Annotated in this window: 60 protein-coding genes and 2 tRNA genes (1 of these 62 only partly in view); 29 read left to right on the top strand and 33 right to left on the bottom strand. The window is 70.1% G+C overall.

Going from position 1 to position 54,642, the window contains the following annotated elements; translation table 11 throughout:
* The 5 genes from PIQ37_RS16390 to PIQ37_RS16410 form a co-directional block, all read right to left on the bottom strand.
* Nucleotides 1-299: the start of a TIGR04222 domain-containing membrane protein gene (locus PIQ37_RS16390; RefSeq protein ID WP_342074275.1), read on the bottom strand. 1,177 nt of this gene lie to the left of the window's left edge; 299 of the gene's 1,476 nt are visible here — the first part of the coding sequence; it begins with the start codon at nt 297-299; its stop codon lies beyond the left edge, outside the window.
* Nucleotides 296-745 (bottom strand): hypothetical protein, encoded by a 450-nt coding sequence (locus PIQ37_RS16395; RefSeq protein ID WP_342074276.1) that lies wholly within the window; start codon nt 743-745, stop codon nt 296-298. The genes PIQ37_RS16390 and PIQ37_RS16395 overlap by 4 nt, the downstream gene beginning before the upstream one ends.
* Entirely contained in the window at nt 742-2,079 is a 1,338-nt protein-coding gene (locus PIQ37_RS16400; RefSeq protein ID WP_342074277.1) for a phosphatase PAP2/dual specificity phosphatase family protein, read from the bottom strand. The genes PIQ37_RS16395 and PIQ37_RS16400 overlap by 4 nt, the downstream gene beginning before the upstream one ends.
* Entirely contained in the window at nt 2,076-3,830 is a 1,755-nt protein-coding gene (locus PIQ37_RS16405; protein ID WP_342074278.1) for a bifunctional alpha/beta hydrolase/class I SAM-dependent methyltransferase, read from the bottom strand. The genes PIQ37_RS16400 and PIQ37_RS16405 overlap by 4 nt, the downstream gene beginning before the upstream one ends.
* Before the next feature lie 65 nt (nt 3,831-3,895).
* Nucleotides 3,896-4,510, bottom strand: coding sequence for a CDP-alcohol phosphatidyltransferase family protein (locus PIQ37_RS16410; protein WP_342074279.1), 615 nt, complete (start codon nt 4,508-4,510; stop codon nt 3,896-3,898).
* Nucleotides 4,511-4,755: 245 nt separating this feature from the next.
* Here PIQ37_RS16410 and purH point away from each other — a divergent pair, with 245 nt between their 5' ends.
* The 5 genes from purH to yccS all read left to right on the top strand — a co-directional run bounded on the left by purH (nt 4,756) and on the right by yccS (nt 11,777).
* The gene (purH, locus tag PIQ37_RS16415; protein ID WP_152181636.1) at nt 4,756-6,339 is read left to right on the top strand and encodes a bifunctional phosphoribosylaminoimidazolecarboxamide formyltransferase/IMP cyclohydrolase; all 1,584 of its coding nucleotides are present in this window, start codon (nt 4,756-4,758) and stop codon (nt 6,337-6,339) included.
* A gap of 11 nt (nt 6,340-6,350) precedes the next feature.
* Nucleotides 6,351-7,214, top strand: coding sequence for a hypothetical protein (locus tag PIQ37_RS16420; RefSeq protein WP_193312707.1), 864 nt, complete (start codon nt 6,351-6,353; stop codon nt 7,212-7,214).
* Nucleotides 7,215-7,269: 55 nt separating this feature from the next.
* A complete protein-coding gene (gene purD / locus PIQ37_RS16425) occupies nt 7,270-8,559 on the top strand; it encodes a phosphoribosylamine--glycine ligase (RefSeq protein ID WP_342074280.1) in 1,290 nt (429 codons plus the stop codon).
* Nucleotides 8,560-8,811: 252 nt separating this feature from the next.
* Entirely contained in the window at nt 8,812-9,489 is a 678-nt protein-coding gene (locus PIQ37_RS16430; RefSeq protein WP_342074281.1) for a uracil-DNA glycosylase family protein, read from the top strand.
* A 65-nt stretch (nt 9,490-9,554) separates the two neighbouring features.
* Entirely contained in the window at nt 9,555-11,777 is a 2,223-nt protein-coding gene (gene yccS, locus PIQ37_RS16435) for a YccS family putative transporter (protein ID WP_342074327.1), read from the top strand.
* Here the strand turns inward: yccS and PIQ37_RS16440 are convergent.
* Complete coding sequence (locus PIQ37_RS16440) at nt 11,722-12,933, bottom strand: MFS transporter (RefSeq protein WP_342074282.1); 1,212 nt, start codon at nt 12,931-12,933, stop codon at nt 11,722-11,724. The genes yccS and PIQ37_RS16440 overlap by 56 nt on opposite strands.
* Nucleotides 12,934-13,147: 214 nt before the next feature.
* On the opposite strand from PIQ37_RS16440, the gene PIQ37_RS16445 reads away from it, so the two are divergent.
* The 8 genes from PIQ37_RS16445 to PIQ37_RS16480 all read left to right on the top strand — a co-directional run bounded on the left by PIQ37_RS16445 (nt 13,148) and on the right by PIQ37_RS16480 (nt 19,102).
* Nucleotides 13,148-14,074, top strand: coding sequence for a hypothetical protein (locus tag PIQ37_RS16445; RefSeq protein WP_342074283.1), 927 nt, complete (start codon nt 13,148-13,150; stop codon nt 14,072-14,074).
* 88 nt (nt 14,075-14,162) lie between these two features.
* A complete protein-coding gene (locus PIQ37_RS16450; protein WP_342074284.1) occupies nt 14,163-15,107 on the top strand; it encodes a LysR family transcriptional regulator in 945 nt (314 codons plus the stop codon).
* Between the two features lie 27 nt (nt 15,108-15,134).
* A complete protein-coding gene (locus PIQ37_RS16455; RefSeq protein ID WP_342074285.1) occupies nt 15,135-17,057 on the top strand; it encodes an MFS transporter in 1,923 nt (640 codons plus the stop codon).
* Nucleotides 17,058-17,151: 94 nt separating this feature from the next.
* Nucleotides 17,152-17,451 carry a CD225/dispanin family protein gene (locus tag PIQ37_RS16460; protein WP_048489319.1) on the top strand — a complete coding sequence of 100 codons (300 nt, stop codon included), beginning with the start codon at nt 17,152-17,154 and terminating at the stop codon, nt 17,449-17,451.
* A 46-nt stretch (nt 17,452-17,497) separates the two neighbouring features.
* Nucleotides 17,498-17,779 carry a CD225/dispanin family protein gene (locus PIQ37_RS16465; protein WP_342074286.1) on the top strand — a complete coding sequence of 94 codons (282 nt, stop codon included), beginning with the start codon at nt 17,498-17,500 and terminating at the stop codon, nt 17,777-17,779.
* A gap of 58 nt (nt 17,780-17,837) precedes the next feature.
* Nucleotides 17,838-18,260: a DUF2752 domain-containing protein gene (locus tag PIQ37_RS16470; protein WP_342074287.1), complete on the top strand. Its 423-nt coding sequence runs from the start codon at nt 17,838-17,840 to the stop codon at nt 18,258-18,260.
* Nucleotides 18,261-18,338: 78 nt separating this feature from the next.
* A complete protein-coding gene (locus tag PIQ37_RS16475; RefSeq protein WP_242160207.1) occupies nt 18,339-18,689 on the top strand; it encodes a CD225/dispanin family protein in 351 nt (116 codons plus the stop codon).
* Nucleotides 18,690-18,694: 5 nt separating this feature from the next.
* Complete coding sequence (locus PIQ37_RS16480; RefSeq protein ID WP_342074288.1) at nt 18,695-19,102, top strand: DUF2752 domain-containing protein; 408 nt, start codon at nt 18,695-18,697, stop codon at nt 19,100-19,102.
* A gap of 219 nt (nt 19,103-19,321) precedes the next feature.
* Here PIQ37_RS16480 and PIQ37_RS16485 read toward each other — a convergent pair whose 3' ends face one another.
* The 5 genes from PIQ37_RS16485 to PIQ37_RS16505 are packed head-to-tail and all read right to left on the bottom strand — an operon-like array spanning nt 19,322 to nt 22,858.
* The gene (locus PIQ37_RS16485; RefSeq protein WP_342074289.1) at nt 19,322-20,218 is read right to left on the bottom strand and encodes a hypothetical protein; all 897 of its coding nucleotides are present in this window, start codon (nt 20,216-20,218) and stop codon (nt 19,322-19,324) included.
* 52 nt (nt 20,219-20,270) lie between these two features.
* Nucleotides 20,271-21,200 (bottom strand): NAD(+) diphosphatase, encoded by a 930-nt coding sequence (gene nudC, locus PIQ37_RS16490; protein ID WP_342074290.1) that lies wholly within the window; start codon nt 21,198-21,200, stop codon nt 20,271-20,273.
* A 48-nt stretch (nt 21,201-21,248) separates the two neighbouring features.
* Entirely contained in the window at nt 21,249-21,635 is a 387-nt protein-coding gene (gene erpA, locus PIQ37_RS16495; RefSeq protein ID WP_017908990.1) for an iron-sulfur cluster insertion protein ErpA, read from the bottom strand.
* A gap of 31 nt (nt 21,636-21,666) precedes the next feature.
* The gene (locus PIQ37_RS16500; protein ID WP_017908989.1) at nt 21,667-22,116 is read right to left on the bottom strand and encodes a bactofilin family protein; all 450 of its coding nucleotides are present in this window, start codon (nt 22,114-22,116) and stop codon (nt 21,667-21,669) included.
* A 7-nt stretch (nt 22,117-22,123) separates the two neighbouring features.
* Complete coding sequence (locus tag PIQ37_RS16505) at nt 22,124-22,858, bottom strand: DUF6776 family protein (RefSeq protein WP_043093568.1); 735 nt, start codon at nt 22,856-22,858, stop codon at nt 22,124-22,126.
* A 186-nt stretch (nt 22,859-23,044) separates the two neighbouring features.
* Here PIQ37_RS16505 and PIQ37_RS16510 point away from each other — a divergent pair, with 186 nt between their 5' ends.
* Genes PIQ37_RS16510 through PIQ37_RS16520 form a run of 3 tightly spaced genes read left to right on the top strand, consistent with a single transcriptional unit; the run spans nt 23,045 to nt 28,319 of the window.
* Nucleotides 23,045-23,674, top strand: a complete 630-nt coding sequence (locus PIQ37_RS16510; protein WP_342074291.1) for a DUF4126 domain-containing protein — start codon at nt 23,045-23,047, stop codon at nt 23,672-23,674.
* A gap of 41 nt (nt 23,675-23,715) precedes the next feature.
* Nucleotides 23,716-25,650: an EAL domain-containing protein gene (locus tag PIQ37_RS16515; protein WP_342074292.1), complete on the top strand. Its 1,935-nt coding sequence runs from the start codon at nt 23,716-23,718 to the stop codon at nt 25,648-25,650.
* 2 nt (nt 25,651-25,652) lie between these two features.
* Entirely contained in the window at nt 25,653-28,319 is a 2,667-nt protein-coding gene (locus PIQ37_RS16520) for a hybrid sensor histidine kinase/response regulator (RefSeq protein ID WP_342074293.1), read from the top strand.
* 263 nt (nt 28,320-28,582) lie between these two features.
* Here PIQ37_RS16520 and PIQ37_RS16525 read toward each other — a convergent pair whose 3' ends face one another.
* From PIQ37_RS16525 to PIQ37_RS16540, 4 genes are all read right to left on the bottom strand, one after another.
* On the bottom strand, nt 28,583-29,014 hold the full coding sequence (locus tag PIQ37_RS16525; RefSeq protein ID WP_342074294.1) for a hypothetical protein: 432 nt from the start codon (nt 29,012-29,014) through the stop codon (nt 28,583-28,585).
* An 85-nt stretch (nt 29,015-29,099) separates the two neighbouring features.
* Nucleotides 29,100-29,570, bottom strand: coding sequence for a bacterioferritin (gene bfr, locus PIQ37_RS16530; protein ID WP_017910327.1), 471 nt, complete (start codon nt 29,568-29,570; stop codon nt 29,100-29,102).
* Between the two features lie 103 nt (nt 29,571-29,673).
* Nucleotides 29,674-29,883, bottom strand: a complete 210-nt coding sequence (locus PIQ37_RS16535) for a (2Fe-2S)-binding protein (RefSeq protein WP_017912292.1) — start codon at nt 29,881-29,883, stop codon at nt 29,674-29,676.
* Between the two features lie 80 nt (nt 29,884-29,963).
* Nucleotides 29,964-30,575, bottom strand: coding sequence for an RNA pyrophosphohydrolase (locus PIQ37_RS16540; RefSeq protein ID WP_010341422.1), 612 nt, complete (start codon nt 30,573-30,575; stop codon nt 29,964-29,966).
* 120 nt (nt 30,576-30,695) lie between these two features.
* Between PIQ37_RS16540 and PIQ37_RS16545 the strand changes: the two genes are divergently transcribed.
* Together PIQ37_RS16545 and PIQ37_RS16550 are read left to right on the top strand one after the other, a co-directional pair.
* Nucleotides 30,696-30,772: transfer RNA gene (locus PIQ37_RS16545), tRNA-Met, on the top strand.
* Between the two features lie 41 nt (nt 30,773-30,813).
* A tRNA-Gln gene (locus PIQ37_RS16550) sits at nt 30,814-30,888 on the top strand.
* A 490-nt stretch (nt 30,889-31,378) separates the two neighbouring features.
* On the opposite strand, the gene rpsI is transcribed toward PIQ37_RS16550, so the two are convergent.
* Together rpsI and rplM are read right to left on the bottom strand one after the other, a co-directional pair.
* A complete protein-coding gene (rpsI, locus tag PIQ37_RS16555) occupies nt 31,379-31,771 on the bottom strand; it encodes a 30S ribosomal protein S9 (protein ID WP_342074295.1) in 393 nt (130 codons plus the stop codon).
* Between the two features lie 2 nt (nt 31,772-31,773).
* Entirely contained in the window at nt 31,774-32,202 is a 429-nt protein-coding gene (gene rplM / locus PIQ37_RS16560; protein WP_010341420.1) for a 50S ribosomal protein L13, read from the bottom strand.
* 214 nt (nt 32,203-32,416) lie between these two features.
* Between rplM and coq7 the strand changes: the two genes are divergently transcribed.
* Both coq7 and PIQ37_RS16570 read left to right on the top strand, forming a co-directional pair.
* Entirely contained in the window at nt 32,417-33,061 is a 645-nt protein-coding gene (gene coq7, locus PIQ37_RS16565) for a 2-polyprenyl-3-methyl-6-methoxy-1,4-benzoquinone monooxygenase (protein ID WP_017913963.1), read from the top strand.
* 228 nt (nt 33,062-33,289) lie between these two features.
* Nucleotides 33,290-33,754, top strand: coding sequence for a hypothetical protein (locus PIQ37_RS16570; protein WP_017910330.1), 465 nt, complete (start codon nt 33,290-33,292; stop codon nt 33,752-33,754).
* Between the two features lie 23 nt (nt 33,755-33,777).
* Here the strand turns inward: PIQ37_RS16570 and PIQ37_RS16575 are convergent, their stop codons facing one another.
* Together PIQ37_RS16575 and speD are read right to left on the bottom strand one after the other, a co-directional pair.
* Nucleotides 33,778-34,095, bottom strand: a complete 318-nt coding sequence (locus PIQ37_RS16575; protein ID WP_017910331.1) for a DMT family transporter — start codon at nt 34,093-34,095, stop codon at nt 33,778-33,780.
* Between the two features lie 116 nt (nt 34,096-34,211).
* Entirely contained in the window at nt 34,212-35,006 is a 795-nt protein-coding gene (gene speD / locus PIQ37_RS16580) for an adenosylmethionine decarboxylase (protein WP_017910332.1), read from the bottom strand.
* A gap of 147 nt (nt 35,007-35,153) precedes the next feature.
* On the opposite strand from speD, the gene crp reads away from it, so the two are divergent.
* The 3 genes from crp (at nt 35,154) to PIQ37_RS16595 (ending at nt 37,840) form a co-directional block, all read left to right on the top strand.
* Nucleotides 35,154-35,843, top strand: coding sequence for a cAMP-activated global transcriptional regulator CRP (gene crp, locus PIQ37_RS16585; protein WP_010341415.1), 690 nt, complete (start codon nt 35,154-35,156; stop codon nt 35,841-35,843).
* 27 nt (nt 35,844-35,870) lie between these two features.
* Nucleotides 35,871-36,629 carry a sulfite exporter TauE/SafE family protein gene (locus PIQ37_RS16590; RefSeq protein WP_342074296.1) on the top strand — a complete coding sequence of 253 codons (759 nt, stop codon included), beginning with the start codon at nt 35,871-35,873 and terminating at the stop codon, nt 36,627-36,629.
* Between the two features lie 194 nt (nt 36,630-36,823).
* The gene (locus tag PIQ37_RS16595; protein WP_342074297.1) at nt 36,824-37,840 is read left to right on the top strand and encodes a glycoside hydrolase family 5 protein; all 1,017 of its coding nucleotides are present in this window, start codon (nt 36,824-36,826) and stop codon (nt 37,838-37,840) included.
* 106 nt (nt 37,841-37,946) lie between these two features.
* On the opposite strand, the gene PIQ37_RS16600 is transcribed toward PIQ37_RS16595, so the two are convergent.
* From PIQ37_RS16600 to PIQ37_RS16630, 7 genes are all read right to left on the bottom strand, one after another.
* Nucleotides 37,947-38,684, bottom strand: coding sequence for a haloacid dehalogenase-like hydrolase (locus tag PIQ37_RS16600; RefSeq protein ID WP_342074298.1), 738 nt, complete (start codon nt 38,682-38,684; stop codon nt 37,947-37,949).
* Nucleotides 38,681-39,478 (bottom strand): indole-3-glycerol phosphate synthase TrpC, encoded by a 798-nt coding sequence (gene trpC / locus PIQ37_RS16605; RefSeq protein ID WP_295921943.1) that lies wholly within the window; start codon nt 39,476-39,478, stop codon nt 38,681-38,683. The genes PIQ37_RS16600 and trpC overlap by 4 nt, the downstream gene beginning before the upstream one ends.
* Before the next feature lie 180 nt (nt 39,479-39,658).
* Nucleotides 39,659-40,717: an anthranilate phosphoribosyltransferase gene (gene trpD / locus PIQ37_RS16610; protein ID WP_342074299.1), complete on the bottom strand. Its 1,059-nt coding sequence runs from the start codon at nt 40,715-40,717 to the stop codon at nt 39,659-39,661.
* 51 nt (nt 40,718-40,768) lie between these two features.
* Entirely contained in the window at nt 40,769-41,407 is a 639-nt protein-coding gene (locus PIQ37_RS16615) for a flavin reductase family protein (protein ID WP_342074300.1), read from the bottom strand.
* Nucleotides 41,408-41,456: 49 nt separating this feature from the next.
* Nucleotides 41,457-42,038 (bottom strand): anthranilate synthase component II, encoded by a 582-nt coding sequence (locus PIQ37_RS16620; protein ID WP_342074301.1) that lies wholly within the window; start codon nt 42,036-42,038, stop codon nt 41,457-41,459.
* Between the two features lie 384 nt (nt 42,039-42,422).
* Nucleotides 42,423-42,554: a hypothetical protein gene (locus PIQ37_RS16625; protein ID WP_342074302.1), complete on the bottom strand. Its 132-nt coding sequence runs from the start codon at nt 42,552-42,554 to the stop codon at nt 42,423-42,425.
* A 174-nt stretch (nt 42,555-42,728) separates the two neighbouring features.
* Nucleotides 42,729-43,634: a LysR substrate-binding domain-containing protein gene (locus PIQ37_RS16630; protein WP_342074303.1), complete on the bottom strand. Its 906-nt coding sequence runs from the start codon at nt 43,632-43,634 to the stop codon at nt 42,729-42,731.
* A 135-nt stretch (nt 43,635-43,769) separates the two neighbouring features.
* Between PIQ37_RS16630 and PIQ37_RS16635 the strand changes: the two genes are divergently transcribed.
* From PIQ37_RS16635 to PIQ37_RS16645, 3 genes are read left to right on the top strand one after another with little or no spacing between them, the layout of a single operon-like run.
* Nucleotides 43,770-44,396, top strand: coding sequence for an FMN-dependent NADH-azoreductase (locus PIQ37_RS16635; RefSeq protein ID WP_342074304.1), 627 nt, complete (start codon nt 43,770-43,772; stop codon nt 44,394-44,396).
* A gap of 26 nt (nt 44,397-44,422) precedes the next feature.
* A complete protein-coding gene (locus tag PIQ37_RS16640) occupies nt 44,423-44,746 on the top strand; it encodes a YciI family protein (RefSeq protein WP_342074305.1) in 324 nt (107 codons plus the stop codon).
* A 21-nt stretch (nt 44,747-44,767) separates the two neighbouring features.
* Nucleotides 44,768-45,550, top strand: a complete 783-nt coding sequence (locus tag PIQ37_RS16645; RefSeq protein WP_342074306.1) for an alpha/beta fold hydrolase — start codon at nt 44,768-44,770, stop codon at nt 45,548-45,550.
* 95 nt (nt 45,551-45,645) lie between these two features.
* On the opposite strand, the gene PIQ37_RS16650 is transcribed toward PIQ37_RS16645, so the two are convergent.
* The 7 genes from PIQ37_RS16650 to PIQ37_RS16680 form a co-directional block, all read right to left on the bottom strand.
* The gene (locus PIQ37_RS16650; RefSeq protein WP_342074328.1) at nt 45,646-46,413 is read right to left on the bottom strand and encodes an SIMPL domain-containing protein; all 768 of its coding nucleotides are present in this window, start codon (nt 46,411-46,413) and stop codon (nt 45,646-45,648) included.
* A 27-nt stretch (nt 46,414-46,440) separates the two neighbouring features.
* Nucleotides 46,441-47,511, bottom strand: coding sequence for a threonine aldolase family protein (locus PIQ37_RS16655; protein WP_342074307.1), 1,071 nt, complete (start codon nt 47,509-47,511; stop codon nt 46,441-46,443).
* Nucleotides 47,508-48,983 carry an anthranilate synthase component I gene (trpE, locus tag PIQ37_RS16660; RefSeq protein WP_026144605.1) on the bottom strand — a complete coding sequence of 492 codons (1,476 nt, stop codon included), beginning with the start codon at nt 48,981-48,983 and terminating at the stop codon, nt 47,508-47,510. Before trpE ends, PIQ37_RS16655 begins: the two co-directional genes overlap by 4 nt.
* Before the next feature lie 452 nt (nt 48,984-49,435).
* On the bottom strand, nt 49,436-50,368 hold the full coding sequence (yegS, locus tag PIQ37_RS16665) for a lipid kinase YegS (RefSeq protein WP_342074308.1): 933 nt from the start codon (nt 50,366-50,368) through the stop codon (nt 49,436-49,438).
* A 217-nt stretch (nt 50,369-50,585) separates the two neighbouring features.
* Entirely contained in the window at nt 50,586-51,068 is a 483-nt protein-coding gene (locus PIQ37_RS16670) for a GNAT family N-acetyltransferase (RefSeq protein ID WP_017910180.1), read from the bottom strand.
* Between the two features lies 1 nt (nt 51,069).
* Entirely contained in the window at nt 51,070-51,738 is a 669-nt protein-coding gene (gene rpe / locus PIQ37_RS16675; protein ID WP_342074309.1) for a ribulose-phosphate 3-epimerase, read from the bottom strand.
* A gap of 9 nt (nt 51,739-51,747) precedes the next feature.
* Entirely contained in the window at nt 51,748-52,080 is a 333-nt protein-coding gene (locus tag PIQ37_RS16680; protein WP_010341396.1) for a J domain-containing protein, read from the bottom strand.
* Between the two features lie 142 nt (nt 52,081-52,222).
* On the opposite strand from PIQ37_RS16680, the gene PIQ37_RS16685 reads away from it, so the two are divergent.
* The 3 genes from PIQ37_RS16685 to PIQ37_RS16695 all read left to right on the top strand — a co-directional run bounded on the left by PIQ37_RS16685 (nt 52,223) and on the right by PIQ37_RS16695 (nt 54,633).
* Nucleotides 52,223-53,149 carry a phosphoribosylaminoimidazolesuccinocarboxamide synthase gene (locus PIQ37_RS16685; RefSeq protein ID WP_191091472.1) on the top strand — a complete coding sequence of 309 codons (927 nt, stop codon included), beginning with the start codon at nt 52,223-52,225 and terminating at the stop codon, nt 53,147-53,149.
* 212 nt (nt 53,150-53,361) lie between these two features.
* Nucleotides 53,362-54,000, top strand: coding sequence for a hypothetical protein (locus tag PIQ37_RS16690; RefSeq protein ID WP_342074310.1), 639 nt, complete (start codon nt 53,362-53,364; stop codon nt 53,998-54,000).
* 150 nt (nt 54,001-54,150) lie between these two features.
* Nucleotides 54,151-54,633 carry a hypothetical protein gene (locus PIQ37_RS16695; protein ID WP_342074311.1) on the top strand — a complete coding sequence of 161 codons (483 nt, stop codon included), beginning with the start codon at nt 54,151-54,153 and terminating at the stop codon, nt 54,631-54,633.
* Nucleotides 54,634-54,642: the final 9 nt, after the last annotated feature.

The following is a 54,642-nucleotide window of genomic DNA, read 5'->3' on the forward strand; positions in this document are numbered from 1 at the left end:
CAGAACCGCTGCCAGTACTCGCGGGTGTCGGTGAGGTGCGTGTGCCAGGCCTGGTCGACCAGCGGACTCGGCGTGATCTCCTCGCCGGCGACGCAGGCCAGGAAGCAGAAACGCCGGTACTCCTCGACCACTTGCGTGGCCAGCGCCGGCGACACGCCGGCCTCCTCGGCGACGCGACGCTCGAACGCCGCCAACGCCGTCTCGCCCTCGCCGAAGCCGTCGGCCTGCAGGCGCTGCCACAAGGCCGCGTAATCGGGATCGACCACGGCCGGCCGCAGCGGCGTGGACGTTCGCGTCATCGCATCGCCTCCCAGCCGGCCGGCGCCGTGCACAGCGCCACCACCAAGGCCAGCACCTGCAAGGCGAAGCACAGCAACTGCCGCCGCAGCAGGCGGCGCATGCCCTGCCAGCGCGCCAGCCAGTCGCGCGGCGGCGGCAGCGTGCGCAGCAGGCCCAATCGCTGCAGGGCCGCGTCCAGGTCGGCACCGGCGCACGGCAGGTCCGGTTCGGCCAGAACCGCCTCCAGCAGCGCCACGTCCAGGCCGACCCGCGCCGCCCAGTAGCGCTGCAACAGGCCCGCCAACGCGGCGACGCCGCACCAGACCACCGCAAGCAGCGCGCCGCCGCCGGCGTACCACGCCGCTAGCGCCACCGTCACCGCGAGCAATAGCAGCGACAGCCGATCCAGCGGCGCCCCCTGACGCAGCACCGCCGCCATCGTGCGCAGTTCCAGCGGCGTGCTCATGCCGGCAGCTCCTGCGCCTGCAGCGGCGCCGGCGGTGCAGTGCAGGCGGCGGCGATGGCGGCACGCTGCGCCGGTCCCAGCACGATGCGTGGCGCGCGGGTCCGCAACAGCGCCAGCGCGTCGTCCAGCGTGGCGGCACGGCCGCTGCGCAGCAGCCAGGTGGCGAACGCGGCCGCGCTGCGCGAATAGCCCAGCGCACAGCAGGCCAGCACCGCGCCGTGCGTGCGTGCCGACGCGATCGCGTCGGCGGCCGCGCGCAAGGCCGCAGCCGGCGGTGCCACCAGGTCCAGCATCGGCACCACGCGGTCGTGCGCCTGCGCCTCGCGCAACGACAGTTCCGCACTGACGTCGACCACCGCGGCGAAGCGCGTGCGCTCGCCGCGGCCGGGCATGCGCCCGAGCCAGACGCCGTCGGCGATCTCGCGCGGCGCCGGATCGCGCCAGGTCCAGGCACGCGAGTTGAGCCAGGCGGCGGCCAGGTACGGCGCGTACAGCCAGCGCGCGGCCAGGCTCAGGCGGCCGTCGTCACGCTTCTGCAGGCCCAGCGGGCCGAGCAGCGCATAGCTCAGCGCGACCAGCAGCAGCGACAGCGCCGGCCACAGCAGCCACCAGCCGGCACCACCGAGCGCGCGTGCGGCGGCCACGCAGGCCGCGCTGCCGAGCAGGTACAGCGCGGCCAGGCGCCAACGCCGCGGATCGCGCGCCGGTGCCGCGGCGCGCCATGGCGCGGCGATGCGCTCCGGCCACAGCCACACGCACAGCCAGCCGGCGGCCAGGCCGGTGGGCACGTCGAGGAAATGATGCTGGTAGGTGGTCAGCACCGACAGCCCGATCAGCGCGAACCAGCCGTGCAGGGCCAGCCGCGCCAGTCCGTGCAGGTGCTGCGCATAGCGCACCCACAGCACCACCAGCAGCACGATGTGCAGCGACGGCGCCTGGTTGAACGGCTTGTCGAAGCCGAGCAGCACCGCGAACAGCCAGCCGAACACGCCCTCGGTCGGCGGCCGCTCGAAACTGAAGCGCAGCGGCCACAGCAGGAAGCAGCCCACCGCCAGCACCTGCGCGGTGAGCAGGCGCCGCGCATGCGTGTCCAGTTCGGCGCGCGTGCGGCAGACGAAGAACGAGATCACGTAGAACAGGTCGATCGACCAGTACGGGACGATGGTCCACGGCCAGAACGGGATCTGGGTTTCCCAGGCGAACGGCAGCGACGGCACGGCGGCGCGACGCGCGGCCAGCGTGTTGGCCAGGCCGTAGCTGAGGAAGAAGAACGGCCCCAGCAGCGCCAGCCAGGCCAGCGCCCGCCGCCACGGCCGCGCGGCCGCGGCGCTCATGGCGCGATCCGCTGCGCCAGCGACACGGTGAAGATGCCCCATTCGTCGATGCGCTGCTCCAGCTTGCGGAAGCCGGCCGCGCGCACCAGTTCGTCCATCTCCTGCTGGGTGCGCCGGCGCATCACCCAGGCCGCACCGCCGCGGTGGCTGGTCAGCGCGCGGGCGATGAACTCCAGCTGCGGATGCCAGGGCTGGCCGGTGTAGGCCAGGTAGCCGCCCGGTTCCACCGCCGCGGCCACGCCCTGCAGCGAGCGCAGCACCTGGTCGTTGTCCGGGAACAGTTCGTACAGGCCGGACACGACCGCCAGGGTCGGCCGCGGCTGCAGCGCGGCCAGCGCGTCGCGGTCGAAGGCATCGCCCTGCTCGAAGCGGGCGATGTCGGTGGCGCCGAGCGTGGCGATCAGCGCGCGGCCCTGCGCCACGTTCAAGGGGCTGAAATCGCGCAGCAGGATCGCGTCGGCGCGCTGGCTGCCGCCGGCCAGCGCTTCCAGCACGTAGCGGCCGTGGCCGGCGGCGATATCCAGCGCGCGCACCGGCAGGCCGGCGGCGCGCAGCCGCTGCATCGCCAGGCCCAGCAGCTCATGCAGATGCTGGCGGCGCACGCGGATGCCGCGCCAGCCGATCGCATCCAGGTAGTTGCGGTCGACCCTCCGCCCCAGCGGGCCGCGCCCGGCAGCCTGGTCGCGGTAGATGTAGTCCAGCGTGCTGCCGGAATCGAAACCGGTCTGCAGGCCGAGGGCGATACCTTCGGAGAGCTGCCCGCCCAGGCGCAGGCCGGCGCGCACGCCGCGCCAGCGCAGGTCCTGCAGGCTGTAGCGTTCCGGCGGCCAGGCCAGGCGCTCGGCTTCCTCGAAGGTCGGCCCGCGGCGGTGCGCGTGGCGCAGGCTGGGCAGTGCCGGTTCCTCGGCGAAGCGCTCGCGCACGAAGCGACGGATCTGCGCCAGCGCCGGCGCGCGATCACGCTCGCCCAGGGTGTCGTGGAAGAAACCGGGCAGCAGGTGGCGCTCCTTCACCGGCGAGGACAGGCGCTCGTAGAAGCGGTCCTGCGGGCCGCGGTGCACCACGAAATCGCTGCCGGACACCAGCAGCTGCACCGGCACGGTGATCGCCTGCGCATCGCCGACCACGCGGTCGGCCGTCGCGTACAGCCCCAGCAACACCCGCACCGAGATCGGCCGGGTGATCAGCGGATCGTCGCGATAGCTCTCGACCCGCGCCGGATCGTGGGTCAGCCACTGCGGCTTGACGTAGCTGTTGACGAAGAAGTTGCCGCGCAGCTTCTGCATCAGGGCCAGCCCGGGCCGCGCGAACGGCACGTACAGCTTGACCTTGAACGCTGGCGAGGCCAGCACCAGCGCGCGCAGCGGCGGCGCGTAGTCGTGCACCCAGGTGCTGGCGACCACCGCGCCCACGCTCTGCGCCACCACCACGATGTCCTGCACGGCGATGCCGTGGACCTCGCCGATGTGCGCGACGAAACGGTCCAGGTCGCGCACCAGCGCCGGGAAGCCGGGCGCGTCGCCGCGCGCGCCGGGCGAGCGGCCGTTGCCGCGCGCATCCCAGGCGAACAGCGCGCACTCGTCCAGGCCCAGTTCCTCGGCCAGGTGCATGACCCGCCCGGAATGCTCGTGGCCACGGTGCAGCAGCACCACCGCCCGCGGCGGCGCCGCCGGCGCGGGGGCCGGCCAGTGCCGATAGAACAGCCGTGTGCCGTCGAAACTGGCGAATTCGCTTTCGTTGACCTGCCGCATCCGTTGCCGATTCCCTGTCTGCCATGAATCCATTGGGTTCCCGCGGCCACGACGGCCGCACCCGCTCAGTCGCGCGCGTCCGCTTCGCGCAGTCCGGCCGCGACGCGGCGCACCGTCGTCGACACGCACAGGAACGCCACCACCCCAGCGAAGCCATTGACGGCTGGTGCGCCGGGCAACCCGCAGGCCAACAGCAGCCCCAGCACGCCGACGCAGAAGGCGCGGTCGCTCTTGCCCATCGGCCCATCGTAACGGCGGCTGGCGCCGACCATCAGCCCCAGCACCCCGGCATACTCGGTCAGCGCCGCGGTCAGCACCATCAGCCACACCCAGCCGCCCATTACGCCCGGCACGCTCAGCAGGCTCAGGTACAGCGCCGCATCGGCGATCACGTCGCACAGTTCGTTGAGGTAGGCGCCCAGCCGCGACTGCTGGCCGAATTCGCGCGCCAGCATGCCGTCCACCGCGTTCAAGGCCATCCGCAGCAGCATCCACAGCGGCAGCAGCGCGTACCACAGCGGCTGCGCCGCGCCTTGCGCGTACACCACCGCGGCGACCAGCAGCGACACCAGCGCCGCGGCCACCGTCACCTGGTTGGCGGTGACGCCGAGCCGGTCCAGCACGCGCACGCCCGGCCGCAGCAGGTCCTGGAAACGTCCTTTGAGGGCATAGATCGACACGCGCGTGGTCCTGACGGCGAGGGCGGGGCGGCGACAGCCTAATGCATCGTGGCGTCTGCGCGCGCGGCCGCAGCCACGGCGCAGGTGTTCTGCACGGTCCGCGCGCGGCTCCACGGCGGGGCGCGCGCACTGTGTGCCGGCGCTGCCGCGCATGCGATCCGCCGGCCCGTGGGCACGGCCGGCCGGGCGTCGGCGGGCCTCAGCGCCTACAATGGCGGCCCGTTCCGCTGCCCCCGCCCTGCCCCATGTCCTCCGATTTCCTGCCCGTGCGCCGGGCGCTGCTGTCCGTTTCCGACAAGACCGGCCTGATCGACCTGGCCCGCGCGCTGGCCGCGCGCAACGTCGAACTGCTGTCCACCGGCGGCACCGCCAAGGCCCTGCGCGAGGCCGGGCTGGCGGTGAAGGACGTGTCCGAACTGACCGGCTTCCCGGAAATGATGGACGGCCGGGTCAAGACCCTGCACCCGCTGGTGCACGGCGGCCTGCTCGGCCGCGCCGGCACCGACGATGCGGTGATGGCCGAGCACGGCATCGCCGCGATCGACCTGCTGGTGCTCAACCTGTATCCGTTCGAGGCGGTCACCGCCAAGGCCGACTGCACGCTCGCCGACGCGGTGGAGAACATCGACATCGGCGGCCCGGCGATGCTGCGCTCGGCGGCCAAGAACTTCGCCCGCGTGGCCGTGGCCACCGACCCGGCGCAGTACGCCGAACTGCTGGCCGAACTGGAGGCCAACGACGGCCGGCTGTCGGCGGCCAAGCGCTTCGCCCTGGCCGTGGCCGCGTTCAACCGCGTCGCCCAGTACGACGCGGCGATCAGCAACTACCTGTCCGCGGTCACCGCCAGCGACGCCGCGGTGCCGACGCGCAGCGCGTTCCCGGCGCAGATGAACTCCAGCTTCGTCAAGGTGATGGAACTGCGCTACGGCGAGAACCCGCACCAGCAGGCCGCGTTCTACCGCGACCTCTCCCCCACGCCCGGCACCCTGGCCACCTTCACCCAGCTGCAGGGCAAGGAGCTGTCCTACAACAACATCGCCGACAGCGATGCGGCCTGGGAATGCGTGCGCCAGTTCGACGCGCCGGCCTGCGTCATCGTCAAGCACGCCAACCCGTGCGGCGTGGCGGTCGGCGCCGGCTGCGGCGATGCCTACGAACTGGCCTACGCCACCGACCCGACCAGCGCCTTCGGCGGCATCATCGCCTTCAACCGGCGCCTGGATGCGGCCACCGCGCAGGCGATCCTGGACCGCCAGTTCGTCGAGGTGCTGATCGCCCCCGACTACGACGACGCCGCGCTGGAGTACGCCAAGAAGAAGGCCAACGTGCGCGTGCTGCGCATCCCCGCCGGCGACGGCGCCTACGGCATCGACAGCAAGCGGGTCGGCTCCGGCATCCTGCTGCAGACCAGCGACGCGCACGTGGTGCCGCGCGATGCACTGAAGGTGGTGACCCGCCTGGCGCCGACCGAGGCGCAGTTCGATGACCTGCTGTTCGCGTGGAAGGTGGCCAAGTACGTCAAGTCCAACGCCATCGTCTACGCCAAGGACCACCGCACCATCGGCGTCGGCGCCGGGCAGATGAGCCGGGTGTACTCGGCGCGCATCGCAGGGATCAAGGCCACCGATGCCGGCCTGGCCGTGGAAGGCTCGGTGATGGCTTCCGATGCGTTCTTCCCGTTCCGCGACGGCATCGACGCCGCCGCCGCGGCCGGCATCAAGGCGGTGATCCAGCCGGGCGGTTCGATGCGCGACGCCGAGGTGATCGCCGCGGCCGACGAGCACGGCATCGCCATGGTGTTCACCGGCGTGCGCCACTTCCGCCACTGAGGTCTGGAGCGATGCGCCTGTCCGCTGTCGTGCCCCGTCCACTCGCCGTGCTGGCCGTGGCCGGCGCCCTCGTGCTGGGCGGTTGCACGCCGGCCGCGCCCCCCGCCCCCAGCGCCGCACCTGCGGCCGCGCCCGCCAGCGCCGCCGCGCCCGCGCACGTCAGCCGCACCGCGCGCCTGCAGACGTTCCTGCAGCAGCGCTACGGCAGCGCCGCGACGCTGGCCGGGCATTGGCCGGGGCAATGGACCCAGGGGGGCGATAGCCATGCGGTGGACTGGCAGGTGTGCGCCGAACAGCCGGTGGTCACCGGCGACGGCTGGCAGCAGTTGCTGGCGGTGTGCGGCGCGCTGCGCGACGCCGGCCATCCCGAACCGGGCACCATCGACTTCTACGTGCTGCGCCCCGAGGGCCAGGGTTTCGCCGTCGCCGCCGAGCGCACCGGCGGCACCTACGGCAGCCAGGGCCAGCCCGGCGAGGTCGGCATCGTCCGCGCCGGCAGCGATTTCTACGGGTTCCGCGTGGAAGACGGCTGGTTCGGCCAGGGCTACGCGCTGCAGTCGCAGACCCTGATCCTGCCCGGCCCCAAGGGCCTGGTGGACGCCGGCAGCGTGCGCAGCCACATCGACAACAGCGCCGCCGCCGACTGCGATGCCGCCGATGCGGCGGCGGACTGCAAGGCCGGCCAGTTCGCCATCGACTTCGCCCTGCGCTTCGACGACCGCGACCACGCGGCCCGCGTCTGGCCGCTGCTGATCGAGGAAACCGGCACGGAGTGCGGCCAGCGCCCGGTGCAGCGCAGCCACCGCTTCGCGCTGGACGCGAAGACCTGGACCTACCATTTCCCCGAGGCGCTGCAGCGTGAAGGCTGCACGTGAGGCGCGCGCGCCCGGTGCACCCGCTCCCCTTTTCCCTGCAATCTGGAATTCCGCGATGAAACTGCTCGTCATCGGCTCCGGCGGCCGCGAACACGCCCTGGCCTGGAAGCTGGCCCAGTCCCCCCGTGTCGACGAAGTGCTGGTGGCGCCCGGCAATGCCGGCACCGCCGGCGAAGCCAAGTGCCGCAACGTGCCGGTCAAGGTCAACGACCTCGACGGGCTGCTGGCGCTGGCCCGGGACGAAGGCGTGGCGCTGACCGTGGTCGGCCCGGAAGTGCCGCTGGTGCTGGGCGTGGTCGACCGCTTCCGCGCCGCCGGGCTGCGCATCTTCGGCCCCAGCGCCGCCGCCGCGCAGCTGGAAGGCAGCAAGGCCTACGCCAAGGATTTCCTGCAGCGCCACGGCATTCCCACCGCGTTCTACGCCGTGCACACCGAGGTCGAGGCCGCGCTGGCCTATGTCCGCGACAAGGGCGCGCCGATCGTGATCAAGGCCGACGGCCTGGCCGCCGGCAAGGGCGTGATCGTGGCGATGTCGCTGGACGAGGCCGAGGCCGCGGTGCGCGACATGCTGTCCGGCAACGCCTTCGGCGACGCCGGTGCGCGCGTGGTGATCGAGGAGTTCCTCGACGGCGAGGAAGCCAGCTTCATCTCCATGGTCGACGGCCACACCGCGCTGCCGATGGCCACCAGCCAGGACCACAAGCGCGTGGGCGACGGCGACAGCGGCCCCAACACCGGCGGCATGGGCGCGTATTCGCCGGCGCCGGTGGTGACGCCCGAGGTGCACGCGCGGGTGATGCGCGAGGTGGTCGAGCCGACCGTGCGCGGCATGCGCGACGACGGCGTGCCGTTCACCGGTTTCCTCTACGCCGGGCTGATGATCGACGCCAGCGGCGCGCCCAAGGTGATCGAGTTCAACGTGCGCTTCGGCGACCCGGAAACGCAGCCGGTGATGCTGCGCCTGCAGTCGGACCTGCTCGACCTGCTCGAGGCCGCGCTCGACGAACGCCTGCACGCGACCGAGGCGCAGTGGGATCCGCGCCCGTCGCTGGGCGTGGTGCTGGCGGCGGCGCCGTATCCGGAGACCCCGGTCACCGGCGAAGCGATCACCGGCCTGGACACGGTGCCGGCCAACGCCAAGGTGTTTCATGCCGGCACCACGCTGGACGCGCAGGGCCGCGTGCTCAGCGCCGGCGGCCGCGTGCTGTGCGTGGCGGCGCTGGGCGACAGCGTGGCCGAGGCGCAACGGCACGCCTACGCCGGCGTGGAGCGGATTCACTGGGCCAGCGAGTTCCACCGCCGCGACATTGGTTGGCGTGCGATCGCGCGCGAGCAGGGGGCGTAGCACGTCGCCACGGGCAGGAGCGGCTTCAGCCGCGACGAGCGAAGCCCAAAGCACGGCTGACACCCTCGCTCGTCGGGACTGAAGTCCCTCCCACAAGGCACCCTGACATCACATCCGTAGGAGCGGCTTCAGCCGCGACAGGGGCATGACCGGGAACGCCGGGTCGCGGCTGAAGCCGCTCCTACGAATGCGCCCACGCACTCTCCATCGGGCCTGCGCTAGCCTGGATCCTCTACCGCTTCGCGCATGCCCATGGCCCTCTCCCCCACCCTCCGCACCCGCTTCCGCGCGCTCGCCGCGCAGACCGATGGCATCGACACTGCGGCCTACGCCGCCTGCGGCAAGGATCCGCTCGATCCCATCATCGGCCTGGGCCGCCGCGATGCGAAGGTGTGCATCCTCGGTCGCGACCCGGGCCGCAGCGAGGTGGAGCACGGCGAGCCCTTCGTCGGCAGCGGCGGCCAACTGGTGCGCAAGGCGCTGTACCGGCACCTGCACCACGGCGAGGAGATGCCCGATTTCGCCGCCGGGCTCGAGGCCGGCCGCGTCGCCTTCTGGCTCAACACCGTGCCGTACAAGCCGGTGGGCAACAAGGCCTGGTCGATGCCGGTGAAGCGGCGCTTCCACCCGTTGATGCGGCGCCTGCTGCTCGAACAGTGGCGCGGCGATGCCATCCTCACCCTCGGCCGCGAGGCCTTCCTGTGGTTCGGCATCGACCAGCCGCGCGAGGTGCGTGCGGCGCTGGAGGCGTTCTGGGCGCGCGAGGACCGCTTCCAGGCGCAGACGGAGGTCGAGCTGCACAGCGAGGACGGCCGCCGCAGCCGCCGCGTGGTGCTGCATCCGCTGCCGCACCCCTCGCCACTCAACCAGACCTGGTACAAGCGCTTCCCGGCACTGCTGGACGCCCGGCTGCGGCAACTGGGGGTCTGAGCGCCCGCGTGCATCCACCCTCCCGAGGGGGATCGCATACAGCGACGGTGCGTTATCGTGGCGCGGTGCCGACCCCCTCGATCGAAACCCGCCTGAGCCGCCTGTGGGCCCATGAAAAGGCCAGCTACGGGCTGCGCGTGTTCATCGCGCTGGCGGTGGCGATGGGCGTGTGCTGGCACCAGCAGCAACTGGAGGCGCTGCCGGCGATCTTCCTGGGCACCATCGCCAGCGCCATCGCCGAAACCGACGACAACTGGCTGGGCCGGATCAAGTCGGTGCTGCTGTCGCTGCTGTGTTTCGCCGCCGCCGCCGCCGCGGTGGTACTGCTGTTCCCGTATCCGTGGCCGTTCGCGGCCGGCCTGGCGCTGTCCACCTTCGCCCTGACCCTGCTCGGCGCGCTCGGCGAACGCTACGCCTCCATCGCCCAGGCCACGGTGGCGCTGGCGATCTACGCGATGATCGGCCTGGACCACGGCACCCAGAACGGCCATGTCGGCGGCAACGCCTGGCACGGCGTGGCCTTGCTGCTGCTCGGCGCCGGCTGGTACGCGGTGCTGTCGGTGCTGTGGACGGTGCTGTTCGCCAACCGGCCGGTACGCGAGCGGCTGTCGCGGCTGTACCTGGAGCTGGGCCGCTACCTGCGGCTCAAGGCGGCCCTGTTCGAGCCGGTGCGGCAGAGCGACCTGCACGCGCGGCGGCTGGCGCTGGCCGAGCAGAACGCGCAGGTGGTGGCCGCGCTCAACGCGGCCAAGACCGCGATCATCAGCCGCTTCGGCCGCTCCGGCCGGCCCGGCGTGCAGTCGGGCCTGTATTTCCGCCTGTACTACATGGCGCAGGACTTCCACGAGCGCGCCAGTTCCTCGCACTACCCGTACGAGGCGCTGACCGACGCGTTCTTCCACAGCGACGTGCTGTACCGCTGCCAGCGCCTGCTGGCCCTGCAGGGCAAGGCCTGCGCGGCGCTGGGCGAGGCGATCCGTCTGCGCCAGCCGTTCGACTACGGCGAGCAGACCCAGCAGGCCACCACCGACCTGCGCGAGTCGCTGGATTTCCTACACGCCCGCGCCGACCCACGGCAGGCGCGGCTGCTCGGTTCGCTGGAACTGCTGGTGACCAACCTGCACAGCATCGAGCGGCGCCTGGCCGAGGCCGCGCAATCGGACACCACCAGCGACACCCTCGACACCCGCCTGCGCGACTCCTCGCCGCATACCCTGCGCGAAATGCTGCGGCGCATCGGCCAGCAGCTCACGCCCGGCTCGGTGCTGTTCCGGCACGGCCTGCGCATGGCCATCGCGCTGGTGGTGGGCTACGCCATCATGCAGTCGATCCACGCCAGCAACGGCTACTGGATCCTGTTGACCACCGCCTTCGTGTGCCGGCCCAACTACGGCGCCACCCGCCTGCGCCTGGCCCAGCGCATCGCCGGCACCCTCATCGGCCTGGGCGCGGCCTGGGCGCTGATGCAGCTGTTCCCCGGCACCGAGCTGCAGTTGCTGTTCGCATTGCTCGGCACGCTGGTGTTCTTCGTCACCCGCACCGACCGCTACATGCTTGCCACCGCGGCGATCACGGTGATGGCGCTGTTCTGCTTCAACCTGATCGGCGACGGCTTCATGCTGATCTGGCCGCGCCTGCTCGACACCCTGATCGGCTGCGCGATCGCCGCGGCCGCCTCGTTCCTGATCCTGCCGGACTGGCAGGGCCGGCGCCTCAACCAGGTGCTGGCGACGGTGCTGTCCAGCAGCGCGCGCTATCTGGCGCAGGTGCTGGAGCAGTACCGCAGCGGCATGCGCGACGACCTGCCCTACCGCATCGCCCGCCGCGACATGCACAACGCCGACGCCGCGCTGTCGGTGGCGTTGTCGAACATGCTGCGCGAGCCCGGCCGCTACCGCCGCAACCTGGACGCCGGCTTCCGCTTCCTGGCCCTCTCCAACACCTTGCTCGGCTACCTGTCGGCGCTGGGCGCGCACCGCGCCGCGCTGGCCGGCGAGACCGACCCGGACATCGCCCGCGCCGGCGATTACCTGCCGCAGGCGCTGGGCGCACTGGCCGACGCGCTGGCCGAGCGGCGCGCGCTGCCGGCCGCCGACGAACCCGCCGAGATCGCACTGGCCGACGCGCTGGAGCGCGAGGACGGCATCGACGAGGCCAAGCGCCGGCTGGTGCGCAACCAGCTCGCCCTGACCCTGCGCCTGCTGCCCAAGCTGCGTGCCGCCGCGCAGGCGGTCAGCGCCGCTCCGGCGCCGCCGGCGCCGGTGCTGGCCGCGCCGGCCGCACGCTGATGCCCATCCACAGCAAGGCCGCCACCGCCAGCGCCGCACCGCCGATCGCCACCCCGCGCCAGCCGGCGTAGGCGTAGGCTGCGGTGCCGAGGCTGGACCCGACCGCACCGCCGATGAAGTAGCAGGTGACGTAGGCCGAGGTGATGCGGTTGCGCGCGGCCGGATCCAGTTGGTAGATCACGCTCTGGTTGCCGATGTGCACGCCCTGCACCGCCACGTCCAGCAACACCACCCCGGCGATCAGCAACCACAGCGAGTGCGGCGCGCCGAGCAGCAACAGCCACGACAGCAGCAGCATGACCAGGCCACCCCAGCCGACCCAGTGGCCGGCGCCGCGGTCGGACAGCTTGCCGGAGAGATTGGCGGCGAACGCGCCGGCCGCGCCGATCAGCCCGAACAGGCCGATGGTCGCGGTGCCGTAGCGGTAGTCCGGGCCGGACAGCAGGAACGCCAGGGTGGTCCAGAACATGCTGAAGCCGGCGAAGAGCAGCCCGCCCAGCACCGAGCGTGCGCGCAGCACCGGCTCGTCGCGCAGCAGCGCCAGCACCGAGCCGATCAGGTGCGGATAGGACAGGTGCGGGTTGCCCGGGTGCCGCGGCAGGCCGCGCCACAGCAGGCCCGAGGCCACCAGGATCAGCGCCGCGGCCACCCAGTACACGGTGTGCCAGCCGCCGACGCCGGCCAGCAGGCCGGACACCGTGCGCGCCAGCAGGATGCCCAGCAGCAGCCCGCTCATCACCGTGCCGATGACCCGGCCGCGCTCGTGCGGCGCGGCCAGGGTGGCGGCGAACGGCACTAGGATCTGCGCCGCCACCGAGCTCAGCCCGGTGATCAGGGTGCCGAGCAGCAGCAGCGCGAAGCTGTGGGCCATCGCGCTGACCAGCAGGCCGACCGCGCTGAGCGCATACAGACCGACGATCAGGCTGCGGCGCTCGAAGCGGTCGCCCAGCGGCACCAGGAACAGCAGGCCGGCGGCATAGGCCAGCTGCGCGGTGGTAACCACCGCGCCAGCGCGACGCACGTCGATGGCGAAGGTCTGCGCCAGCACCTCCAGCAGCGGCTGCGCGTAGTAGTTGCTGGCCACCGCCAGGCCGGTGGCGGTCGCCATCAGCAGCACCAGGCCGCGGCGCATCGGCGGATGCGAGGTCGTTTCCATGGACGGACACCGGATCGTGGGGAGGGGCGCAGTCTGTGGCGGCGGCAGCAATCGTTCAAACGCATTTTTTTCACCACTGCCATCTGTTTTTGAGATAGCGTGATTCCCGCGCCGACAGGCCGGCCGGTTCGCCAGCGCCGCCGCTTCGAACGCAGGCTGCGTCCGGACTGGAGCGCCGCCCCACCACCGCCCCCGCTCCGAAGGAACCCGCACCATGCCCAGCACCGACATCGCCGAGGCGCTGCACCAGCACGGGTATGCGGTGGTCCGCGGCTTCCTGGGCGACGGCGACATTCCCGACAGCCTGCTGCGCTTCCTGGAAGGCGCCGAGAAGTTCCACGACGGCGTGATCGGCGACCTGCCCGCGGCGGACATGCAGCGCATCCAGGCGCGCATCGCCGCGACAGTGCCGGCGGTGGCCGCGGCCATGGGCCTGGCGATCGCCGTCGACCGCTTCGGCTACTGCGCCATCCGCATCCGCGAAAGCCATGCCGCGCCGAGCCTGCGCCTGCCGTTCGACCAGCACCGCGATCCGAAGACCGCGCCGGGCGGCGCGCTCAACTGGCACCTGGACCACTTCAGCTATTTCCTGCATGGCGACCACCGCAACTACCTGATCTGCTACATGCCGGTGCGCAAGCCCGATGCCGGCCTAGCCAACGTGGCCATCGTCGCCGACGACGTGGTCGCGCGCCTGGATCCGCAGCTGCACCAGCGCATCCAGGGCCGCGGCGCGCTGCGCTTCCGCTGCGTGGAGGCCGACACGCTGGACTGGTTCCGGCTGCGCTTTCCGGGCGAGGCCCTCGCCATCGGCGACTGGTTCGCGATCGAGGACCTGCACGACGCCAGCCCCGGCTGGAAGATCGGCGTCGACCTGGAAGCGCACAAGGTGGTGCCGCAACTCGCGGTCGGCGACCTGCTGATCATGCGCGCCGACGTCATCCACCGCACCCACGACGCCGGCTGCGACCGCATCTCGGTGCGCTGCGACGCCTTGCCCGCACGGGCGCCGCGGCTCGACACGCTGCGCGGCCTGCTCGGCATCACCCTGCGCTACCCGTTCATGAGCCGCAAGCGCCGCTACAACATCCGCCTGTGGCTGCGCCAGCAATGGCGCAAGCGGCTCGGGCGCACAGCATGAGGCGGCCGCTGCGACAGACGGCGCGTGGCGCATGCAGCCCCGGCGCGGATCGGCTGCGGCATCGCCACGGCGCGCGCCAAGCAGCGCCATGCTGACCCTGCGCCAGCTCGAATTCGCCGTCGCCGTCGCCGAGGAAGGCAGCTTCACCGCCGCCGCGCGCCGCTGCCACACCGTGCAGTCGGCGCTGAGTCACCAGATCGCCAAGATCGAGCAGGCGCTGGGCGCGCGGCTGTTCGAGCGCGGCGCGCGGCAGGTGCGCGCCACCGCCGCCGGCGAGGTATTCCTGCACAACGCGCGCGCCACCCTGCGCGCGGCCGAGCGCCTGCACGAGGAAATGGCGCAGACCCTGGGCACGGTGCGCGGCCGCCTGCAGATCGGCCAGATCTCCTCGTTGAACGCAGTGCAGGTGCCGGCGGCGCTGCGCCAGTTCCGCGAGGCGCACAGCGCGGTGGACGTGCACCTGCGCACCGGCATGAGCGATGCGCTGCTGCTGGACCTGGGCGAAGGCCGGCTCGACGTGGCCCTGGTCGGGGTCGGCCCGCACGTGGCGCTGCCGCCGCAGCACCTGCTGCTGCACGAGGAGCCGCTGGCGTTGATCGCCGCGCCGGGCAACCGCTTCGCCACGCGGCGCGAGGTCTCGCTGCGCGAACTGGAGGACGCGCCGATGGCCGGGCTGATCCCCGGTGCCGGCGTGCGCGGCATCATCGACCGCGCCTTCGCCGCCGCCGGCCTGCGCCAGCGCCTGCAGTACGAGGTCACCCACGCCGACCTGCAGCGGCAACTGGTGGCCGAGGACCTGGGCCTGGCGGTGGTGCCGCAGACCATGGCCACCGGCATGCACGGCGTGGCCACGGTGGCGCTGCGCGAGCGCTTCCGCTTCCTCACCTACGCCGTGTGGCGGCCGGACCCGACCCCGGCCGCGCGCGCCTTCATCGCCCTGCTGCGCGCGCGACGCGACGCCCTGCAGGCCGCGCCGGACAGCCCCGGAGCGGGCCGTCGCGCGCCACGCCTGCGCGCGCGGCGAACCTGCTAGGCTGCGCGCGTTCGCAAAGGAGCCTGCATGTCCGCCCACAGCCAGTTCGCCCTGCTGCGGCAACGCCGCTTTCTGCCGTTCTTCGTGGTCCAGGCGCTGGGCGCCTTCAACGACAACGTGTACCGGCAGGCGATCATCGGCCTGCTGTTCTATCTGGGCGTGACGCCGGAGCAGCGCACGCTGTACACCAACCTGGCACCGGCGCTGTTCATCCTGCCGTACTTCCTGTTCTCCTCGCTGGCCGGGCAGATCGCCGAGAAGCTGGAGAAATCGCGGCTGGTGGTCATCACCACCACGATGGAGATCGGCATCATGTCGCTGGCCGCGGTCGGCTTCCTGACCGAGAACATGGCGGTGCTGCTGGTGGCGCTGTTCTGCACCGGCCTGCAATCGACCCTGTTCGGGCCGGTGAAGTATTCGATCCTGCCGTCAGTGCTCAAGCCGGAGGAACTGACCGGCGGCAACGGCCTGGTCGAGATGGGCACCTCGATCTCGATCCTGTGCGGCATGATCCTGGGCGGGCTGATCTTCCAGATCGCCGGCGACCACGGGCCGGTGGCCGCGGCCACCGCGGTGGTGGCGCTGGCGGTCACCGGCAATCTGGTGGCGCGCTGCATCCCCAGGGTCGACGCCGGCGCGCCCGAGCTGAAGATCAACTGGAACCCGCTGCCGGAATCGCTGGCGATCATGCGCCTGACCCGGCGCCAGCTGGCGGTGCGCAACGCCGTGCTCGGCGTGTCCTGGTTCTGGTTCGTCGGCACCGTGCTCACCGCGCAGTTGCCGACCTACGCCGAACTCAACCTGGGCGGCGCGCAGGACCTGTACATCTTCGCCCTGGCGCTGTTCTCGATCGGCACCGGCACCGGCTCGCTGCTGTGCGAGAAGCTGTCCGGGCGCACCGTGGAAATCGGCCTGGTGCCGCTGGGCGCGTTCGGCATCAGCGCCTTCATGCTCGACCTGTATTTCGCCCGGCCCGGCGCCGCGCTGCAGACCGGCCTGGGCATCGGCCAGTTCGTGCACCAGGCCGGCAGCTGGCGGATCATGCTCGACCTGGTCGGCATCGGCCTGTGCACCGGCCTGTTCGTGGTGCCGCTGTTCGCGCTGATCCAGAGCCGCACGCCGAAGGCGGAGCTGTCGCGCGTCATCGCCGGGCTCAACATCCAGAACTCGCTGTTCATCGTGCTGGCGGCGATGATCGGCATCGCCCTGCAGATGCAGCAGCTGCAGCTGTTCGGCACGCGCATCCCGATGCCCGGGCTGAGCATCCCGCAGGTGTTCCTGGCGCTGGCCATCGCCAACGCGCTGGTGGCGATCTGGATCTTCAGCATCGTCCCCGAATTCCTTATGCGCTTCCTCAGCTGGGTGATGGTGCGCACGCTGTACCGGCTGCGCCTGCACGGGGTCGAACGTCACGTGCCCGAGGAAGGGGCCGCGCTGATCGTGTGCAACCACGTCAGCTACATGGACGCACTGGTGCTGGCGGCGGCGATCCCGCGGCCGGTGCGCTTCGTCATGTACTACCGCATCTTCAACATTCCGGTGATGCGCTGGATCTTCCGCACCGCCAAGGCGATCCCGATCGCCGGCGCGCGCGAAGATCCCGAGCTGATGCAGCGCGCGTTCGACGCCATCGACGCCGCGCTGGCCGAAGGCGAACTGGTGTGCATCTTCCCCGAGGGCGCGCTGACCAAGGACGGCGAGATCGCCGCGTTCAAGTCCGGCGTGGAGAAGATCCTGGCGCGCCGCGCGGTGCCGGTGGTGCCGATGGCGTTGCGCAACATGTGGACCAGCATGTGGAGCAAGCGCGATTCGCGGTTGCGGCGCATGCGCGTGCCGCGGCGCTTCCGCGCGCATGTCGAGGTGATCGCCGATGCGCCGGTGGCCGGCGCGCAGGCCACCGCCGAGACCCTGGAAGCCCACGTGCGGCGGCTGCGCGGCGACGCCGCCTGAGCGCGGCGCAGGTGCCGCGGGCGCGCGCTTCGGGTAAATTACCCGGAGGGGAGACGCCACAAGCAGCGGCGTCCATTGCGAAGGACCGAGGACAGTGAATCAGGTCGTACCACCACCAGCGCCCAACGCGACGGGCGTCTATGTGCCCAACAATCTCGTCTGGGCCATCCTCTCCACGCTGTTCTGCTGCCTGCCGCTGGGCATCGTCTCCATCGTCTACGCCTCGCAGGTGGATGGCCGCCGCGCCGCGGGCGACATCGCCGGCGCACGCGAGGCCTCGCGCAAGGCCGGCCTGTGGGCGATGTGGTCCGCGTTCGCGCTGCCGATCCTGATGGCGTTGTGGTTCCTGCTGTTCGGCGGCCTGGCCTTCCTCGGCAGCCTGACCAGCCACTGACCCTGGGCGTTTCCCGTTTCACCACCCAACCACCGGAGCAACACGGATGAATACCACCGCACCGCAAGTGTCCAACAACCTCGTCTGGGCGATCCTGACCACGCTGTTCTGCTGCCTGCCGCTGGGCATCGTGTCCATCGTCTACGCCGCACAGGTCAACACCAAGCTCGCCGCGGGCGACGTGACCGGCGCGCGCGAGTCGGCGGACAAGGCCAAGAAGTGGGCGATCTACTCGGCGATCACCTCGGTGGTGCTGATCGTGCTGTACATGATCTTCATCTTCGCCCTCGGCGGCCTGGGCATGATGCAGCAGGCCTCGGCGTCCTGAGCACCGCGGCCGCCGTCGCCTGCGACGGCGGCCGGCCACACGCGAGCGCCTCCCTGCCATGTCCCTGCCGCGTCTGCAGTCCCTGCCCCGCTGGCTGCCGCTGGCCGCACTGAGCGGCGCCGCGGTGTTCGCCACCGTGGTGCTGCGTCGGGTCGATCCCAACGTCCCCGGCAATCCGCTGCCGGGCTGCCCGTTCCGCGCCCTCACCGGCCTGTATTGCCCCGGCTGCGGCAGCACCCGCTGCCTGCACGCGCTGGTGCATCTGGACCTGGCTCACGCCTGGACCAGCAATCCCCTGCTGGTGGTGGCACTGCCGCTGCTGGCGATCATGGCGCTCAACGCCGCCGGCCTGCGCCTGCGCCCGCTGGCGCCGCTGCTGAAGATCCTCGCCGACCCGCGGCTGTGGCTGTGGGTGCTGCTCGGCTACGCGCTGCTGCGCAACCTGCCCTGGTCTCCCTTCACCCTGCTCGCGCCGCACTGACGGCCTGCCACACCCGCACACCGCAGCGACTCGTCTAGACTCAGCAACTGCCGTGCACCACCCATCAAGGAGATCCACATGAGTACCGTCAGCCCCGTCGCGCCCCCGCCGCCTCCCGCCTCCGGCGTCCCCGGTCCGGTCCCCAATCACCTGGCCTGGGCGATCATCTCGACGGTGCTCGGTTTCTGCCTGTGCTGCCCGGCGCTGATCACCGGCATCGTCGCCATCGTGTTCTCCAGCAAGGTCAACGGCCTGCTCAACCAGGGCGACCTGGAGGGCGCGCGCCGCGCCTCCAACACCGCCAAGACCTGGTGCTGGGTGACCACCGCGCTGGCCATCATCGGCCTGCTGATCAACGTGGTCATGCTCGCCACCGGCGGCATGCAGAGCTACATGGACTACATGCAGCAGATCCAGCACGCGAGCTGATCGGCATGCGCGCCTGGCAACAACGGGCGTGCCTGGGCGCCGCCGCCGCACTCGCGGCCGGCGGCGCCACGCTGTTGTACCGCTTCGACCCCAATGCCGCGAACAACCCGTTCGCGCCGTGCATGTTCCATGCGCTCACCGGCTACTACTGCCCGGGCTGCGGCATGACCCGTGCCCTGCACGCGCTGGTGCACCTGGACCCGGTCGGCGCCTTCGCGATGAATCCCGGCGCGATGCTGGGCCTGGCCCTGCTGCCGGGCCTGATCGCCTGGAAGGCCGGCTGGCGCGCGGCCTGGTTCGCGCCAGTCGTGGGCGTGGTCTCGCGGCCGAATTTCTGGCTGGTCGCGCTGCCGGGCTACTGGATCGCGCGCAACCTGCCGTGGTTCCCGTTCACCCTGCTGGCGCCGCACTAGCCGGCCCGCCGCATCCGCCTCTTCGTGTCGGGTAGCAGGCTGGCACCTGCCGACACGGCTGATGGGCAGCTCTCATCACGTCGGGACGCGTCCCGTAGGAGCGGCTTCAGCCGCGAAGAGCGTTCCCGGTAAGCGCGTCGCGGCTGCAGCCGCTCCTACGCGCCAACGTCATGCGTGGCAGAAGCAGGTTGTCAGAGATGACCTGTGTCGAGAGCGGCCTCAGCTGACCCAGCCGGCGATCACCAGCAGCGCCAGCAGCACCAGCCACAGCAGCAGCACCCGCCACACCTGGCTCATCGCATCGCGCAGTTCGGGCAGGCGCCGCAGCGCCGGCACCACCATGCCCGCGTCGCTGTAGTCGTGCGCCTCGGCATCGAGTTCGCCGCGCACGCTGGCACAGGCCACCGGCCCGAGGAAGCCGGTGTCCAGTTGCCACCGCTTGCCGCCGGCGGCGCGCCAGGCGCCGAACACCGCCTCGAAATTGCCGACCAGGGCCAGCGAGAAGGTCATCAGGTGCGCCACCGGCCATTCCAGCGCCGCCAGCAACGCGCGCGCGCCGGCGGCGGTGGCCGGCGGCAGCCGCGAGGCATAGGGACCGACCGCGGCCAGCGCCAGCAGCCGATAACCCAGCGCACCGAACGGCCCCAACAACAGGAACCAGAACAGCACCGCGAACCAGCGCCGCAGCGCGCTGACCGCCACCGCCTCGACCAGCCCGGCCGGATCCTCACGCAGCGGCCCGCCATCGGCCTGCAGTTGCGCCACCGCCAGGCGTCGCGCGCTGGCGTCATCGGCGTCGATGATCGCTTCGACGTCGGTGTCCAGGTCGCGCGGGCCCCAGCTGAAGGCCAGCACCACGATCCCGAACAGCAGGGTCAGCAGGCCCAGGTGCGGCGCCGCCAGCAGCCACTGCAGCAGGCCGACCAGCAGCAGCGGCGGCAGCAGCGCCAGCGCGATGCCGTAGCGGCCGCGCCAGGCGCTGCCCTCGCCGGCATGCGTGTCCAGCCAGCTCAGCCAGTCGCCGAAGGCGTCGAAGCGGCGCAACGAGGCCACCATGCCGGGCGCGACATGGCCCAGCACCAGGGCGACGATCACAGCGACGAGGGTCGTGAACATGCAGGTCCTCCGGGACCGTTCTGAAGCGGATGCGCGGAACGTGCCGGCGCGGTCAGGCCGGCGCGCCGTGCCGGTACCAATCCTCGATCAGCGCGCGGGCGATGGAGATGCGCGGCGGCAGGCGCAGGCCGTGGCCGTCGTCGGCACTGTCGCCCTGCGCCGCCAGGCGCGCCAGCGCGGCACCGACCTCCTCGCGCTCGAACCAGCGCGCGTCCTCCAGTTCGCCGTCGACCTGCGGCGTGTCCGCCTCCGCCTGCGCACTGAAGCCCAGCATCAGCGCGCCAGGGAACGGCCACGGCTGCGCGCCGTAGTAACGGCAGCTGCCGGGCCGCACCCGCACCTGGGTCTCTTCGGCCACCTCGCGCGCCACCGTCTGTTCCAGCGATTCGCCGGGCTCGACGAAGCCGGCGATCACCGAATAGCGCCGCGCCGGCCAGCTCGCCTGGCGCCCCAGCAGCAGGCGCCGGCCATCGCTGACCGCGACGATCACCGCCGGATCCACCCGCGGATAGTGTTCGCTGGCGCACTGCGTGCAGACGCCGAGGAAGCCGCCGCGCTGCAACGCGATGGTGCCGCCGCACACGCCGCAGAAGCGCGTGCGCGATTGCCAGTGCAGCATCGCGCGGGCATAGGCGAACAGGCCCGCCTCCGGCGCCGGCCATTCGGCCGCGGCGCGGCGCAGGTCGATGCGCTGCGGCGGCGCCAGCGCCTGCGGCAGCGCGTCGGCGGCCAGCGCGAACCAGGCCTGGTCCTGGTCCAGGCCAAGGAAGATGGCCTGCTCTGCCAGCGCACCCAGGGCGGCGGCGCTGGCGATCAGCGGGCGACCGTCGGCATCGGCATGCGCCTGGCCATCGGCTTCCAGCACCAGCACCCGGGCCTGTTCCCAGGCCTGGCGCAGCGCGGCCGTGTCGTTGCGTACGGCATCGGCACGGTCGATCGCAGGACCGGCGAAGGCGAAAGAGGCAGGCGTCGGATCGGACATGCGCCGCAGGGTGCAGGCAAACCGTGCGTCCCGCAAGCCGCAGCGTGTCTACACGCTGAAGCTGCTGCCGCACCCGCAGGTGGTCTTGGCGTTGGGATTGCGGATCACGAACTGCGCCCCGTGCAGGCCTTCGCTGTAATCCACTTCCGCGCCCATCAGGTATTGCAGGCTGAGCGGGTCGACCAGCAGGGTGACCTGGTCGGTCTGCACCGCCAGGTCGTCCTCGGCGCGGTTCTCGTCGAACTCGAAGCCGTACTGGAAGCCGGAACAGCCGCCGCCCTGGATGTAGACGCGCAGCGCCAGCGCGTCGTTGCCTTCCTCGCGGATCAGCTCGCGCACCTTGGCCGCAGCGGCCGCGGTGAAGTTCAACGGCCGGTCCAGGGACTGGTAGTCGGGCGTGGGCGCGGCGCCGGGCAGGGAGACGAGAGTGCTCATGGCGGGAGAATGGGGACGGCGGACGCCCGAATCAAGCCTCGGCGGTGAGCGCGCGCGGCGGCTCGGCGTCGCCGGCGGCCTCGCGGTGCGCTTCCGGCGGCGCCAGTGCGGCGAGGCTGCCGGCGTGGATCAGGCGCCCGGTCAGCTGCGCGCCGGCGTTCATCTCCACCACCTGGTAGTGCACGTTGCCCTGCACCCGCGCCTTCGACGCCAGTTCCACGCGCTCGGCGGCATGCACGTCGCCGATCAGCTGGCCGTTGATGATCACCACCGGTGCGCGCACCTCGCCCTCAATGCTGCCGTGCTCGGACAGGGTCAGCGTGGCCGGCGCACCGTCTTCGGCCACGACCTTGCCGAGGATGCGCCCTTCCACGTAGAGGCCGCCGCTGAACACCAGGTCGCCGCGGATCACCACCTGCGCGCCGATCAGCGTATCGACCACGGTCTGGCCGCTGTTGCGGCTGTTCTTGTTCCCAAACATAGGCTGATTATTCCCCTTTGCCGTTACCGGCCAATGTCCAATCGAAGGTCTGGCTGACCGGCGCCCCGCCGCCGCTCAATGCCACCCGCACCCGTTGCGGGGTGAAGCCCTTGGGCAGGATCACGCTGCCGTCCAGTTGCTGGAAGTAGCGGAACGAGTAGTCCTGCCCGGGCACACCGGTCTTCTGGTGCAGTTCGTCCCAGCCGACGCTGGTCAGTTTGCCGCCGCGCACGCCTTCCACGGTCAGCCGCAGCTGCCCCTGGCTGATCGCGCCGCGGTTGAGGTTCTGGGTCAGCACCACGTTGTAGCGCCAGGTGCCGCCGGCCTCGGCGGAGAACTCCACCGAATGCACGCTCAGGCCCTTGCGCTGGCTGGTCGCGCCGACCAGGCGCTCGTAGAACGCCACATCGGCACGCAGCCCGGCGATCTCCTCGTCGCGCTCTGCCAGCGAACTCTGCACCTCGTTGTTGGCGGCGCGGCTGATCTGGTCGGAGCGGGCCAGGGTCGCCTGGCGCTGGTTGAGCGTCTCGATCTGCCGCTGCTGCGCCTGCAGGTTGCGTTCGGCCTCGCGCAACTGCGCGCTGACCGCACCGAGCCGCGGCGCGGCCTGGCGGCTGGCCAGCCACCAGGTCAGGGCCAGCGACAGCAGCCACAGCCCGGCGAGCAGCAACCACAGCCCGCGGCCACGGCGGGGCGCGGCGCCATTGGCCACGATCTGGAAACGGGGAACGGGTCGGTTCATGCGCGCTGCCGCGCCACCGAGGCGGCGCCGGCGTCGATCCTCGCGGGTCGGCCTGCTGGGCCACCTAGTGTAAGCCACCCTCCTGAGCGGCGCCGGACTGCGCGGCCGGCCCGCGCCGCGGGCTGGCCTTCGTGGCGGGCTTGGCCGATAGTGGCCGGCATCCGTGCAGTTGCAGGAGCGCCTGCCATGACCGACGCCCATCTCTTCGTAATCGGCATCCTGCTGGCCTGGCTGGCCGGCATCCGCGTCTACCTCACCGTGTTCGGCATCGGCCTGGCCGGCCTGCTCGGCTGGCTGGAGCTGCCGCCGGCGCTGCAGGCGACGCAGTCGTGGTGGGTGCTCGGCACCTCCGGCGCGCTGGCGCTGGCCGAGTTCTTCGCCGACAAGATCCCCGGCGTGGATTCGGTGTGGGACCTGCTGCAGACCCTGACCCGGATTCCGGCCGGCGCCTTCCTGGCCGCGGCCACGCTTTCGCCCGACGGCCAGCTGAGCGCCGGCGCGCTGGCCACCGGCGCCGGCGTGGCGCTGACCAGCCACGCGCTCAAGGCCGGCACCCGCGCCCTGCTCAACACCTCGCCGGAACCGGCCAGCAACTGGATCGCCTCGCTGGCCGAGGATTCGGTGGTGATCGCCGCGCTGGCCCTGGCCCTCGCGCACCCGTGGCTGGCGCTGGCCGTCGTGCTGGCGGCGAGCGCGCTCGGCGCGTTGCTGGTGTGGTGGACGTGGCGCCTGCTGTGGCGGGGCATGCGCCGCCTGCTGGCCTCGCCGACAGCGACGGCCGGCCCCCCCTCGCAGCCCGGCGCACAGCCATCGTGAACTTCGTCGCATAATTGGACGCGCCCCAGGAACCAGACGCGATGCCCGCCAACGACACCGCTCCGCTTTCCCATCGCGAGGACGCGCGCGCGCGCCATGTCCGCGCCGAGACCCCGCCGCCGCACTACTGGCGGCGCTGGGTCGGCGATGCGCAGCGCGCGGCGCCCGGCGATCCCGCCGCCGGTGACGGCATGGCCCATCCGGTGCCCACCGAACTGGCGGCAGCCGCCATGCCGCTGGCCGGCAGCGAGCACGACGACGACACGGCCGACGCCAACGCGGCCGCCTTCGTCGTCGCCGACGCCGCCTCCGATCCCGCCGCACAGGCCGCGGCCGCGCCGTACCGCGTGCTGATCGTCGAGGACGACCGCGCGCAGGCGCTGTTTGCGCAGAGCGTGCTGCATGGCGCCGGCATGCATGCGCAGGTGCAGATGCAGGCCGAAGGCGTGCAGCAGGCCATCGTCGACTACCGGCCGGACCTGATCCTGATGGACCTGCACATGCCGGGACTGGACGGCATGCGCCTGACCGCGCTGATCCGCCAGCAGCCGCAGCACCAACTGCTGCCGATCGTGTTCCTGTCCGGCGACGCCGATCCGGAGCTGGAATACGAAGTGCTCGACAGCGGCGCCGACGACTTCCTGACCAAGCCGATCCGGCCGCGGCACCTGATCGCCGCGGTCTCCAACCGCATCCGCCGCGCCCGCCAGCAGGCCCAGCAAGGCCACGCCGAGGCGGTGCCGCTGAACAATCCCGAGACCGGCCTGCCGACCCGCGCCCATGTGCTGCAGTTGCTGGACACGACGCTGCGCGCGCGCCGCCCCGGCAGCCTGTACTTCATCGAGATCGCCAGCGCGCTCGGCCTGCGCGAACGCTATGGCTACGCCGCGTTCGAGCGGCTGATGGTGCAGGCCGGGCGCCGCCTGGCCGGCATCACCGCGCCGCAGCCGCTGGCGCGGCTCAACGACAACAGCTTCCTGCTGCTGGCCGACGACGCCGATGCCGACGCGCAGCGGCAACGCGCGCAGAGCCTGCGCGACACCCTGTCCGGCCACGCCTTCCCGTTGCGCGAGGACGAGGCGCTGCACCTGCGCTGCGCGATCGGCTACGCCGACTTCGGCCATGGCTTCGAGGACGCCGGCAGCGCGCTCGAAGCGGTCGAGCGCACCGCGCTGCAGGCGCGGCTGCATCCGCAGAGCATCGCCGCCTACGTGCCGCCGCGCACGGACGAGGACCTGCAGCGCATCGCGATGCTGGAGGGACAACTGGAACCGGCCTACCAGCCGATCGTCGCCGTCGCCGGCGGCGACATCGCCCAGTACCAGGTGCTGCTGCGCCTGCGCCAGCGCGACGGCAGCCTGCTCTCGGCCGGCCAGGTGCTGCCGGCCGCCGAGGCCGGCGGACGCCTCGCCGACCTCGACCAGCAGGTGCTGGACCACGCGCTGGGCCTGCTGCATCTGTACCAGCACGCCACTCCGCCGCTGCGCCTGTTCGTCTCGCAGTCCACGCGCACGCTGGCGCGCACCGCCTTCGCCGAGTGGCTGATCGACACCATCGGCCGGCGCAGCGTCACCGGCACCTCGCTGGTGATCGACCTGCGCCTGGACGATGCGCTGGTCCACACCGCCACGCTGCAGCAGTTCTGCGCACGGCTGATGCCGCTGGGCGTGCAGTTCTGCATCAGCCAGTTCGAACCCGGCGCCGAGGCCGAAGCGCTGCTGGCGCATCTGCCGCTGGGCTATCTGCGCCTGTCGGCGCGCTTCGCCGGCGCGCATGCCGATCCCGAACTGCGCGACCAGCTGCGCGCCACCATCGACCTGGCGCACCGCGCCGGCCTGCTGATCATCGGCCAGCAGATCGAACAGGCGCAGGCCGCGGCCGCGATGTGGATGGGCGGAGTCGACTTCATCCAGGGCAACCTGGTGCAGTCGGTCGGCGACCAGCTGAACTTCGACTTCCAGAACGCGGTGCTCTAGCCATGTCCGACCGCAGACGTCGGCCCGTTCCGCGGCCGGCGACCTTCGCCGCGGCGCTCGCCGTCGCCGGCACCTTGCTGGCGCTGCCGCCGCTGGCGCTGCCGTTGCCGCCGCTGTGGCATTGGCTGGCGCCGCTGTGCATGGCCGCCGCCGCGGCGCTGGCCACCCTGGCTGGCTGCCGCGCGCGCCAGCAGATCGAACGCCTGGATGCGGCGCTGGCGCGTGCCGCGCTGGCCGAGTCCGAGCGCAACGCCCTGCAACACGACGTGCACGTGCGCGAACGGCTGGAACAGGAACTGCTGCAGGCCAAGCAGGCCGCCGAGGCCGCCGTGCTGGCCAAGGGCGAGTTCCTGGCGACGATGAGCCACGAGATCCGCACCCCGCTCAACGGCATCATCCCGATGCTGGAACTGATCGGGCGCGGCCCGCTCGGCCTGGACCAGCGCGAGATGCTGCGCGCGGCCAACACCTCCTCGCTGCAACTGCTGCGCATCGTCGACGACATCCTCGATTACTCCAAGCTGGAAGCGAACCGGCTGGAGCTGGAGATCACCACCTTCAACCTGCGCGAACTGCTCGACGGCGTGCTGGAGCTGATGCAGCGCGCAGCCGAGGCCAAGGGCCTGCGCATGGCGCTGCAACTGGACCCGGCGGTGCGCCTGCCGGTGCGCGGCGATCCGGTGCGCCTGCGCCAGGTGCTGAGCAACCTGCTCGGCAACGCGGTCAAGTTCACCGCGCGCGGCGGCATCGACCTGGGCGTGCGCCGGCTCGGCGAAACCCCGGCACAGCACCTGCTGCGCTTCGAGGTACGCGACACCGGCATCGGCATCAGCGCCGAGCGCCAGGAGCATCTGTTCCAGGCGTTCACGCAAGCCGACGCCTCCACCACCCGCCTGTACGGCGGCACCGGGCTGGGCCTGACCATCTGCAAGCGCATCGTCGAGCTGATGGGCGGGCGCATCGGCGTGGCGTCGCGGCAGGGCCAGGGCGCCACGTTCTGGTTCGAGATCCCGCTGCTGAAGGTGATCGGCGACCTGCCGCAGAATCCGGGCGGCCTGCCGCGGCTGCATGCGCTGCTGGTCGGCGCCGACCAGCGCCTGCAGCAGCGCCTGGGCGTGCTGCTGCCGAACTGGGGCGTGCAGGTGAGCAAGGTCGATTCGACCCAGGAGGCGCTGGAGCGGCTGCGCGGCAACGGCAGTGGCGGTAGCGTGCGCCCGACCTACGATCTGGTGATCGGCGACCTGGATGGCCTGCGGCAGAGCGCGCGCGCCCTGCAACGCGCGGTGGCGCGCCTGCCGGCGCCACAGACCGCGCGGCTGATCTGGCTGTACGGCGAGGCCGACATTCCCGAGGAAATCCGCGCGCACGGCGCGCTGCTGTCGCGGCAGGCCGCCGACATCGACCTGCGCAGCATGCTGGCGCTGGCCCCGGCGACGCCGAGCCTGGCCAGCGACACCACTGGCGATGGCGCCGACACCGCCGACGCGTTCTACCACGATGCCTTCGCGACGGACGTCATGGACGCGCCCGCACCGGCCCGCGCCGCGGAACCGACGACCATCGTGGCCGACGCGCCGCCGCCGCGCAGCGGCTACCGTCTGCTGCTGGTCGAGGACAATCCGGTCAACCTGATGGTGGCGCGGCGGCTGCTGGAATCGCTCGGCCACCACGCCGACAGCGTCGAGGACGGCGCCGCCGCATTGGCCCAGTTGTCGCTGCAGCCGTACGACCTGGTGATGATGGACTGCCAGATGCCGGTGCTGGACGGCTACGCCGCTACCCGGCAGTGGCGCCAGCGCGAGGCCGATGCGTCGCGGCCGCGCCTGCCGATCGTGGCGATGACCGCCAATGCGATGGCCGGCGACCGCCAGCGCTGCCTCGATGCCGGCATGGACGACTACCTGTCCAAGCCGCTCGACCGCGCGCGGCTGGAGGACTGCCTGCAGCGCTGGCTGCCGGCGCAGCCGGCGGCCGCGCCGGAGGCGGATGCAGCCGTGAACGGGTCCGCGACGATCGCCAGCGGGCCAGCGGCAGATGTGCTTGCCGACGCGATGCATGTCGAATCGCAGGACACCCGCCACCCCTTCATGCACACGGCGGACGCTGCCACGGCGTCCAGCCCCACCACCACCACGTCGACCGCCTCGATGCCATCGCCCGATCACGCCACGCTCGACGCCCCCCCGGCAGTGCCTGCGCTGGAACAAGACGCGGCATCGCGCGGCGCCACCGCAACGTCGACGCCGCCGCTCGCCGCGCCGGAGGCAGACGATCCGGAACCGCCATCAGCGGTGCCGGCGCCGGTGCTGGAGATCGCCGTGCTCGACGAGTTGCGCGAGGTCATCGGCTCGGCCAGCGTGGCGCAGATCGTCGAACTGTTCCTGGCCGATGCGCCGCTGCTGATCCAGCGCCTGGAGCAGGCTGCGGCGACGGCGCAGAGCGACGCGCTGCGCGAGGCCGCGCACACGCTGAAGTCCTCGGCCGCCAACCTCGGCGCGCTGGCGCTGTCGGCGGCGGCGCTGCGCATCGAGTCGGGCGTGCGCACCGGCACGTTGGATCGTCCGGTGGTCGCGGTCGCCCTGGTGATCGCCGAATTCGCGCGCGCGCGCCTGGCGCTGAACGGCTACCGCGCCAGTGTCCGCGACACCACCGAACCCGCCGCACCCTAGCGCGGTATCGCACTACGGCGCGTCTGCAGGCGACACGATCGCCCGCAAGACCCGGCCACAGTGCATCGAAGACATCGACGCACGGCCTGGTGCCTCTCTCGTAGGAGCGGCTTCAGCCGCGACAGGACGTTATCGGTGACGCCATCGCGGCTGAAGCCGCTCCTACAGCACACTGGCGCTGTGCATGAAGGCGTCGTGGTGCAGCATGACCTTTTCCAAGGCGCATGCTCCGCGTGCGATCACGCGCATAGGACGCGCGAGATTCAGCAGCAAAGTATTGCGGTTGATCCGCACAGGAAGGTCTCGCTGCGCTTGCGCCGTACCGCCGCAGTCGCCGCCTGCCCGGTGCGTGCAGAAATGGCTTCAGTCGCGACGATCACCATCAACGCGTCGCGGCTGAAGCCGCTCCCACAGGAGAGCGACGTCGTGCGACGCCGATGCCATGTCGGCCATAGGGATTCGCAGGAGCGGCATGTGCTGCTGTTCGGGATCGGCGGCGACTTTCGGCCTGCAACGCGTCGCGGCGGAAGCCGTTCCAACAGAAAAAGCAACGTCGCACGATGCGGATGCCATGTCGTCACCATGGACTCGCGCAGAAGCAGCATGTGCCACAGCACGGGATCAGCGGCGACCTTCCGCCACGCGTCGCGGCTGAAGCCGCTCCTACACGTGCATGTCAGCGCCATTCCGGACATGTCAGCGCCATCCCGGAGCGCAGAGCGAACAACATCCTGCGCGGCGCGGACACAGGCCAGCGCCGCGGCGTCATGCGTCGACGACTCAGTCGTCGAGCTTGGTCAGCAGGTAGTTCGGCTCGCCGATCCGGTCGATCAGGTCGAGCTGCGTTTCCAGCCAGTCGATGTGCTCTTCTTCCGATTCCAGGATGTCGGCCAGCAACTGGCGGCTGACGTAGTCCTGGATCGATTCGGCGTAGGCGATGCCTTCGCGCAGGGTGACCGTGCCGTCCTGCTCCAGCGCCAGGTCGCACTCGAGGATTTCCTTGGGGTTCTCGCCGATGCGCAGCTTGCCCAACGCCTGGAAGTTGGGGAGCCCCTCGAGGAAGAGGATGCGGTCCGCCAGCTTGTCGGCGTGCTTCATCTCGTCGATGGATTCCTTGTACTCGTGCTCGGCCAGTTCCTTCAGACCCCAGTTCTTCAGCATCTTGGCGTGCAGGAAGTACTGGTTGATCGCGGTCAGCTCGTTGTAGAGGACCTTGTTGAGGAACTCGATGACTTTGCTGTCGCCCTTCATTGCATCGCTCGCGTAAGCCGGAAAGCGCAGACTCTAGCGAATCGCGCTGCGACGTGAAGGAACGCGAATCGTGATCATCCCGCGCTGCAGCGCGGCGACGGCCTCAGGCGGCGCGGGCCAGGCCGCCCAGCACCGGCAACGGCAGCTCGCGGCTCAGCGCGCGCTCCAGCAGGTCGCCGGCCATGTCCAGGCAGGAGCCGCAGGTGGCCCCGCAGCCCGTGCGCATGGTCAGTTCGGACACGCTGCGGCAGCCGGCTTCGGCGGCTTCTCGGATCTGGCGATCGGTGACCCCATTGCAGATGCAGACGTACACGGCGGGCTTGGCGGCGGACGGCGCGGACTGCGCCTGGCGCCCATTCAAACCAAAGTGAGAATGGTTGTCAATTCCGCCCGTTAATCGTTATTAATCCGCGCCGCCCAGGGCCCGCCGCGCTTGCGTGGACGCTTGCGCGGCCGCTCGTGGCCCGCCGTATTGCCCGGCAGCCAGGCCTCCTGGGCCAGGGTCGGCATGGCGCGGATGCCGGCGCCAGCGATGGTCTGCGCCAGCGGCGCCAGGTGGCGCAGCGCCCGCGCGTAGACCCCGCGCTTGAACAGCACGACGTGCTCCACCGGGTACCAGAAATCGACCCAGCGCCAGTGGTCGAATTCCGGCGTCTCGGTCAGTTCCAGATTGAGCTGGCTCTCGTCGCACTGCATCCGCAACAGGAACCAGACCTGCTTCTGGCCGATGCAGACCTGGCGTTCGTTGCGGCGGATGGCCCGGCTGGGCAGGCGATAGCGCAGCCAACCGGGGGTGGCGCCGAGCACTTCCACATGCTCGGGCAACAGCCCGGTTTCTTCGCGCAACTCGCGGTACATGGCCTCCACCGGGGTCTCGTCGGTGTTCATGCCGCCTTGCGGGAACTGCCAGCCGTCCCGGCGCACACGGCGTGCCCAGAACACCTGACCATCCGGCCGCATCAGCACGATGCCTACGTTCGGTCGATAGCCGTCCGGATCGATCACGATGCGGACTCCTGAAAAATCTACTGGCTCCGACTCTGCCATGGCTGCGGCCGGGCCACAAGCAGCGCAGAAACCCGTTGACAGCCGCCCGCTTCTCCATAAGAATTGGCGGTTCACCAGGGCTATGTAGCTCAGCCGGTTAGAGCACAGCACTCATAATGCTGGGGTCGGTGGTTCGAGTCCACCCATAGCCACCATGGTGTGTACGCCCAAGGCGTGCGATACTTGCAGTCCACATTGCCCCGTCGCCAAGCGGTAAGGCACCTGACTCTGACTCAGGCATTCGGTGGTTCGAATCCATCCGGGGCAGCCAAACACACAAAAAAGGCCGATCTTTCGATCGGCCTTTTTTGTGTGTTTGGCTGCGGGTTCGCGCAGGCGCGCAGCGCCTGCGCCCCACGCCTTGCTGCGCAAGGCGCGGGCCCCGGCCTTCCGCCTCCACATCCCCGCGCCTGTCGGCGCGCCCCCTTGGACTCCAAGGGGGCTACTCCACCAGATGGAATTCGATCCACCGAAGCGGGAGCTGACGGGAAACGAACTCATCCGCCCCGTGCCGACGAGACACACTCGGCCCTGGCTCTGCAGACTTGTAGCTCTGCAGACATGAATCTTTTGCGGCGACGCCGAGTCCCCAAGCCAGACGGGCAATCGCCCGAATACTGTTCGCGCCAAACCCGCGGCGGCGCGCACATGCCGCTAGACAGCACAAACCATGGACCCCAAACGACAAAAGCCCGGCCGAAGCCGGGCTTTTGCTTGGTCCCCAGCGGGCTCCCGAGGGAGCCCACGCCAGGCGCGGTGGATCAGCGCTTGGAGAACTGGGTGGCGCGACGGGCCTTGTGCAGACCGACCTTCTTACGCTCGACTTCGCGGGCGTCGCGGGTCATGAAGCCGGCCTTGCGCAGCTCGGTCTTCAGGGTTTCGTCGTACTCGACCAGCGCACGGGCGATGCCCAGACGGATCGCACCGGCCTGGCCGGTGGTGCCGCCGCCGCTGGCGGTGACCAGGATGTCGAAGCTCTCGGTGTTCTTGGTCAGTTCCAGCGGCTGGCGCACGATCATGCGCGCAGTCTCGCGACCGAAGAACTCGTCCAGCGGACGGCCGTTGACGGAGATGTTGCCGGTGCCCTTGCGCAGGAACACGCGGGCGGTGGAGGACTTGCGGCGGCCAGTGCCGTAGTTTTGCGAAATCGCCATGATTAGATATCCAGAACCTGCGGCTGCTGAGCGGCGTGCGGATGCTCCGCACCGGAATAGACCTTGAGCTTGCGGTACATCGCGCGGCCCAGCGGGCCCTTGGGCAGCATGCCCTTGACCGCGATTTCGATCACGCGCTCCGGGTGGCGCTCCAGCGCCTGCTCCAGGCTCTCGGTCTTCAGGTTGCCGATGTAGCCGGTGAAGCGGTGGTACTTCTTGTCCTTGAGCTTGTTGCCGGTGACGACGATCTTCTCGGCGTTGATCACCACCAGGTAATCGCCGGTATCGACGTGCGGGGTGTAGACCGGCTTGTGCTTGCCGCGCAGGCGGCGGGCCAGTTCGGTGGAAAGCCGGCCCAGCGTTTTGCCGGCGGCGTCGACGAGATACCAGTCGCGCTGGACGGTCTCGGACTTAGCAGTGAAGGTGCTCATGATCAGACTCGGTTGGTCGGGCGGATTCCTGCAGCGAACGGCCGGAACTTTGCCACGCGTTGTGAATTGCAAAAACGCAAGAGGCGAAATTCTACGTGGCCCGGCCGCCGCGCGCAAGTCCGCCCCAGACCTGCGGTGCCAGGGTCGGTGGCGCGCTTGGCAGCACACCGGCCGGCGGCGAAAATCGAGGGCCCACCGCTTCCGGGCGTCCCCCATGACCGCCAGCCGCCAGCATTCCCCGCTCGATCGTGCCCTGGTCGAGGCCCAGCGCGCGCTGGAAACCGTGTTCGGCGACCCGCCGGCGCAGCGCCCCTACCCCGCCGCGGCCACCGCCGACGTGGTGCTGGCGCCGGACGAGCGCCGCCACGCCGCCGGCCTGATGCGCATCAACCACGTCGGCGAGGTCTGCGCGCAGGGCCTGTATTTCGGCCAGGCCGCGGTCGCGCGCGATCCGGCCACCCGTGCGCACCTGCTGGAGGCGGCGCAGGAAGAGACCGACCACCTGGCCTGGTGCGCGGCACGGCTGCGCGAACTGGACAGCCGCCCCAGCCTGTTCAACCCGCTGTGGTACGCCGGCAGCTACGCGATCGGCACCCTGGCCGGGCTGCGCGGCGACGGCTGGAACCTGGGCTTCGTGGTCGAGACCGAGCGCCAGGTCGAGGCACACCTGGACGAACACCTGCAGACCCTGCCGCCGGCGGACCTGCGCAGCCGCGACGTGCTGACAGTGATGAAGGCCGACGAGGCACGCCACGCCGAGCATGCCGAACAGGCCGGGGCGCGGCGCCTGCCGCCGCCGATCCCCACGGTCATGGCCGCCGCCTCGCGGCTGATGAAGGCCGTCGCCTATCGGCTGTAGCCGCCCGCCGGTCGGGCCGATGCCACCCCGGCTGGCATTGCCGGGCCGATCGCGTTAAAGTGAACGAACGCTGACTGATTCCACGTCGGCGCACGCCGTTCCGGCTGCGGTATCGCCATGTGCCGCAGCCACCGATGTACCCGTGCCGAGCCACGCCCGCGTGCGCTCCGCCTGCAGACTGTCATGCCCGCATCCTCGCCCCATCTGCCATCGCCCCGGACCCGCTGGTTGTCGCGCCTGCTGTTCGCGACCCTGTTCGCGATCGGCGGCGGCGCCCTGCTGCATCACCTGCTCGGCGACTACCGCCAGGCCAGCGCGATCCTGCGCGACCATTCCGTCGCCACCGTCCCGGTGATCGCCGACGGCGCCTTCGGCGTGCAGACCGAGCCACTGGTGCGCTACCGCTTCCACTATGTGTTCGAGAGCAAGGGCCGCCTGCACAGCGGCGCCTTCGAGGCCAGCGGCGCGGAGGCCGCGCCGTTGCTGCTGGACGGCGCCACGGTCGAGATCGCCTACGCCAATGCCGATCCCGCACGCTTCGGGCGCCTGGACCAGCTGCAGCACGCCGGCAACCTCGGCAGCGTGTTCACCCGCGCGCTGATCGCGCTGTCGATCGCCGCCCTGCTGGCGGTGGTCGCGCACCGGCTGCTGATCGGCCGGGTGCTGACCCGGCGCCGCATCGCCGCCGCCTGAGGCCACGCTCGCGCGGGCTGCGCTCAGTGCCCGACCAGCTTCAGGCCAATCACCCCGACCACGATCAGGCCGATGCAGGCCAGCCGCGCCGGCGAGGCGCTGTCGCCGAACAGGGCGATGCCGAGCACGGCCGTGCCCAGCGCACCGATCCCGGTCCAGATCGCATAGGCGGTGCCCAGCGGGATGTGCTTGAGCGCCTGGGTCAGCAGCCACAGGCTCAGGCCCGCACCGGCCAGGGTGGCCACGGTCGGCCACGGCCGGGTGAAGCCTTCGCTGTACTTGAGGCCGAGGGCGAAACCGATCTCGAACAGACCGGCGAGCAGCAGGTAGATCCAGGGCATTGTCTTTCTCCGTAGACAAATGAAAACGAAAACGGCCCGATGTCTGCACATCGGGCCGCCGTCGGCAGGGGTCGCAGCGCGTGCTGCGGGCGGGCCGTCCCGCCGGTATGGAGCGCTTACTCGGACAGGTTGCGCCCGTGAAACAGCTCCTCGATCTCGCGCTTGAGCAGCGCCTCGATGCGCATGCGCTCCTTGAACGAGAGGTTCTTGGCCTTTTCCTCGAACAGGTACTGGTCCAGGTCGAAGTCCTTCAGGTGCATCTTGGTGTGGAAGATGTTCTCCTGATAGACGTTGACGTCGAACATCTCGTAGCGCGACTTGACGTTCTTGGCCAGGAAGTTCTGGATCGAGTTGATCTTGTGGTCGATGTAGTGCTTCTTGCCCTTCACGTCGCGGGTGAAGCCGCGCACGCGGTAGTCCATGATCACGATGTCCGATTCCAGGCTCTCGATCAGGTAATTGAGGGCCTTCAGCGGCGAAATCACGCCGCAGGTGGCGACATCGATGTCGGCGCGGAACGTGGCGATACCGTGCTGCGGATGGGTTTCCGGGTAGGTATGGACGGTGATGTGGCTCTTGTCCATGTGCGCGACCACGGCATCGGAAATGATCTCCTTGCCCGCCGCCTTCTTGTCGATGACCGGCTCCTCGGAGATCAGGATCGTCACCGAGGCGCCCTGCGGATCGTAGTCCTGGCGCGCGATGTTGAGGATGTTGGCGCCGATGATCTCGGCCACATCGGTGAGGATCTGGGTCAGGCGGTCGGCGTCGTACTGCTCGTCGATGTACTCGATGTAGCGCTGGCGCTCCTCTTCGGAGATCGCGTAGCAGACGTCGTAGATGTTGAAGCTCAACGCCTTGGTGAGGTTGTTGAAACCTTGCAGCCTCAGGCGAGGCAACGGCTTGACCACGGCGTGGATCCTCTGGAAGTGGGTCGGGGGGAAAGCCAATCAATTATGAGCCAAATGGCCGCGCTGCGAAACGTGGCGTCCGTCTCTTGTTTGCCGCCGCGAACGCGTCCCGTTAAGCTTCGGGAATTACGCCGTAGCGAAGCCGCCATGAGCCCCGGAAACACATCCACTGCAGCACCTGTGCGCATCGCTCCAAGTCCTTTGACGTTGGACACCGCCACCATCGACCGCTTCCTGGCCCACAGCCACCGTCGCCGCTATCCGGCGCGGACGGACGTGTTCAGGCCAGGCGATCCGGCCGGCACCCTGTACTACGTCGTCAGCGGCTCGGTCAGCATCATCGCCGAGGAAGATGACGACCGCGAGTTGGTGCTGGGCTATTTCGGCAGCGGCGAGTTCGTCGGCGAGATGGGCCTGTTCATCGAGTCCGACCAGCGCGAGGTGATCCTGCGCACCCGTACACCCTGCGAACTGGCCGAGATCAGCTACGAGCGCCTGCACCAGCTGTTCCTGGGCTCGCTGTCGTCCGATGCGCCGCGGGTGCTGTACGCGATCGGCGTGCAGCTGTCCAAGCGCCTGCTGGACACCTCGCGCAAGGCCAGCCGCCTGGCGTTCCTGGACGTCACCGACCGCATCGTGCGCACCCTGCACGACCTGGCGCAGGAGCCGGAGGCGATGAGCCACCCGCAGGGCATGCAGTTGCGCGTGTCGCGGCAGGAACTGGCGCGGCTGGTCGGCTGCTCGCGCGAGATGGCCGGTCGGGTGCTGAAGAAGCTGCAGGTCGACGGCATCCTGCACGCCCGCGGCAAGACCGTGGTGCTGTACGGCGCGCGCTGACCGCCATGGGTCGATAGGCCCGGCACCATGGTGCTGAGCGAGACCTTCTACTGGTTCGTGCTGGTCGGCCTGGCCGCCCAGCTGGTGGATGGCGCGCTGGGCATGGCTTTCGGCCTGGTCTCGTCCTCGGTCCTACTGAGCCTGGGCCTGCCGCCGGCGGTGGTCAGCGCCAGCGTGCACAGCGCCGAGGTGTTCACCACCGGCGCCTCGGGTCTGTCGCACCTGGCCCTGGGCAACGTCGACAAGCGGCTGTTCCTGCGCCTGGCGCTGCCGGGCATGGTCGGCGGGGTCGCCGGCGCCTACGTGCTGACCCAGTTGCCGGGCGAGCTGATCCGCCCCTTCGTCTATCTGTATCTGCTGGCCCTGGCGGTGCTGATCCTGCTGCGCGCGGCCGGCCGTGCGCTGCCGCGCCGCGAGGTGCGGCGGGTGCCGCTGCTGGGCTTCGTCGCCGGCCTGCTGGACGCCAGCGGCGGTGGCGGCTGGGGCCCGGTGGCAACCTCGACCCTGCTCGCCCATGGCGGCCAGGCCCGCACCACCATCGGCACGGTCAACGCCGCCGAGTTCCTGGTGACGCTGTCGATCTCGCTGACCTTCCTGCTGACCATGGGCCTGCAGCACCTGGACATCGTGCTCGGCCTGCTGGTCGGCGGCATGCTCGCCGCGCCGCTGGCGGCGCTGCTGGTCAAGCGCGTGCGCGAGCGCTGGGTGCTGGTGGCGGTGGGCCTGCTGGTGCTGGGCATCAGCCTGTATCAGGTGGGTGGGGCGCTGTATCGGTGGGTGGGCTGACGCCCGGGATTTGGGAGTCGGGATTGGGGATTCGCAAAGGCGGTCTCCGCGGCGCCTGAAGCCGTTGCGCTGGTGATCCGATCTGCGGTCAGGCCGCGTTTGCTTTTGCCGGGGCGGGCCGCGCGATGATCGCGGGCGGGACGCTGCCACCGATGGCTGTGCGTCGCGCCACTCCCCTGCCCCGCGAGACCGCCATGCGCCGTGCCCTTCCGCTCTTCCTGGCCTTGCTGTGCCTGGCGCTGCCGTCGCCGCGCGCGCAGGCCGACGACGCCTTCGCCCGGCTCGGGCGCGGGGTCAACATCCTCGGCTACGACCCGCTGTGGAACGACCCGGCGAAGGCGCGCTTCCGCCCGCCGCTGTACCACACGATCCGCGACGGCGGCTTCCGTACGGTCCGGGTCAACCTGCAGGCCTTCGCGCACATGGACGCGGACAACCGACTCGACCCGACCTGGCTGAAGACGCTGGACACGGTGGTCGACCAGGCCACCGCGGCGGGCCTGAACGTGATCCTGGACGAACACGACTTCCACCCGTGCGCCGCCGATGCCGCGCTGTGCCGGACCAGGCTGCTGGCGTTCTGGAGCCAGATCGCCCCGCGCTACCGCCACGCGCCGCCATCGGTGCTGTTCGAGATCCTCAACGAGCCCAATGGCCAGATGACCAGCGCGGTGTGGAACGACCTGCTGCGCGATGCGCTGCAGATCATCCGCCGCGACAACCCGACCCGCACGGTGGTGGTGGGCCCGGCCAGCAGCAATTCCTTCACCGCGCTCGACAGTCTGCGCCTGCCCGAGGACGATGCGCACCTGCTGGTCACCGTGCACTACTACAACCCGTTCCGCTTCACCCACCAGGGCGCGCCGTGGGCGCCTGCGGACATCCGCGATCACACCGGCGTGACCTGGGGCAGCGCGGCCGACCGGACCAAGCTGTACGGCGAGTTCGACCGCATCGCGGCCTGGGCCAAGGCGCACCATCGGCAGGTGCTGCTGGGCGAGTTCGGCGCCTACGAGCAGGCACCGCCCGCCGATCGGCTGGCCTGGACGGTGGCGGTGGTCAACGCCGCCGAGAAACGCTATTTCGCCTGGGCCTACTGGGAGTTCGAGGGCAGCTTCGGCGCCTACGACATCGACCGCGGGCAATGGGTCGCGCCGCTGCACCATGCGTTGGTGGGCAGCGACAGCGCTTACGCCAAGTCCGGCGGCTGATCGCCGCAGGCGGTACAGCCGCACCCGCGCGAACGGCAATGACGCTGCGCGGTTCCCGGCGCCGCGGCGCCGGATGCGACGCAGCGCACGCGGCGGCGTGGCCTAGCTACTGGGAGCCGGCGGCGTCGCCGGCGCGGTCGCGGCAACCCCAGTTGAGGATCGGCGTGCTAGACGGCAGCAGCCGGCGGAACACCGCCACCGCGCCGTGCTTGGGATTGACCACCACCGGCGCGGCCGCGGCCTGCAGCAGCGGCAGATCGGCGGTGCTGTCGGAATAGGCCATGGCGATCTCGCCATAGCCCAGTTCGCGCAGCATGCGCATCTTTTCCTCGTTGTGGCAGTGACGCGTGGCGGTGACCGCGCCCAGGCGTGGGCCGATCAGGCTGCCGACCACCGGCACGTCCTGGTGCGCGACGAAGCCGAGGATGGCGCGCGCCAGTTCCGGCGGCGCGCCGGTGGCGACCACCACGCGATCGCCGGCGGCGCGGTGCCGGGCGAACACGTCCAGCGCCTGCGGCAGCAGCCGCTGGCGGATCTGCGCCTGATGCTGCAGCACGTACTGGTCGATGATGCGGTTGAACTCGCGCGCGCGACGCAGGCCGAAGCTGGCGATCCAGACGTAGCCGGAAATGCCGGTGCGCCGGGTCGGCAGCATCGCCACCAGCGGCCCCAGCAACGGGGTGGCCAGCACCGCGGCGGTCAGGCGCAGTGGATTGCGCTTGATCAGCCAGGCGAACAGGTGGCTGCCGGAATCACCGTCGTACAGGGTGTGGTCGAAATCGAACACCACCAGCGGCGCATCGGCGCGCGGCAGCGGATACGGACTGGCGTCCTGCCCGCTCATGCCGCGAAGAACAGCTGGCGCAGCGCCTCGCCCGGCTCCTCGGCGCGCATGAACGCCTCGCCGACCAGGAACGCGTGCACACCGGCGCCGCGCATCAGCGCCACGTCGTCCGGGCCGAGGATGCCGCTTTCGGTGACCAGCAGGCGGTCGCGCGGCACCGCGTCCTGCATCGACAAGGTGGTCTGCAGCGACACCTCGAAGGTGCGCAGGTTGCGGTTGTTGATGCCGATCAGCGGCGCCGGCACCTGCAGCGCGCGCTCCAGTTCGTCGATGTCGTGCACTTCCACCAGCACGTCCATGCCCAGCTGCAGGGCCAGCGACGACAGCTCGGCCAGTTGCAGGTCGTCCAGCGCGGCCACGATCAGCAGGATGCAGTCGGCGCCGAGCGTGCGCGCCTCGTACACCTGGTACGGATCGATGGTGAAATCCTTGCGCAGCACCGGCAGCGTGCAGGCGTCGCGCGCCTGCTGCAGGTAGCGGTCGTGGCCCTGGAAGAAGTCCTCGTCGGTCAGCACCGACAGGCAGGCGGCACCGCCGAATTCGTAGCTGACCGCAATGTCGGCGGGATGGAAGTCCGGGCGGATCACGCCCTTGGACGGGCTGGCCTTCTTGACCTCGGCGATCACCGCCGGGTCGCCGTTGGCGATGGCGGCCTGCAGCGCGCGGGCGAAGCCGCGGGTGGGCGGCATGGCCTCGGCGCGGGCGACCAGCTCGGCCAGCGGCACGCGCGCGCTGCGCGCGGCGATCTCGTCGGCCTTGCGCGCGAGGATGGTGCGGAGAATGTCGCTGCTCATGCGGTGGGAATCCTGGGGGATGGCCGGATTATCGGCGATGTGGGGTAAAGAAGGGATCGGGACCCGGGACCCGGGACCCGGGACCCGGGACCCGCAACAGCCTGGGCCGCCATGCAAGTAGTGCAACCGACGACATGCCCGAGTCGAGACGAGGGGCCGCAGATAGGCGACGCCCTGCGCTTACCGGGTCCCGGGTCCCGGGTCCCGGGCCCCGACCAGGCCCTGCGTACAGGCCACATACGCCTCCAGCTTCGCCCGCGCACGCCCATCGGCAATGGCCGCGCGCGCCAGGGCGATGCCGGCACCGATGTCCTCGGCCAGGCCGGCCACGTACAGCGCCGCGCCGGCGTTGAAGGCGACGATGTCCAGCGCCGGGCCGGGCACGTTGTCGAGCACGGCGCGCAGCATCACCATCGATTCGGCGGCGTCGGCGACCTTGAGGTTGCGGCTGGCCGACATGGCGATGCCGAAATCCTCCGGGTGCACCTCGTACTCGCGGACCTGGCCATCGCGCAGTTCGCCGATCAGGGTGCCGGCGCCGAGCGAGAGCTCGTCCATGTCGTCGCGGCCCCACACCACCAGCGCACGTTCGGCGCCGAGTTCCTGCAGCACGCGCGCCTGAATGCCGACCAGGTCGGGGTGGAACACGCCCATCAGGATGTTCGGCGCGCCGGCCGGATTGGTCAGCGGGCCGAGGATGTTGAAGATGGTGCGCACGCCCATCTCGCGCCGTACCGGCGCCACCACCTTCATCGCCGGGTGATGCACCGGCGCGTACATGAAGCCGATGCCGGTGGACTCCAGCGCCTGCGCCACCTGCTCGGGCTGCAGTTCGATCGCCGCGCCCAGCGCCTCCAGCGCATCGGCGCTGCCTGACTTGGAGGAGACGCTGCGGTTGCCGTGCTTGGCGACCTTGGCGCCGGCGGCCGCGGCCACGAACATCGCGCAGGTGGAGATGTTGAAGGTGTGCGAGCCGTCGCCGCCGGTGCCGACGATGTCGACCATGTGGGTGCGGTCGGCGACCGGCACGGTACGCGAGAACTCGCGCATCACCACCGCCGCGCCAGCGATCTCGCCCACCGTTTCCTTCTTGACCCGCAGCCCGGTGAGGATGGCCGCGGTCATCATCGGCGACACCTCACCGCGCATGATCTGCCGCATCAGCCCGACCATCTCGTCGTGGAAGATCTCGCGGTGCTCGATGGTGCGTTGCAGGGCTTGCTGGGGGGTGATGGTCATGGGAAGGGGTCTGCTCGTAGCTGAAGATGTGAGGCGCCGCGCCGGATGCGCTCAGCGCGCCTGCGTCGGCCGCGACATGCGCAGGCGCCCTTGCGCCAGCACCTCGAAGTAATCGGCCGGGCCGCCGGCGCGCAGCAGGGTGGCGACCGCGGCCGGGTCGTAGATCCCTTCCTGCAGCGCGTGTTCGGCGATATGCACGCCGACCACCTCGCCCAGCACCAGCCAGGTCTGGATCGGCTCGCCGCGTGCGCTCTGCAGCGGCAGCAACTGGCTGAGCCGGCATTCGAAGCTGACCGGGCTGGCGGCCACCCGCGGCGCCGCGATCAGGCGCGACGGCGCGGCAGTCAGGCCGGCCAGCGCGAACTCGTCCACCTCCGGCGCCACCGCGGCGGAACTGGCGTTCATCGCCTCGGCCAGCGGCCGCGTGGCCAGGTTCCAGGTGAACTCGCCCGTGGCCTCGATGTTACGCACGCTGTCCTTCCAGCCAATGCTGGCGAAACCGACAATCGGCGGCACGTAGTTGAAGGCGTTGAAGAAGCTGTAGGGCGCCAGGTTGGCGATGCCGTCGGCGCCGCGCGAGCCGATCCAGCCGATCGGCCGCGGCCCGACGATGGCGTTGAACGGATCGTGCGGCAAGCCGTGGCCGTTGGCCGGTTCGTAGAAATGGAAGGCGTCTGTGCGCTCGTGCATCGGCAGGGTCCGGCAGTGGCGGAAAGCGGGCGGCGCCGGCGCGGCCCGCTCAGCGCTCCAGGAAGTTCTTCAGCAAGGCATGGCCATGCTCGGTGAGGATGGACTCGGGGTGGAACTGCACGCCCTCGACCGGGAACTGGCGATGGCGCAGGCCCATGATCTCCTCCACCGTGCCGTCGTCGTGTTCGGTCCAGGCCGTCACTTCCAGGCAGTCGGGCAGCGTGGTCTTCTCCACCACCAGCGAGTGGTAGCGGGTGGCCTCGTAGCGGTCCGGCAGGCCGGCGAACACACCGCGGCCTTCGTGGCGGATGCGCGAAGTCTTGCCGTGCATGATGGTGCCGGCACGCACCACCTGCCCGCCGTAGACCTGGCCGATGCTCTGGTGGCCAAGGCACACGCCCAGGATCGGCGTGCGCTGGCCCAGCCGCTCGATCAGCTGCAGCGACACCCCCGCCTCGTTCGGCGTGCACGGCCCCGGCGAGATGACGATGCGCTCGGGCGCCAGGCGCTCGATCTCGTCCACGCTGAGCGCGTCGTTGCGCACCACCTTGACCTCGGCGCCGAGCGACTGCAGGTACTGCACGAGGTTGTAGGTAAAGCTGTCGTAGTTATCCAGCATCAAGACGGTCATCGACTTAACCCATTGATTTTCATTGCATGTCTTGGAGAGAGAAAGCCGATCCGCGTGCAGCATTGACGCGCGATGGCTGGGTGCGGCGCAACCGCAGCATCGTTCGCGCCCGCCATCGTTGCCGCGCAGCACCCGCAACGACAGCACCAGGAGCGGTTCGGTCCTCACGCATGGATGCCACCGATCCGTGGAGGGAGGCGCCGGCTCCGCAGACGCGGGAAACCGGGCAGGCGCCGTGACGCGCGGCAGGCATGGGAGGCGTGGATCTGGTGGGGGGACAAGACAACTCTCCTTCGTTGGGAGCCGCCATGCCGGGAGCCGAGGGAAGCCGCCACCGGTCAGGGCGGCGATCGTGCAGTCATGGACCGCAGGGGTGCGCCGCTTCTAGGAGAAGCGCCACCAATGCACCAGGTTGGACGGGATGTTGCGGGTCATGCACTCGGCCACTTGATCGATGGAGGGTCCGGCCACCGCTGCAGGCAGCGGCGACAGGCCGGTCCCGAGTGTAATGCCCATGTTCGACAGTGTCGATTGCGCGCCACGCCGGTCGTGTCGCCGCGGGCGGCGGACCTGGTAAACCCCGCTGTTTCACCGCGCCGGCGACGGCGAAGACGGCGCGCCCACGGCACCTTACCGCGCTCGGCGCAGCATTGCGGACCGGTCGGGCTTCCGCCGCGTCAGGCGCTGCGCTCAAGCGTCGAGCGCGTGCCCGGCAAAGGTGGCGACCGCCTCGCGGAAGGTGGCGACGATCGGACGCGCATCGTCGCTGCGCCAGACCAGATACAGCTTCACCCGCAGTCTCAGCCAAGGCAGATCGCGGAACACGATGCCGGCCGGCGCGCGCTCCTTCAACGCGGACTGGACCAGCGCCACACCGAGGCCGGCACTCACCAGATACAGCGAGGCCAGTGGATCGGAGGTCTCGTAGGCGATGTCCGGCGTGAAACCGGCATCCTGGCAGGCGGCGAGCAATGCCGGGCGAATCGTATCCACCGGCTGGCGCGTCACCGCGATCCAGGTCTGCCCGTCGAGCTGCGCCGGGGTGATGCTGCGCGAGCGACACAACGGATGCCCCTTCGGGATCGCCAGCGTCAACGGCTCATCCAGCACCAGTGCGCTGCTCAGGCCGGTATCGCGTTCCGGCATCCGGTAGGCGAGCCCCACGTCGAGCATGTGCCGGCGCAGGTAATCGAACTGCAACGCGGTACCCAATCCCTGCAGCGACAGCAGCACCGACGGGCTGGCGATCCGGAACGCGCGCACGCTCGGGCTGACCACGTTCGCATACATCGCGCCCTCCACGTAGCCGATCGCCAGGCGCCCGGCGCTGCCCGCACCGAGGCGCCGCGCGAAGGTCTCGACCCGATTGGCGTTGGCGATCAGCGTCCGCACTTCACCGAGCAGATCGCGGCCCTCCTGGGTGAGCCGGATGCGCTGCTTGCTGCGCTCGAACAACAGCACGCCCAACTGCTCCTCCAGTTGCTTGATCTGCCGGCTCAGCGGCGACTGCGAGATGTACAACTGCTCGGCCGCACGACCGACGTTCTCGGTTTCGGCCACCGCAACGAAGTAGCGAAGCTGGCGCAGGTCGAGCATGGGGGTGTGTCCTTTTGGGTCTCAACTTTCCCATATTCCGTCTTGGACGCCCAGCGACCGGGCGGCCATCCTCCGCATCGCCGAGCCGGCGCGACCCACGCGCAGCTCCACTCACCCAACAGCGGACAGAGCACCATGCACATCCTCCACCTCGATTCGAGCATCCTCGGCGATGCGGCGGCGTCCCGAGCGCTGACGGCATTGGTTGTCGCAGAGCTGCTGGCGCACGCGCCAGCGGCGCAGATCCGCTACCGCGACCTCGTCGCGGAGGCGATTCCGCATCTGGACGGCCCCATCGCGGCCGGATTTCGTCCCTTGACCGCACCGGCGGACACGGCAAGCGTGGCCGCCGAGCACGCGCGATCCGAAGCGCTGGTCACCGAATTCCTGGCCAGCGACGTCGTGGTCGTCGGCGCACCGATGTACAACTTCTCGGTCGCCACACAGTTGAAGGCGTGGATCGACCGGATCGTGCAGCCCGGCCGGACCTTCCGCTACACGCCCGACGGCCCGATAGGACTGGCCACTGGCAAACGCGTGGTGATCGTGACCACGCGCGGCGGCGTCTACACGAGCGGCCCCCTCGCGCCACTGGACTTCCAGGAGCCGTATCTCAAGGCCACGCTGGGCTTCATGGGCATCACCGATGTGCATGTCGTTCGCGCCGAACCCCTTTCGAAGGGCGATGTGCTGGCCACGCAGGCCATGTCCGCCGCCCGCAGCGCCGCGGCCGACGTTGCGCGCCAGATCGCCCTGCACTGATCACCCGCACTTTCCGAGGAATCCAGATGATCTACATCGTCGCGTTGTCCTACCTCCGCCCACCCGAGCACATCCAGGCGCATCTCGATGCCCACCGCCGATGGCTGGCGAACCATATCCAGGCAGGCCGCATCCTGGCGGCGGGACCGAATGCGGACAAATCCGGCGGGATCGTGCTGGCGTCATGCACGAGCCGCGTCGAACTCGACGCCATGATGGCGGAGGATCCGTTCGTGACCCATGGGCTGGTCACGGTGTCGGTACAAGGTTTCGAGCCGTCGATCCGCGCCGACGCACTGGCGGCACGCTGGGCAAGCGCCGCCGCCGTGGTCAGCGCCCAGCCCGCCTGAGCACACGGCAAAGGAATTCCCATGGCGTTCCCCACCAAGCTTCTTGCGGGCCTTGCGGTCGCCGGCGTGCTCGCTGCCGGTGCGTTTCCGCGATCAAGCCGGGCCGCGACGCTCCGCGGTGCCGTGCCGAACATCGTGCTGGTGCACGGCGCATTCGTCGACGGATCGAGCTGGGCGGAGGTCGTACGGCGACTGCAGCGCAAGGGCTACCACGTGACGGCCGTGCAGAACTCGCTGACCTCGCTGGCCGACGACGTCGCCGCAACTCGCCGCGTGCTGGCGCGGCAGCGCGGCCCTGTTCTGCTCGTCGGGCACTCCTGGGCAGGCGCGGTCATCACCGAAGCCGGCAATGCCGACAACGTCCGCGGCCTGGTCTATCTGTCCGCCCTCGTGCCCGACAGCAACGAATCGGTCGCCGACCTGCTGACTCGGCTGCACGCGCCCATGGACGGCCTGACGCCGGATGCGGACGGATGGCTGTGGCTCGACGCGCCGGCCGCCTTTCGAACCGTCATGGCGGGCGATGTGCCGATGGACAAGGTGCGTGTGCTCGCCGCCACGCAGCAGCCCATCGCCGCACGCGCCTTCGCCGACAGGGTGTCGCATGCGGCATGGCGCAGCAAGCCCAGCTGGTATCTGGTCACCGACAAGGATCACGCGTTGCCGCCGACGGTGCAGCGGCAGCTGGCGCACGACATCGGTGCCCAGGTCCAGCATCTGGCGTCGAGCCACCTGTCGCTGGTGTCGCACCCGCAGGTGGTCGCCGATTTCATCGACCGCGCGGTGCGCGAAGTGGCGCGGTGAGTGGTGGGCTCATGCCTGGGTGCCATCTCGCGCGCGCCGGACGGATCAGCCTGCGCACTGCGTCGGTGTCCGCCGCACACCGCATGGCGAAGGACTCATTGCGCGATCAGGAAGACCGCATAGACGTTTTCGGAAAGGGTGAGGGTGCCGGCTTCGAGGGATTCGACGATCGCGCCGACGTCGCTAGCTGGCGCCGGCGGCTCTGGAGAGGAGACGAAGCCAGCGCGGGCGTTGCGCGCGGCTGGCCAGGTGCCTGCCTGGATACCATAGGAAAAGCTAGGCGCGACATCGGAGATGGTGTAGAGCCCCTGGATACGCACGCCATAAGCCTTGGCAAGCCCGTCTGCCGAAACACGGGTCTGCTCGGCCGCTTCCCGCTTGAGCTGCATACGTATCTCGTCCTCCTTGCTGTAGGAAGTCTGGATTCCAGACAATTCGACCTCACGGCTGGTCTTGAATCCGCTGAGGAACTGGCGCGCATCGTCGAGCGATCGGAACGTTGCACCAATGCTGCGCTTGACCTCGGTACCCTCGAACTCCTGAGTTCCCCCTTGCGGCGAGAAGCGATACGAGGGTTGGATCTGCAAAGAGGAGGCCATGATGCTGTCCTGCAAAGCACGGTTTCTTTTCAGTGCTGAAAGAATCTGCTCCGCCGATGCCTGGATTCGCTTGCGAGCAAGGTCGGGCTGCATATCCATGGCGCGCAGGTTGATGCGTAGCGAGAACCTGTCCGGCACCACCTCGCGCTGCGCCTCGCCCTTCACCAACAAATGCGGCTGCGACGGCAGGCTGTTGACCTGCGCGCTGGCGACGGCCGGCAAGGCCAGCACCGCGGCAAAGGCCCAGGCGACAAGCGTACGAATGTTCATCTTCCTCTCCTTGGCGGAATGTCAGCTGGCCGCACGCTGCGCGCCTGGCTGGATCAACGCAGCGAAATCCGCGATCAACGTATCGACCGCCGCGTCCTGCGTCGCCCACGAGGTCACGAAGCGGATCACCCAGCGGCCATCGCTCAGCACCTGCCAGCGCTCGAAGTCGTAGCGCTGCGCCAGGGTCTCGACCGCGGCGGCAGGCAGGATCACGAACAACTGGTTGGTTGGCGAGTCCGAGGCGAACTCCGCGCCGGCCGCGGCCAGTCCCTCGCGCAGCCGCGCGGCCATGCGGTTGGCGTGCGCGGCGAGCTCGTAGAACAGCCCGTCATCGAACAGCGCGGCGAACTGCGTGCCCAGCACCATGCCCTTGGCCAGCAGCGCGCCGCGCTGCTTGAGCAGATAGCGGAAATCCGCTTTCAACCCCTGGTTGAGGATCACCAACGCCTCGCCGAGCAGCGCGCCGTTCTTGGTGCCGCCGATATAGAACACATCGGTGAGCGCGGCGACATCGGCCAGCGTCAGGTCGTTGCCCGCGGCGGTGAGCGCGCTGCCGATGCGCGCGCCGTCCAGGAACAGCAGCAGCCCATGCGCGTCGCAGAACGCGCGCAAGGCCTGCAGTTCGTGCCTGCGGTAAATCGTGCCGACCTCGGTGGTGTTGGACACGTAGACCAACCGTGGCTGCACCAGGTGCTCGTTGCCGTGCTCGACCAGCAGCGGCGCGATCCGCTCCGGCGTGAGCCGGCCGTCGGCCGCCTCCACGGTGAGCACCTTGTGTCCGGTGGCCTCGATCGCGCCGGTCTCGTGGGTGGCGATGTGGCCGCAGGCGGCGGCGATCGCCGCCTGGTGCGGGCGCAGGAACGCGGCGATGGCGGTGAGGTTGGTCTGGGTGCCGCCGACCAGCAGGTGCACGTCGGCGTCGGCGCAGCCGATCTCGGCACGGATCAGCTGCGCAGCGCGCGCGCTGTGCCGGTCCAGGCCATAGCCGGCGTTCTGCTCGGCGCTGGCCGCAGCCAGCGCGGCAAGCAGGCGCGGATGCGCACCTTCGCTGTAGTCGTTGCGGAAGCCAATCCGCGGCGCGGCGGCGCTCACAGCCCCTTCGCCGCTTCGGCGACCGCACGGAACAGCGCGCGGCCCTTGTTCATCGTCTCGTCCCATTCGGTCTGCGGATCGGAGTCGTAGACGATGCCGGCACCGGCCTGCACGTGCAGGCGGCCGTGCTTGATCACGGCGGTGCGGATGGCGATGGCGGTATCGGCGTCGCCGTGCCAGCCGAGGTAGCCGATGCTGCCGGCATAGACGTTGCGCTTGATCGGCTCCAGCTCGCGGATCACTTCCAGCGCGCGGATCTTCGGCGCGCCGCTGACGGTGCCGGCAGGGAAGGTGGCGCGCAGCACGTCGGCGTAGCTGAGGCCGGGCAACAGGGTGCCAGTGACTTCGCTGACGATGTGCATGACGTGGCTGTAGCGCTCGATCACGAAGCGCTCGCCGACCGCGACGCTGCCGGCCTGCGAGACCCGGCCCGCATCGTTGCGGCCGAGGTCGATCAGCATCAGGTGTTCGGCGCGCTCCTTCGGATCGGCGAGCAGTTCCGCCTCCAGCGCCTGGTCCTCTTCGGGGGTCTTGCCACGCGGACGGGTGCCGGCGATCGGGCGCACGGTGACCTGGCCGTTCTCCAACCGCACCAGGATCTCCGGCGAGGAACCGACCACCTGGGTGTCGCCGACGTCGAGGAAATACATGTACGGCGACGGATTCAGCGCGCGCAGCGCGCGGTACACGTCCACCGGGCGCGCGGTGAACGGCACGCTCAGGCGCTGGCTCAGCACCACCTGGAAGATATCGCCGGCGCGGATGTAGTCCTTGGATTTCTCCACCGCGGCGATGAAGCCCTCGCGAGTGAAACCGGAGACGAAGTCGCTCTCGTCCAGCACATCGCGCGCCAGCGGCGCGGGGTAGCCGGCGCCGGGCTGGCGCAGCGTGGTGGTGAGCGCATCCAAGCGCGCCTGCGCACGCTCCCAGGCATCGGCTTCGGCTGGGTCGGCATGCACGATCAGGTACAGGCGGCCCTTGAGGTTGTCGAAGACCGCCACTTCCTCGGACAGCATCAGCAGGATGTCAGGCGTGTCCAGTTCGTCGCGGGCGACGGCACCGGCCAGGCGCGGCTCGATGTAGCCGATGCATTCGAAGCCGAACCAGCCGACCAGGCCGCCGGTGAAGCCGGGCACGCCCGCCAGCTTGGGCACCACGTGCTGGGCGCGCAGCGCCTCGACCTCGGCGAAGGGATCGGCGACCTCGCGACGCTCGATCAGCTCGCCATGGTCGCGCACCTCCAGGGTGTGCCCACGGAAGGTGTACACGCGGCGCACCGGCAGGCCGATGATCGAGTAGCGCCCGAAGCGTTCGCCGCCTTCGACCGATTCGAACAGATAGGTGTGCGGGGCGTCGGCGAGCTTGAGATAGACCGACAGCGGTGTGTCCAGGTCGGACAGCACTTCGCGGACGACGGGGATGCGGGTGTGACCTTCAGCGGCGTAGCGCTGGAACTGCTCGCGGGTAATCAAGACGGCTTTCCTTCCGGGACTCGGTGACAGGGCGGACGACGGCTGCAGGCCACCATCGCCACGCACGGCGAGCGGAAGTGAAGGAAAGCGGGGTCGTCAGGCTGGACACGGCGGCTACTTTACCGCAACTGCGGCGACTGGCAACGGTTGCAGGCGCGACCAATCGATCGCGGTGCGGAAGCGGTCGGCGAGGGTGTCGCGTCGGGACTGAAGTCCCTCCCACAGGGGGTCCACTTGCCTTGGTGCGGTGTGCGGAGTCCAAGGTGGGCGCTCTGTCATCGCATGCGCGTCCACGATCGAATCGAGCATCGCCACACCGCCTGTCGTAGGAGCGGCTTTAGCCGCGACGGGCATTACCGGGAATGCCGGTCGCGGCTAAAGTCGCTCCTACGAGGGCAACGCGACAGCAACACGAGCGCAGATGGATGGCGGGCGCTGCGAGCCTGCTGGCATCAGCGCGCCCGCAGCAACGGCGACTCAGGCGGCAGGTGCATGCGCAGGCGCCCGGGCACGCAGTCGATGCGGAAGTGGCGCGAGGTTTCCGGCTCGCCGTCCAGGTTCAGGGTCAGCGGCTGCGCCGCCTCGATCCGCAGCCACGGCAGGCGCGCGCGCACCGCCACCCGCTCCAGCGCGGCCTGCTTGCCGGACGTGACCAGGGTGCCCAGGGTCGCGGCGACCTCGCCGGTCAACTCCGGCACCAGGGTCAGGTCGAGCAGGCCGTCGTCGAGCAGCGCCTCCGGGCACAGCACCTGGCCACCGCCGGCCTGGCGGCCGTTGCCCAGGCCGAGCGCGATGAAATCGCCCTCCCAGGAAAACTCCGGCCCTTCGAAGCGCGCCCGGATCGGATCGATCCGACCCAGCCGGCTCATGCCGGTGACCAGGTAGGCCAGCCCGCCGAGCATCTTCTTCAGGCCTTCATCGGTCTCCACCGTGACCTGGGTGCCGAAGCCGCCGCTGGCGACGTTGGCGCACCAGTGCGGGCCGTGCTCGGCCTCGATGCGCAGCAGGTCGATCGGCAGCGCCAGCGTGCGGGCGATCAGCTCCAGTGCCTCCAGCGGTGGCAGCGGGATACCAGTGGCCGTGGCGAAATCGTTGGCCGTGCCCAGCGCCACCAGTCCCAGGGCCGGCAGCGCGTCGCCCGTTTCCTGGCGATGCGCCAGCGCCGTGGCGACCTCGCTGAGGGTGCCGTCGCCGCCGGCGGCGACGATGCACGCAGCACCGTCGGCCACCGCTTCGGCCACGTAGCGCTCGGCATCGCCCTGCTCCCAGGTGACCCGCACCTGCAGCGCCACGCCGCGCGTACGCATGGCCATGACCGCCTCGCGCAACGCCTCGTCGCCGGCCGACTTGCCGTTGAGGATCAGACGCCAATGCGCTGCAGCCATGCGAACCATCCCGGGGTGAGGCGCCCACGCTAACGGGCGCGGCATGCGCGATGCGTGAATCCAAGGCGCGTGCGCTGTCATACGCACGTCACCGAGGATCCGGAACATGGAAGGCCATAGCAAGGAAGACGGATGGAGGCAGGATCAGCCTCCGATTTCTCTCCCAGGGGCCGCACCGGCGACGGTGCGGTTCTTTTATTTGGACGCCCGCCGCCGCTCAGCCGGCCGCGAACCGGGCCAGCGCCTCGCCCTGCAGCCGGTACACGGTCCACTCGTCCTGCGCGCGGGCGCCGACCGCTTCGTAGAAGTCGATGGCCGGCTGGTTCCAGTCCAGCACCGACCATTCGAAGCGGCCGCAGCCCTCGGCCACCGCCTGCCGCGCCAGGTGCTGCAGCAACGCCTTGCCGGCGCCCACGCCGCGGTGCGCCGGGTCCACGTACAGGTCTTCCAGGTACAGGCCGTTGCGGCCGAGCCAGGTAGAGTAGTTGTAGAAGTACACCGCGTAGCCGATCGGCTGGCCGTCGGCCTCGCAGATCAGCGCCTGGGCGCGGGCGTCGGCGCCGAACAGGCTGGCGCGCAGGCCGGCCTCGTCGGTCTGCACCGCGTCCTCGGCGCGCTCGTAGCGGGCCAGGTCGCGGATCAGGCGCAGGATCAGCGCCGCGTCGTCGGCCACTGCCGGGCGGATGTGCAGCGCCGCCATCTCAGCGCCCCGCCACCGCGGCGCGCATCTGCGTGATCACCTCGGCGTAGTCCGGCGCATTGAAGATGGCCGAGCCGGCGACGAAGGTGTCGGCGCCAGCGGCGGCGATCGCGGCGATGTTGTCCGGCTTGACCCCGCCATCGATCTCCAGCCGGATCGGCTTGCCGCTGGCGTCGATGCGGGCGCGGATCGCGCGCAGCTTGTCCAGCGCCGAGGGAATGAAGGCCTGGCCGCCGAAGCCCGGGTTGACCGACATCACCAGGACCAGGTCCAGGTCGTCCAGCACCCAGTCGAGGATGTCCAACGGGGTGGCCGGGTTGAGCACCAGGCCGGCCTTGCAGCCGTGCGACTTGATCAGCTGGATGCTGCGGTGCACGTGGCGGCTGGCCTCGGGATGGAAGCTGATGATGCTGGCGCCGGCCTCGGCGAAATCGGGGATCAGCCGGTCCACCGGCTCGACCATCAGGTGCACGTCGATCGGCGCGGTGACGCCGTGCTTGCGCAGCGCCTGGCAGACCATCGGGCCGATGGTCAGGTTCGGCACGTAATGGTTGTCCATCACGTCGAAGTGGATCCAGTCGGCGCCGGCGCGCAGCACGGCATCCACTTCCTCGCCGAGGCGGGCGAAATCGGCGGACAGGATGGACGGGGAGATGATGCAGTCGGACATGGCGGGATCTCAGCGCTTGCGCAGGGTGCGGATACGGTCGTAGGCCGTGTTGAGCTGGCTGGCCTTCTTCTCGGCGCGGGCGCGCAGCTCGGGGCTGGCGCTGGCGACCTTGTCGGGGTGGTACTGGGACATCAGCCGGCGATAGGCCAGTTCGATCTCGGCGTCGGTGGCGTCGCGGGTCAGGCCCAGTTCCCGGTAGGGATCCTCGCGCTGGGACAGCTTGAACCAGTCGGCGTCGAAGGCATGCCCGATCAGCAGCCCGATCAACGCGCCCAGCACCGGCGTGGGCCGCAGCAGCAGGGCCCCGGCGATGGCGCCGAGCAGTTTTCCGTACCAGGGCATGGGGCAAGGGCGGGCGCGGCGTCAGGGCCGGCCATTTTACGGCACAGCGGGGCATTCCGGCCGTACACTACGCGGCCCGCCGTCCGCCGCGGGCCCGCCGGGTCCCGGGACGGTCGCCATTGCGAAGTCCGTAGGAGTGCCTGTGTCCACCACGCTGTTGCAATCCGATCTGCCCGGCCTGCCCTTGCGCCACCGCGGCAAAGTCCGCGACGTGTTCGATATTCCCCGCGAGCGCCTGCCGGCCGATGCGCCGCCCGGCGACTACCTGCTGATGGTCGCCACCGACCGCCTCTCCGCCTTCGACGTGGTGCTGCCCGACCCGATCCCGGGCAAGGGCGAGATGCTGTGCCAGGTCTCCAACTTCTGGTTCAAGAAGACCGAGCACCTGATGCCCAACCACCTCACCGGCATCGACGTGGCCGCGGTGCTGCCCGAGGGCGTGGACAAGGCCCTGTACGCCAAGCGCGCGGTGGTGACCCGCAAGCTCAAGCCGGTGCCGGTGGAGGCCATCGCCCGCGGCTACCTGATCGGCAGCGGCTGGAAGGACTACCAGCGCACCGGCAAGGTCAGCGGCATCGAACTGCCCGACGGCCTGCGCCAGGCCGAGAAGCTGGCCGAACCGATCTTCACCCCGTCGACCAAGGCCGCCGTCGGCGACCACGACGAGAACATCGACTTCGACGCCATGGTCAAGACCGTGGGCGCCGAACTGGCCGAGCGCGTGCGCGACGCCACCCTGCGCATCTACCGTTTCGCCGCCGACTTCGCCGCCGAGCGCGGCATCCTGCTGGCCGACACCAAGTTCGAGTTCGGCACCGACGCCGACGGGCGCCTGTACATCATGGACGAGATGCTGACCCCGGACTCCTCGCGCTACTGGCCAGCCGACCAGTACGAGGTCGGGACCAGCCCGCCGAGCTACGACAAGCAGTTCGTGCGCGACTACCTGGAGACGCTGGACTGGGGCAAGACCGCGCCCGGCCCGCGCCTGCCGCAGGAGGTGATCGACCGTACCCGCGCCAAGTACGCCGAGGCGCTGCAGCGGCTGGCGGGGATTTCGGTCGACTGAGTGTGCGCCCGCGCGCCGGATGCCCGGCGCGTCACGGGTGGTCGCGGACGGCGGCCACCTTGCGGGCACCCACCGCCATGCCCGCCGCTTCACGACCCTGAGAATCCTGGCCGGCTAGACTCCGGCACCCGCGCGAGCGCTCGCGCGTGCGACTTGATCAGGAGGATCCGTTGGCTAGTTCGCCCCCGCTTTTTGCATCCCTGGTGCTTTTCATGGCGCTGGCAGCCTGCAGCCCTAGGCAGACCGACGCGTCGACAACTGCGAGCCCCGCCGCTAACGCTTCCGCTCGCACTGCATCTTCGGACGAGGCCACCCCCGTTCGCGCGTCCACCACATCACAGACGGCCCACCAGGATGACGGCGTTGCAGCACTGGCCGAGTCCTTGCACCTTCGTTGTGAGAATGCGGCCAAGGGTAAAGGCTGCGTAGCGGGCAACATGGACGCTGGCGATTTCTACGACGTCGACGTGTCTCCACGCTGTGGCGCAGACGGAAACTTCGCAGGCGTGGCCGAACGCGACGCGACACTTCTGGATGCCTTACCCGTCACCGGCAGCAAGGTGCAGGTCACCGCCAAGCTTTCAGATGGACAGTTCGTCTGCATTCTGGCGACCGCGCATGCGGGTCAACAGGCAGCCTACTACTACGTGGCCGCCATCCCTCCCGCCGGCGTCGGCGCATGCAACGGCAAGCCCATTTGCAATCAGTATGGCGAGCGCCCAATCGACTTCGTGACACAGCGCAAACAGGGAAAACACTGCACCATTGCAGGCAATGCGCGTCCCGAAGGCGATTGTGCGCAAGGATGGATCGAACCGCGGAAGCTGGATGTGTTCTCGAACGGACTGTGATCCTTTCGCCACGCTGCTGACAGCCCTGACGCTGGCTGCCGGCAGAACCCCGACAATGTCCCGCTTCGGCTTCACGACACGATGATCCTGGTGAACTAAAATCACCCGCCCGAAGGGCGATTGCCCGCCCGACCCGATCAGGAGGATCCGTTGGCTATCGCACGCCCCATTCTGACGTCTCTGGCATTGGCCGCGGCCCTGGTCGCGTGCAAGGCGCAAACTGCTGACTCCACGGTCGCCGCGGCGACAGCCGCCCCCGCGCAGGCCGCGCCCGCCGCAGACGCCCCGCGTTGCCAGGATGCCGATTTCGACACCTTCCTCAAGCGCTTCAGCGCCGACATCGCGGTCCAGGAAAAGGCCACCGCGAACCCATTGACGATGATCCATATCGACCCGGACGCGCAGCCGGAGCCAGCACCGGTGACCCGCAACGTGCCGTTGGCCGAGGTCGAATGGCCGGTGATCCCTAATCTGGAGGCCGCTCGCAAGGGCGGGCGCGAGGTCGTGGTAACGCAGAACGCCGGGGGCCGGCAGGTCATGGTGCGCACCCCCGATACCGGCGACCAGCAGGTCTACCAGTTCGAGCAGAAGCCTTGCTGGACGCTGGTGAAGGTCGACGATCAGGCGTTGTAGTCGCGGCCC

The organism is Xanthomonas protegens (assembly GCF_038442435.1).
Taxonomy (GTDB): domain Bacteria; phylum Pseudomonadota; class Gammaproteobacteria; order Xanthomonadales; family Xanthomonadaceae; genus Xanthomonas_A; species Xanthomonas_A sontii.

Coding starts and splice junctions, on each gene's coding strand:
- purD (WP_342074280.1), top strand. CDS start 7,270: ATGAAACTGCTCGTCATCGGCTCCGGCGGCCGCGAACACGCCCTGGCC.
- PIQ37_RS16485 (WP_342074289.1), bottom strand. CDS start 20,218: ATGTTCACGACCCTCGTCGCTGTGATCGTCGCCCTGGTGCTGGGCCAT.
- erpA (WP_017908990.1), bottom strand. CDS start 21,635: ATGAGCACTCTCGTCTCCCTGCCCGGCGCCGCGCCCACGCCCGACTAC.
- PIQ37_RS16455 (WP_342074285.1), top strand. CDS start 15,135: ATGTCCGCCCACAGCCAGTTCGCCCTGCTGCGGCAACGCCGCTTTCTG.
- PIQ37_RS16430 (WP_342074281.1), top strand. CDS start 8,812: ATGGCCCTCTCCCCCACCCTCCGCACCCGCTTCCGCGCGCTCGCCGCG.
- PIQ37_RS16440 (WP_342074282.1), bottom strand. CDS start 12,933: ATGGAAACGACCTCGCATCCGCCGATGCGCCGCGGCCTGGTGCTGCTG.
- coq7 (WP_017913963.1), top strand. CDS start 32,417: ATGACCGCCAGCCGCCAGCATTCCCCGCTCGATCGTGCCCTGGTCGAG.
- crp (WP_010341415.1), top strand. CDS start 35,154: ATGAGCCCCGGAAACACATCCACTGCAGCACCTGTGCGCATCGCTCCA.
- PIQ37_RS16465 (WP_342074286.1), top strand. CDS start 17,498: ATGAATACCACCGCACCGCAAGTGTCCAACAACCTCGTCTGGGCGATC.
- PIQ37_RS16395 (WP_342074276.1), bottom strand. CDS start 745: ATGAGCACGCCGCTGGAACTGCGCACGATGGCGGCGGTGCTGCGTCAG.
- rpsI (WP_342074295.1), bottom strand. CDS start 31,771: ATGGCGATTTCGCAAAACTACGGCACTGGCCGCCGCAAGTCCTCCACC.
- PIQ37_RS16590 (WP_342074296.1), top strand. CDS start 35,871: ATGGTGCTGAGCGAGACCTTCTACTGGTTCGTGCTGGTCGGCCTGGCC.
- PIQ37_RS16405 (WP_342074278.1), bottom strand. CDS start 3,830: ATGCGGCAGGTCAACGAAAGCGAATTCGCCAGTTTCGACGGCACACGG.
- yegS (WP_342074308.1), bottom strand. CDS start 50,368: ATGGCTGCAGCGCATTGGCGTCTGATCCTCAACGGCAAGTCGGCCGGC.
- trpD (WP_342074299.1), bottom strand. CDS start 40,717: ATGACCATCACCCCCCAGCAAGCCCTGCAACGCACCATCGAGCACCGC.
- PIQ37_RS16445 (WP_342074283.1), top strand. CDS start 13,148: ATGCCCAGCACCGACATCGCCGAGGCGCTGCACCAGCACGGGTATGCG.
- PIQ37_RS16520 (WP_342074293.1), top strand. CDS start 25,653: ATGTCCGACCGCAGACGTCGGCCCGTTCCGCGGCCGGCGACCTTCGCC.
- PIQ37_RS16400 (WP_342074277.1), bottom strand. CDS start 2,079: ATGAGCGCCGCGGCCGCGCGGCCGTGGCGGCGGGCGCTGGCCTGGCTG.
- nudC (WP_342074290.1), bottom strand. CDS start 21,200: ATGTCCGATCCGACGCCTGCCTCTTTCGCCTTCGCCGGTCCTGCGATC.
- PIQ37_RS16500 (WP_017908989.1), bottom strand. CDS start 22,116: ATGTTTGGGAACAAGAACAGCCGCAACAGCGGCCAGACCGTGGTCGAT.
- rplM (WP_010341420.1), bottom strand. CDS start 32,202: ATGAGCACCTTCACTGCTAAGTCCGAGACCGTCCAGCGCGACTGGTAT.
- PIQ37_RS16510 (WP_342074291.1), top strand. CDS start 23,045: ATGACCGACGCCCATCTCTTCGTAATCGGCATCCTGCTGGCCTGGCTG.
- PIQ37_RS16625 (WP_342074302.1), bottom strand. CDS start 42,554: ATGGGCATTACACTCGGGACCGGCCTGTCGCCGCTGCCTGCAGCGGTG.
- PIQ37_RS16450 (WP_342074284.1), top strand. CDS start 14,163: ATGCTGACCCTGCGCCAGCTCGAATTCGCCGTCGCCGTCGCCGAGGAA.
- PIQ37_RS16505 (WP_043093568.1), bottom strand. CDS start 22,858: ATGAACCGACCCGTTCCCCGTTTCCAGATCGTGGCCAATGGCGCCGCG.
- PIQ37_RS16640 (WP_342074305.1), top strand. CDS start 44,423: ATGATCTACATCGTCGCGTTGTCCTACCTCCGCCCACCCGAGCACATC.
- PIQ37_RS16420 (WP_193312707.1), top strand. CDS start 6,351: ATGCGCCTGTCCGCTGTCGTGCCCCGTCCACTCGCCGTGCTGGCCGTG.
- PIQ37_RS16645 (WP_342074306.1), top strand. CDS start 44,768: ATGGCGTTCCCCACCAAGCTTCTTGCGGGCCTTGCGGTCGCCGGCGTG.
- rpe (WP_342074309.1), bottom strand. CDS start 51,738: ATGTCCGACTGCATCATCTCCCCGTCCATCCTGTCCGCCGATTTCGCC.
- PIQ37_RS16575 (WP_017910331.1), bottom strand. CDS start 34,095: ATGCCCTGGATCTACCTGCTGCTCGCCGGTCTGTTCGAGATCGGTTTC.
- PIQ37_RS16595 (WP_342074297.1), top strand. CDS start 36,824: ATGCGCCGTGCCCTTCCGCTCTTCCTGGCCTTGCTGTGCCTGGCGCTG.
- PIQ37_RS16620 (WP_342074301.1), bottom strand. CDS start 42,038: ATGACCGTCTTGATGCTGGATAACTACGACAGCTTTACCTACAACCTC.
- bfr (WP_017910327.1), bottom strand. CDS start 29,570: ATGAAGGGCGACAGCAAAGTCATCGAGTTCCTCAACAAGGTCCTCTAC.
- PIQ37_RS16680 (WP_010341396.1), bottom strand. CDS start 52,080: ATGCCCTGGTACGGAAAACTGCTCGGCGCCATCGCCGGGGCCCTGCTG.
- PIQ37_RS16600 (WP_342074298.1), bottom strand. CDS start 38,684: ATGAGCGGGCAGGACGCCAGTCCGTATCCGCTGCCGCGCGCCGATGCG.
- PIQ37_RS16635 (WP_342074304.1), top strand. CDS start 43,770: ATGCACATCCTCCACCTCGATTCGAGCATCCTCGGCGATGCGGCGGCG.
- PIQ37_RS16515 (WP_342074292.1), top strand. CDS start 23,716: ATGCCCGCCAACGACACCGCTCCGCTTTCCCATCGCGAGGACGCGCGC.
- PIQ37_RS16670 (WP_017910180.1), bottom strand. CDS start 51,068: ATGGCGGCGCTGCACATCCGCCCGGCAGTGGCCGACGACGCGGCGCTG.
- PIQ37_RS16470 (WP_342074287.1), top strand. CDS start 17,838: ATGTCCCTGCCGCGTCTGCAGTCCCTGCCCCGCTGGCTGCCGCTGGCC.
- PIQ37_RS16480 (WP_342074288.1), top strand. CDS start 18,695: ATGCGCGCCTGGCAACAACGGGCGTGCCTGGGCGCCGCCGCCGCACTC.
- PIQ37_RS16690 (WP_342074310.1), top strand. CDS start 53,362: ATGGCGCTGGCAGCCTGCAGCCCTAGGCAGACCGACGCGTCGACAACT.
- PIQ37_RS16615 (WP_342074300.1), bottom strand. CDS start 41,407: ATGCACGAGCGCACAGACGCCTTCCATTTCTACGAACCGGCCAACGGC.
- PIQ37_RS16525 (WP_342074294.1), bottom strand. CDS start 29,014: ATGTCCGGAATGGCGCTGACATGCACGTGTAGGAGCGGCTTCAGCCGC.
- purH (WP_152181636.1), top strand. CDS start 4,756: ATGTCCTCCGATTTCCTGCCCGTGCGCCGGGCGCTGCTGTCCGTTTCC.
- PIQ37_RS16630 (WP_342074303.1), bottom strand. CDS start 43,634: ATGCTCGACCTGCGCCAGCTTCGCTACTTCGTTGCGGTGGCCGAAACC.
- PIQ37_RS16475 (WP_242160207.1), top strand. CDS start 18,339: ATGAGTACCGTCAGCCCCGTCGCGCCCCCGCCGCCTCCCGCCTCCGGC.
- trpC (WP_295921943.1), bottom strand. CDS start 39,478: ATGAGCAGCGACATTCTCCGCACCATCCTCGCGCGCAAGGCCGACGAG.